This is a genomic window from Maribacter cobaltidurans, from assembly GCF_002269385.1.
Taxonomy (GTDB): domain Bacteria; phylum Bacteroidota; class Bacteroidia; order Flavobacteriales; family Flavobacteriaceae; genus Maribacter; species Maribacter cobaltidurans.
The window spans coordinates 4,289,114-4,346,784 of sequence record NZ_CP022957.1 but is presented as its reverse complement, the minus strand read 5'-3'; the positions used below and the strand labels follow the sequence as shown (position 1 = coordinate 4,346,784).

47 protein-coding genes (2 of these 47 running past the window's edge) are annotated in these 57,671 nt (G+C 39.5%); 16 read left to right on the top strand and 31 right to left on the bottom strand.

Annotated features, from left to right (window positions below; all coding sequences use genetic code 11):
- The 3 genes in view from CJ263_RS19560 to CJ263_RS19550 are tightly spaced (each overlapping or abutting the next) and all read right to left on the bottom strand, a layout consistent with a single transcriptional unit that may run on beyond the window.
- On the bottom strand, window positions 1–3,234 hold the 5' portion of the coding sequence (locus CJ263_RS19560) for an ORC-CDC6 family AAA ATPase (RefSeq protein WP_094998818.1). Its footprint begins 423 nt before the window's first position; 3,234 of the gene's 3,657 nt are visible here — the first part of the coding sequence; it begins with the start codon at window positions 3,232–3,234; its stop codon lies beyond the left edge, outside the window.
- Complete coding sequence (locus CJ263_RS19555; RefSeq protein ID WP_094998817.1) at window positions 3,227–4,441, bottom strand: hypothetical protein; 1,215 nt, start codon at window positions 4,439–4,441, stop codon at window positions 3,227–3,229. The genes CJ263_RS19560 and CJ263_RS19555 overlap by 8 nt, the downstream gene beginning before the upstream one ends.
- Complete coding sequence (locus tag CJ263_RS19550) at window positions 4,431–5,480, bottom strand: DNA cytosine methyltransferase (RefSeq protein ID WP_094998816.1); 1,050 nt, start codon at window positions 5,478–5,480, stop codon at window positions 4,431–4,433. Before CJ263_RS19550 ends, CJ263_RS19555 begins: the two co-directional genes overlap by 11 nt.
- A 286-nt stretch (window positions 5,481–5,766) precedes the next feature.
- On the opposite strand from CJ263_RS19550, the gene CJ263_RS19545 reads away from it, so the two are divergent.
- From CJ263_RS19545 to CJ263_RS19520, 5 genes are all read left to right on the top strand, one after another.
- Window positions 5,767–6,507 (top strand): SDR family oxidoreductase, encoded by a 741-nt coding sequence (locus CJ263_RS19545; RefSeq protein WP_094999324.1) that lies wholly within the window; start codon window positions 5,767–5,769, stop codon window positions 6,505–6,507.
- 314 nt (window positions 6,508–6,821) lie between these two features.
- A complete protein-coding gene (locus CJ263_RS19540) occupies window positions 6,822–8,219 on the top strand; it encodes an NAD-dependent succinate-semialdehyde dehydrogenase (protein ID WP_094998815.1) in 1,398 nt (465 codons plus the stop codon).
- Between the two features lie 276 nt (window positions 8,220–8,495).
- A complete protein-coding gene (locus CJ263_RS19535; protein ID WP_094998814.1) occupies window positions 8,496–9,494 on the top strand; it encodes an NADP-dependent oxidoreductase in 999 nt (332 codons plus the stop codon).
- A 562-nt stretch (window positions 9,495–10,056) separates the two neighbouring features.
- Window positions 10,057–13,332 carry a sensor histidine kinase gene (locus tag CJ263_RS19525; RefSeq protein WP_094998812.1) on the top strand — a complete coding sequence of 1,092 codons (3,276 nt, stop codon included), beginning with the start codon at window positions 10,057–10,059 and terminating at the stop codon, window positions 13,330–13,332.
- 115 nt (window positions 13,333–13,447) lie between these two features.
- The gene (locus tag CJ263_RS19520) at window positions 13,448–14,218 is read left to right on the top strand and encodes a DUF481 domain-containing protein (RefSeq protein ID WP_094998811.1); all 771 of its coding nucleotides are present in this window, start codon (window positions 13,448–13,450) and stop codon (window positions 14,216–14,218) included.
- 121 nt (window positions 14,219–14,339) lie between these two features.
- Here the strand turns inward: CJ263_RS19520 and CJ263_RS19515 are convergent, their stop codons facing one another.
- The 3 genes from CJ263_RS19515 to CJ263_RS19505 all read right to left on the bottom strand — a co-directional run bounded on the left by CJ263_RS19515 (window position 14,340) and on the right by CJ263_RS19505 (window position 17,000).
- Complete coding sequence (locus tag CJ263_RS19515; protein ID WP_094998810.1) at window positions 14,340–15,107, bottom strand: hypothetical protein; 768 nt, start codon at window positions 15,105–15,107, stop codon at window positions 14,340–14,342.
- Between the two features lie 108 nt (window positions 15,108–15,215).
- Complete coding sequence (locus CJ263_RS19510; protein WP_094998809.1) at window positions 15,216–16,097, bottom strand: hypothetical protein; 882 nt, start codon at window positions 16,095–16,097, stop codon at window positions 15,216–15,218.
- Window positions 16,098–16,226: 129 nt separating this feature from the next.
- Window positions 16,227–17,000 (bottom strand): 3-keto-disaccharide hydrolase, encoded by a 774-nt coding sequence (locus CJ263_RS19505; protein ID WP_094998808.1) that lies wholly within the window; start codon window positions 16,998–17,000, stop codon window positions 16,227–16,229.
- Between the two features lie 422 nt (window positions 17,001–17,422).
- Here CJ263_RS19505 and CJ263_RS19500 point away from each other — a divergent pair, with 422 nt between their 5' ends.
- Together CJ263_RS19500 and CJ263_RS19495 are read left to right on the top strand one after the other, a co-directional pair.
- On the top strand, window positions 17,423–19,201 hold the full coding sequence (locus CJ263_RS19500; RefSeq protein ID WP_094998807.1) for a thrombospondin type 3 repeat-containing protein: 1,779 nt from the start codon (window positions 17,423–17,425) through the stop codon (window positions 19,199–19,201).
- Window positions 19,202–19,329: 128 nt separating this feature from the next.
- Window positions 19,330–20,190 (top strand): DUF808 domain-containing protein, encoded by an 861-nt coding sequence (locus CJ263_RS19495; protein WP_094998806.1) that lies wholly within the window; start codon window positions 19,330–19,332, stop codon window positions 20,188–20,190.
- Window positions 20,191–20,218: 28 nt separating this feature from the next.
- Here CJ263_RS19495 and CJ263_RS19490 read toward each other — a convergent pair whose 3' ends face one another.
- The 8 genes from CJ263_RS19490 to CJ263_RS19455 all read right to left on the bottom strand — a co-directional run bounded on the left by CJ263_RS19490 (window position 20,219) and on the right by CJ263_RS19455 (window position 30,245).
- Complete coding sequence (locus tag CJ263_RS19490; RefSeq protein ID WP_094998805.1) at window positions 20,219–21,493, bottom strand: aminotransferase class V-fold PLP-dependent enzyme; 1,275 nt, start codon at window positions 21,491–21,493, stop codon at window positions 20,219–20,221.
- A gap of 31 nt (window positions 21,494–21,524) precedes the next feature.
- Window positions 21,525–24,518 (bottom strand): WD40/YVTN/BNR-like repeat-containing protein, encoded by a 2,994-nt coding sequence (locus tag CJ263_RS19485; protein WP_094998804.1) that lies wholly within the window; start codon window positions 24,516–24,518, stop codon window positions 21,525–21,527.
- A 149-nt stretch (window positions 24,519–24,667) separates the two neighbouring features.
- Window positions 24,668–25,951 (bottom strand): prolyl oligopeptidase family serine peptidase, encoded by a 1,284-nt coding sequence (locus tag CJ263_RS19480; RefSeq protein WP_094998803.1) that lies wholly within the window; start codon window positions 25,949–25,951, stop codon window positions 24,668–24,670.
- Between the two features lie 85 nt (window positions 25,952–26,036).
- Entirely contained in the window at window positions 26,037–26,885 is an 849-nt protein-coding gene (locus CJ263_RS19475; RefSeq protein WP_094998802.1) for an aminotransferase class IV, read from the bottom strand.
- Between the two features lie 4 nt (window positions 26,886–26,889).
- Window positions 26,890–28,077, bottom strand: coding sequence for a PQQ-dependent sugar dehydrogenase (locus CJ263_RS19470; protein WP_094998801.1), 1,188 nt, complete (start codon window positions 28,075–28,077; stop codon window positions 26,890–26,892).
- 166 nt (window positions 28,078–28,243) lie between these two features.
- The gene (locus CJ263_RS19465; protein ID WP_094998800.1) at window positions 28,244–28,744 is read right to left on the bottom strand and encodes a pyridoxamine 5'-phosphate oxidase family protein; all 501 of its coding nucleotides are present in this window, start codon (window positions 28,742–28,744) and stop codon (window positions 28,244–28,246) included.
- A gap of 52 nt (window positions 28,745–28,796) precedes the next feature.
- On the bottom strand, window positions 28,797–29,468 hold the full coding sequence (locus CJ263_RS19460; RefSeq protein ID WP_094998799.1) for a ferredoxin reductase domain-containing protein: 672 nt from the start codon (window positions 29,466–29,468) through the stop codon (window positions 28,797–28,799).
- A 147-nt stretch (window positions 29,469–29,615) separates the two neighbouring features.
- Complete coding sequence (locus CJ263_RS19455) at window positions 29,616–30,245, bottom strand: SDR family oxidoreductase (protein WP_094998798.1); 630 nt, start codon at window positions 30,243–30,245, stop codon at window positions 29,616–29,618.
- Window positions 30,246–30,449: 204 nt separating this feature from the next.
- On the opposite strand from CJ263_RS19455, the gene CJ263_RS19450 reads away from it, so the two are divergent.
- On the top strand, window positions 30,450–30,734 hold the full coding sequence (locus CJ263_RS19450) for a hypothetical protein (protein WP_094998797.1): 285 nt from the start codon (window positions 30,450–30,452) through the stop codon (window positions 30,732–30,734).
- Window positions 30,735–30,802: 68 nt separating this feature from the next.
- Here CJ263_RS19450 and CJ263_RS19445 read toward each other — a convergent pair whose 3' ends face one another.
- On the bottom strand, window positions 30,803–31,219 hold the full coding sequence (locus tag CJ263_RS19445) for an OsmC family peroxiredoxin (protein ID WP_094998796.1): 417 nt from the start codon (window positions 31,217–31,219) through the stop codon (window positions 30,803–30,805).
- A gap of 37 nt (window positions 31,220–31,256) precedes the next feature.
- Window positions 31,257–32,372 carry an alkene reductase gene (locus tag CJ263_RS19440; protein ID WP_094998795.1) on the bottom strand — a complete coding sequence of 372 codons (1,116 nt, stop codon included), beginning with the start codon at window positions 32,370–32,372 and terminating at the stop codon, window positions 31,257–31,259.
- A 275-nt stretch (window positions 32,373–32,647) separates the two neighbouring features.
- On the opposite strand from CJ263_RS19440, the gene CJ263_RS19430 reads away from it, so the two are divergent.
- Window positions 32,648–34,825 carry a DUF5916 domain-containing protein gene (locus tag CJ263_RS19430; RefSeq protein WP_094998793.1) on the top strand — a complete coding sequence of 726 codons (2,178 nt, stop codon included), beginning with the start codon at window positions 32,648–32,650 and terminating at the stop codon, window positions 34,823–34,825.
- On the opposite strand, the gene CJ263_RS19425 is transcribed toward CJ263_RS19430, so the two are convergent.
- The 3 genes from CJ263_RS19425 to CJ263_RS19415 form a co-directional block, all read right to left on the bottom strand.
- Entirely contained in the window at window positions 34,826–35,527 is a 702-nt protein-coding gene (locus tag CJ263_RS19425; RefSeq protein WP_094998792.1) for a hypothetical protein, read from the bottom strand. It lies immediately after the preceding gene.
- Window positions 35,524–38,976, bottom strand: coding sequence for a BspA family leucine-rich repeat surface protein (locus CJ263_RS19420; RefSeq protein WP_094998791.1), 3,453 nt, complete (start codon window positions 38,974–38,976; stop codon window positions 35,524–35,526). Before CJ263_RS19420 ends, CJ263_RS19425 begins: the two co-directional genes overlap by 4 nt.
- A 123-nt stretch (window positions 38,977–39,099) precedes the next feature.
- Window positions 39,100–40,653, bottom strand: coding sequence for a DEAD/DEAH box helicase (locus CJ263_RS19415; RefSeq protein ID WP_094999323.1), 1,554 nt, complete (start codon window positions 40,651–40,653; stop codon window positions 39,100–39,102).
- A 161-nt stretch (window positions 40,654–40,814) separates the two neighbouring features.
- Here CJ263_RS19415 and CJ263_RS19410 point away from each other — a divergent pair, with 161 nt between their 5' ends.
- The gene (locus CJ263_RS19410; protein WP_229702451.1) at window positions 40,815–41,387 is read left to right on the top strand and encodes a pseudouridine synthase; all 573 of its coding nucleotides are present in this window, start codon (window positions 40,815–40,817) and stop codon (window positions 41,385–41,387) included.
- On the opposite strand, the gene CJ263_RS19405 is transcribed toward CJ263_RS19410, so the two are convergent.
- The 3 genes from CJ263_RS19405 to CJ263_RS19395 all read right to left on the bottom strand — a co-directional run bounded on the left by CJ263_RS19405 (window position 41,343) and on the right by CJ263_RS19395 (window position 44,677).
- Window positions 41,343–42,278, bottom strand: a complete 936-nt coding sequence (locus tag CJ263_RS19405) for an EamA family transporter (RefSeq protein WP_094998790.1) — start codon at window positions 42,276–42,278, stop codon at window positions 41,343–41,345. The genes CJ263_RS19410 and CJ263_RS19405 overlap by 45 nt on opposite strands.
- Before the next feature lie 18 nt (window positions 42,279–42,296).
- On the bottom strand, window positions 42,297–42,755 hold the full coding sequence (locus CJ263_RS21310) for a cold-shock protein (RefSeq protein ID WP_094998789.1): 459 nt from the start codon (window positions 42,753–42,755) through the stop codon (window positions 42,297–42,299).
- A gap of 1,130 nt (window positions 42,756–43,885) precedes the next feature.
- Window positions 43,886–44,677, bottom strand: coding sequence for a hypothetical protein (locus CJ263_RS19395; protein ID WP_094998788.1), 792 nt, complete (start codon window positions 44,675–44,677; stop codon window positions 43,886–43,888).
- Between the two features lie 164 nt (window positions 44,678–44,841).
- Here CJ263_RS19395 and CJ263_RS19390 point away from each other — a divergent pair, with 164 nt between their 5' ends.
- Window positions 44,842–45,471, top strand: coding sequence for a GntR family transcriptional regulator (locus tag CJ263_RS19390; RefSeq protein ID WP_094998787.1), 630 nt, complete (start codon window positions 44,842–44,844; stop codon window positions 45,469–45,471).
- Between the two features lies 1 nt (window position 45,472).
- Here CJ263_RS19390 and CJ263_RS19385 read toward each other — a convergent pair whose 3' ends face one another.
- Complete coding sequence (locus tag CJ263_RS19385; protein ID WP_094998786.1) at window positions 45,473–46,075, bottom strand: hypothetical protein; 603 nt, start codon at window positions 46,073–46,075, stop codon at window positions 45,473–45,475.
- Window positions 46,076–46,079: 4 nt separating this feature from the next.
- Window positions 46,080–46,568, bottom strand: coding sequence for an RNA polymerase sigma factor (locus CJ263_RS19380; RefSeq protein ID WP_094998785.1), 489 nt, complete (start codon window positions 46,566–46,568; stop codon window positions 46,080–46,082).
- A gap of 141 nt (window positions 46,569–46,709) precedes the next feature.
- Here CJ263_RS19380 and CJ263_RS21160 point away from each other — a divergent pair, with 141 nt between their 5' ends.
- A complete protein-coding gene (locus CJ263_RS21160) occupies window positions 46,710–46,847 on the top strand; it encodes a hypothetical protein (RefSeq protein ID WP_188669471.1) in 138 nt (45 codons plus the stop codon).
- Window positions 46,848–46,852: 5 nt separating this feature from the next.
- On the opposite strand, the gene CJ263_RS19370 is transcribed toward CJ263_RS21160, so the two are convergent.
- From CJ263_RS19370 to CJ263_RS19360, 3 genes are read right to left on the bottom strand one after another with little or no spacing between them, the layout of a single operon-like run.
- Window positions 46,853–47,944 carry an amidohydrolase family protein gene (locus CJ263_RS19370; protein WP_094998783.1) on the bottom strand — a complete coding sequence of 364 codons (1,092 nt, stop codon included), beginning with the start codon at window positions 47,942–47,944 and terminating at the stop codon, window positions 46,853–46,855.
- A 9-nt stretch (window positions 47,945–47,953) separates the two neighbouring features.
- Complete coding sequence (locus tag CJ263_RS19365; RefSeq protein ID WP_158657206.1) at window positions 47,954–48,559, bottom strand: nucleotidyltransferase family protein; 606 nt, start codon at window positions 48,557–48,559, stop codon at window positions 47,954–47,956.
- Between the two features lie 8 nt (window positions 48,560–48,567).
- Window positions 48,568–49,575 (bottom strand): XdhC family protein, encoded by a 1,008-nt coding sequence (locus CJ263_RS19360; protein ID WP_094998781.1) that lies wholly within the window; start codon window positions 49,573–49,575, stop codon window positions 48,568–48,570.
- A gap of 173 nt (window positions 49,576–49,748) precedes the next feature.
- Here CJ263_RS19360 and CJ263_RS19355 point away from each other — a divergent pair, with 173 nt between their 5' ends.
- Together CJ263_RS19355 and CJ263_RS19350 are read left to right on the top strand one after the other, a co-directional pair.
- Entirely contained in the window at window positions 49,749–50,840 is a 1,092-nt protein-coding gene (locus tag CJ263_RS19355) for a vWA domain-containing protein (protein WP_094999321.1), read from the top strand.
- 201 nt (window positions 50,841–51,041) lie between these two features.
- Complete coding sequence (locus CJ263_RS19350; RefSeq protein WP_094998780.1) at window positions 51,042–51,881, top strand: OmpA/MotB family protein; 840 nt, start codon at window positions 51,042–51,044, stop codon at window positions 51,879–51,881.
- Between the two features lie 346 nt (window positions 51,882–52,227).
- On the opposite strand, the gene CJ263_RS19345 is transcribed toward CJ263_RS19350, so the two are convergent.
- From CJ263_RS19345 to CJ263_RS19335, 3 genes are read right to left on the bottom strand one after another with little or no spacing between them, the layout of a single operon-like run.
- The gene (locus CJ263_RS19345) at window positions 52,228–53,694 is read right to left on the bottom strand and encodes a M14 family metallopeptidase (RefSeq protein WP_094998779.1); all 1,467 of its coding nucleotides are present in this window, start codon (window positions 53,692–53,694) and stop codon (window positions 52,228–52,230) included.
- Complete coding sequence (locus CJ263_RS19340; RefSeq protein WP_094998778.1) at window positions 53,691–54,344, bottom strand: N-acetylmuramoyl-L-alanine amidase; 654 nt, start codon at window positions 54,342–54,344, stop codon at window positions 53,691–53,693. The genes CJ263_RS19345 and CJ263_RS19340 overlap by 4 nt, the downstream gene beginning before the upstream one ends.
- Window positions 54,341–54,700 carry a 3D domain-containing protein gene (locus CJ263_RS19335; protein WP_229702452.1) on the bottom strand — a complete coding sequence of 120 codons (360 nt, stop codon included), beginning with the start codon at window positions 54,698–54,700 and terminating at the stop codon, window positions 54,341–54,343. The genes CJ263_RS19340 and CJ263_RS19335 overlap by 4 nt, the downstream gene beginning before the upstream one ends.
- A gap of 195 nt (window positions 54,701–54,895) precedes the next feature.
- Here CJ263_RS19335 and CJ263_RS19330 point away from each other — a divergent pair, with 195 nt between their 5' ends.
- On the top strand, window positions 54,896–56,233 hold the full coding sequence (locus tag CJ263_RS19330) for a serine hydrolase domain-containing protein (RefSeq protein WP_094999320.1): 1,338 nt from the start codon (window positions 54,896–54,898) through the stop codon (window positions 56,231–56,233).
- A gap of 278 nt (window positions 56,234–56,511) precedes the next feature.
- On the opposite strand, the gene CJ263_RS19325 is transcribed toward CJ263_RS19330, so the two are convergent.
- Window positions 56,512–57,354 (bottom strand): 1,4-dihydroxy-2-naphthoyl-CoA synthase, encoded by an 843-nt coding sequence (locus CJ263_RS19325; RefSeq protein ID WP_094998776.1) that lies wholly within the window; start codon window positions 57,352–57,354, stop codon window positions 56,512–56,514.
- A 147-nt stretch (window positions 57,355–57,501) separates the two neighbouring features.
- On the opposite strand from CJ263_RS19325, the gene CJ263_RS19320 reads away from it, so the two are divergent.
- On the top strand, window positions 57,502–57,671 hold the 5' portion of the coding sequence (locus CJ263_RS19320) for a phosphatase PAP2 family protein (protein ID WP_094998775.1). 562 nt of this gene lie beyond the right edge of the window; the window shows 170 of its 732 coding nt (coding positions 1–170); the start codon lies at window positions 57,502–57,504; the stop codon falls past the right edge of the window.

Sequence of the window (57,671 nt, the reverse complement as noted above, 5' to 3'; positions counted from 1 at the left end):
TCTTTTAGACTCATCAGTGTCAGACATTAATAAATCATATATCTCGTATGGCCCCTTCTCACCTTTTATAACATTCTTCGTTATAATATCCAATTTGCTATAATTATCTTCTGATTCAATTTTCTTAAGCGAAGTATCTATCTCATCATTTAAAGGATAGTAAACACTAGCTTGAACATGACTTAACCAAAGTTTTCCATTTGATTTAAGAGTATTTCTGACAATATTGAAAATTAAAGATTTAGATAAACCTGTTATATCACATAATACATTTCCAGAACTTACATCAAAACTTGTTTTAACTACTTCGTAATTAATTATTTCATAAGTTAATTTTTCATCCTCAACAAGTTTTATAATTTCATTTGTATTTCCAACTTCTTTATACTTAACCAGCAAAACCTTCTGGGGTTTAAGCTTTATAAGCTCCCTAATAGATTCCAGCGTTCTATCCTCAAACCCTAGCCCAGCAATTAAATAATCAAATTTAATTGATTCTAAATCTTCAAATAAAATCTCTGTACTTTTCGGTTTTTTACTTAAAACAAGGTTTTCAACAGTTTTCGAATCATAGTATCTAATTTTTTCAAACTCTTCAAAATTTAGAGAACCTTGAACTCCTTCATTTATTGAATCAACCTTTTCAAACTTCTTGGTTTCTAACATCGCCGTGTCATCAAGGTCATCGCCTTCATCAACATTTGAGCTAGTTCCTCCAACATTTTTCATTAGAATTTCTTTGCCCTCAGAAGGATTGTTAAGCCAGTTTTCTAATTGTTCACCCGAAAGTTCAAACCGATCACCTTGCGTTAATCCAATTAAGTTTGATATACCATATAATTTTCTATATGTAAGCTTAAATTGGTTTATGGGATTAGTATCGTTGCCTAGTGTTCTAGGAGCATTAGCTCCACCAGAATAAACGAAAATTCCAGCATCTAGTAGCCGTCTTATTTTTTCATACTGTTCTTCTGTATTACCCGTTGTAATTCTAACATAAATTGAGTAATACTGTCTTAATCTCGAGCTACCATCCTTATTTGATTGCATTAACAATTCATGGGATGCTTTTGCAAAAGACAATGCAAAATCTTTATAATCACTTCCTCTCCTATTAACTTCATGAAGCCTTACACTACATAAATCTTGAAAACATTCGTTCTGTTTTTCGGGCGGAATCGGTTTAACATTATCATAGTGCTTTATAATCATGTCATAAAGATTTATTATATCCCCGATATCACCTACACAAACTCCTGCCAATGCAGAAATTCCATGATAAATTTTCTTTCTTGCCGTTTTATTAACACCCCTGGTAGCAATACTCTTCGCAATAGAAGCTAATGTAGTATCTCCTAAAACTTCAATTGGAGATACGGATGGATGCTTTGCGTTTCCAAAGGCCCTTCTGTTCAAAATATCTGCGACGAAATGTTTACCTCCATTCTTTTTTCTGTTTCTTATCTTCTCGTTAACTGCCGATCCCAAATCAAAAGTGTCAAAATCTCTGCCTTTTTTTGCCTTTTCCACTTTACCGGGTGAATAAAGCAACAGTTCAACTGTTTGAACTTCACTTGTAATTTTAAATGCGCACTCTTCACTTTGAAAGATTAAAGAGGAAAGTAAATTTTTGATATTCTCTTTTCCAAGATATCTAGTGGAAACATCATCCAACAGAAACAAAATATAATGATTAGTCCATAATGATGAACTCTTTCTTATTGCTTGAGCTAAAGCAGGAAAAGCATTGGAAGGGTTGGCAGTGACAACATAATTGGATTCTCCTCTATTCAAAGAATAAATCATACTTAATAAGCGCTGTTCAAGTTGTCTTTCACTTGTAACTTCTTTAAGAAATTCACTATTTGAAACATGTTGATTGTAAACTTCTATAAAGGTTTCGAAATAGTCATTTCTAACCTTATCTTCTGAAATGTGATTAAGATGCCTTATTGCTTTTATTGCTTCAATACCGTACCTTATGAAAAGTCGTGAAAATGGCTCATGTAAGGCCTCATCTGCTTCCTTACCAATCTCATCTAATAGTTTGTTGCATGATACATATATGCCTATATAATTTTCTTCACGAAGCTTGTTTAATTGTTCAACTTTATTTCCAGAAAATTTTAATTTGGCAGCAGTTGCTCTTGCATGAAATTGCAAAGCTCTTAACATCATTGTCTTTCCACAACCTCTCATTCCAGTTATTACCAATGGCCCATGTCCACAGATTCGCGTTAACCATTGATCTTCTGGGTCAACCAATAATGAAGGAACAAACCAAGGATCAAGAGTCTGTGCATTATACGTGTCATTAAAGTTTAGTAATTTCAATGGCTCTTCCCAAGGCTGTGTTTGCTGATTAAAACAATTTCTTATATCCTCTATTATTTCATCAAAATTGGGTGCTCTGGTGTGCTCTACAGCAGGGAAAAGAAGTTTCGCCCTATCTTCCAATAAACTAGCAAGCCTATAATCTTGATCAGAAACATTATCCGGATCATCCAAAAGTTTTTCACTTAACTTAATTAAATACCCAGCAACCCAGTGTACATCTCCTTGTCTATCAGGTGAATCTCCGGCTTTATTAATCGAAGTAAGAGAACCAATATCAATAGCTATTGCTCTTGTAGTACTATGGATTTCCCCCGCTCTTCTATTCTCAGGAGTTAATTCTTCAATTATTATATTTTCTGGATGAAGATCATTGTGATTTTTTCTCTTACTTCTCAACACATCTAATATCCTGAATAAGTCCATTGATATCTGAGTAATCTTAATTGAACTTATGGGTTTCGCACTTTCAAGTATTTTTATTAAAAGTTTTCCTGGTACATAGTTTAATACTTGAACGTAGCACTCTACTTCTTCTCCATTTCCAAAAATTACTTTATGTTCCTCTGCACCCGTAATTCCTACTATATATTGGCTGCCCTTTGCTAATTCTGCATGGTCTTTAGATTCCGCATAGAAATCTTTATTATGTAATTCATAAATGCTTTTCGGAATAAGTTTAAGAACAAACTCCGTTCCCAATACTTCATCAATCACTTTGTATGTTGCGCCATAAAAACCTCTGGAAATTGGAGCTTCTATTTTATATTTCCCAACTGTAGCAGGTGGCGAGTATAAGGGGAAACCATATTCAAATTGACAATTCGGACATTTATGATCTAATTCTCTTGTATCATCATGACCCTTTTCTGGGCAATTAAAGCAGCAATATTTAGGCATATGATAGAATTTTATATGAAGCGGTTTGTTTTGGCGTACAATTAATACTAAAGCATGCTCTTAGCTCATTTTCGAATTCCTTTTTGAATTCTCCTTCTGCTCTGTATGTTAAAATAGATTCATTTTTTACTATGTAATCATTTGAGTTTCTTAAGAGGATTACTCCACAAGGGTCAGGAAATAAAGAATCTGTATGAAATTCGTTCTGGTATTTTACTATTGTATCTCTCAACATTTTCATGTCGATTTTTAGGAATCCATTACCACTACTTTTGATAATATTATAATGTTGTTTTTGTATGTCTTTTGCTTTTTTATTGAATTTCTCTATTGAACTTCCTTGATCTTCAAGGTTCTTACCAAAATTTCGATAAAGATTTTCCGTAGTAATTTGTTTATCCTTTATAGCTTCTCTTGGAGGGACATTTAGTGCCATACCAATGCAATTATTAAGATGTCTCTTTAAAAGGTAATTCATATTGTTCTCGAAAATCATCAGTAAGGCTAGTAAGGATTCGCCTCTTCCTATATAAGATTGTTGTTCAATGCTAAAATCATTTAAAAAACATTTTGCATTTATTCCTACATCCTTGGCAACAGCTATAAATCTGTTAGCATTTCTTTCCGCTACTTCAAATGAATGACCAAAATTTCCGTATTCTGCAACTCTAACATCTAAACCAGTATAATTGAGCCCTGCTGCAATTTTTTTAGAAAGGATACTTGCTATAACTAATGAGGGAATAGCTTTCGCTCCTACCTTTGATCGATAATCAAACAACCTAGCATCTAATGGAGCATACTTCTTGCTAACAATAAAATGACAATACCCTGAACTTTCTAGAATATTTGTAATTTGTTTACTATCAAAATGAATTTTATAATCTGGGATTTGATATAAGACATCAATTCCACCTGCTGGTCTTCCTTTAACCCCAAGTTTTGGAATTTGACAATTTAACTCCATTAAGACAAGCGGGCATATTAATGTACTCAATGACGAAGGGCCTCCTGTTGAGGGTATATCAGCAACAAATGAGTCTTTACATTTTAATTGGACTACTTCTCCTGATTCTCCAAGCTTCTTAGCTAAGTATGCTATGTTCTTATTAGATAAAGTATCTTGTATTGCTCTTTCAATCAGAGCCATCATATTTCCTTCGGAAGGGTTTTGAATAAACTGATCAATGATAATTTTATCCTCCATTATTTTGATAAAATGATTCTGCAATTGACTTTGCCAATAATGGAGGTACAGCATTGCCAATCATTCTAGCAATATCATTTTGACTATTTGAATAGAAATTATAATCCAATGGAAAAGATTGAAGTGTTGCTCCTTCCCTTAAAGAAATTGCCCTATTTTGTACCGGATGTCCGTAACGTCCATTTGAATAACTATTAAACCTTGTTGTAATTGTTGGTGCTGGTTTTGACCAAAACATTCTTCCATAGACATCGTAATGTCCTTTATGTTTTTTATAATTATCAGATAGTAGATTTTCTGGCCACTTTCTCCTATCCCCTCCATCCACTTCCGTAGTCCTTATGCGTAATAGATTTAATTCACTTAGTCTTGCAGAGCTATGTCTAAATTCTGTGCTGTCGATATGACCCGCGGATATTGGCGGGAATTTTTTTTCATCACCAATTGCCTCATAAACAGTCTTAATATTTCCTTCATTCGGTTTAGGTAATTCAATGCTTTTTCTTAATCTAGTTGCTACTAGAACATATCGTCGTCTATTTTGTGGAACACCATAATATTTTGAATTTAATACACCGTCCGAAAACACATAACCATTGTCTGTTAAGAATCTTTTGAATTTACCCAAGGGACTACTAGAGTTTTTATCCAAACCGGGAACATTTTCTACGAAAATATAACCTGGTCTAAAATAATCTACAAACTCTTGAAAATCCTCTAAGAGTAATCTTGTTTTTTGAGATTTGGTTTTATCTGTTTTAATATTTGAATAATATTGACAAGGACTACACCCAACAAATATTAGATTTCTTTGATTTCGCCTAATTCCAAAAAATTTACTAAGTTTTTGTTTTGACAATTTTGAAACATCTTCTAGCAAAAACTTAGCGTTGTTATTTTTTTCATAGGTTTCTTTACACCTTTTATCAATGTCAATTCCTCCAATAACATCTACACCAGCTTGTTTGAAACCACAAGTCACACCGCCCGCAGAGCAGAAAAAGTCAACAGCTTTTAAGGGTTTATTCTTTGGATTCAATTAAATGTAATTTTGTCCTAACGAAAATATAACAATATTTTAAGTCAAACGCGACAATTGAGATGTAATCCAATTAGTAAAAGATTACCTTCTTTATTATTCCTTTATCTATGCTTAAGTAAGTTTGAATTAATTGGAATCCAACAATCCCCTTTCCATCACCCTCAACCTTAACCCTAAAAACCATAAAGCGCGCTCCATAGCATTACCGTCAATCCGCTATCCTTTAGGATCAAGGAAATCCATCCGTAGCCCCTATATTGAAGGGAATCAAAAAAAGAATGCTATGAATTTAGAAAACAAAGTAATACTCGTTACCGGAGCCTCAAGCGGTATAGGCAAAGCGGCCGCCCACAAATTGGCCCAGCACGGCGCCAAAGTGGTCCTTATGGCCCGGAGCGAAGACGAACTCAAGGAATTGAAGTCCAACATAGAAGCCAAGGGCGGTACAGCCTTGGTCGTAGCCGGGGACGTCACCAAAATGGAAGATTTTGAAAAAGCGGTTTCCCAAGCCAAAGCGGAATATGGTACCGTAAACGCATTGATCAACAATGCCGGACTCATGCCCCTCTCCTTTGTAGAAAAATTAAAGACGGATGAATGGGAAAAAATGGTGGACGTGAACATTAAGGGCGTACTGAACGGTGTGGCCGCAGTACTACCGGAGCTAAAAGCCAATAAAGACGGGCATATCATCAATATTTCGTCCATGGCCGCACACCGGTACTTTCCGGGCGGAGCGGTGTATTGCGCCACTAAGGCTGCGGTAAAGATGTTCTCCGAAGGCTTGCGCCAAGAACTGGCCCCAAAATACGGCATCAACGTCACTTCCATAGAACCGGGTGCGGTTGCGACCAATCTTACGGATACCATTACCGATGAAGACATCATGGAGAAAATGAAGGAGATGCAGCAAATGGAAACTTTGGAAGCCGAGGATATTGCAGATGCCATTTACTACGCACTTTCCCAACCGGAGCGTGTAAACATCAACGATGTGTACCTGGTACCCAGCGAACAACAGTAATTCACTAAATGAATGTCCGGAATTCCTTCATAATTACAATTTGAATGTCAGGTCGAGCCGTCACATCGAGCCTTTCGCTTTGCTGCGCAAGGTACGTTCAAAGAAAACATGTTTTCTTTTCACCCAATGCTCAAGATAAACTAAAGTCGAGATGCGAGACCTCGATCCTTCATAATTACAACTTAAATGTCAGGTCGAGCGCAGTCGAGACCTCATTTTAAAGGTTTTAGGTTTAATAACCTCTCGACTGCGCTCGAGGAGACATTCGTTTATGACGGTTTACGGATATACAATTCACTAAAAAACAGAAAATAATGTCAACGACAACAACAGATAAAACGTTTAAAACAATCAATCCCGCAAACGGGAAACCCCTCACTACGCATACGCTAATGACGGATGAACAGGTGGAGGACACCATTCAAAAATCCCACGGAGCCTTTAAAAAATGGAAATTCAAATCCGTTGAGGAACGGGGCAAGGTGATTTCCGCCATTGGGGAAGAACTACAAAACTATAAAAAGGAACTGGCCGACATGATGACCTCCGAAATGGGAAAACTCCTGAAGCAAAGCGAACAGGAAATAGACCTATGCAGTGCCATTTGTAGCTTTTCCGCCAAAAATGCACCGGACGCACTCAAAAGCGAGGAACGCGAAATTTCCGATGGTGGCCGGGGCATCATCACCTACTCCCCTTTGGGCGTTATTTATGGGATTCAACCCTGGAACTATCCGGCCTATCAGGTCATTCGCTATACCATTGCCAATTTAATGGCCGGGAACAGTGTATTGCTAAAACATGCCGAAAATGTGACTGGAACGGCCAAACTCCTGAAATCGATATTCGATACGGCGGGATTGCCCGAGGGACTGTTCAGTGTATTGGTGATTACCCACGATCAATCGGACACGATTATAGAACACGAATTGGTCCGCGGCGTAACCTTGACGGGAAGTCCGGGAGCCGGAAAGAAAATAGGCGAAAAAGCCGGTGGTGAACTGAAGAAAATGGTGTTGGAGCTGGGTAGTAACGATGCCTACCTTATTTTGGATGATGCCGATATTGATTTGGCCGTGGAAAAATGTATCCAAGGACGTATCTATAACAACGGGGAAACCTGTATTGCCGCCAAACGCTTTATTGCGACCGAGGCGGTGTATGACGAGTTCCGCGAGAAGTTCGTAAAAGGTATGAAGGCCCTGAAATTAGGCGACCCAACCGATTCGGAAACGGATTTAGGTCCTATGGCGCGAAAGGATCTTCGGGAAAAACTGCACGAACAGGTACAGAAAAGTGTACAGCACGGCGCCGAAATCCTCTGTGGTGGGGTGATGCCCGGCGGCGAAGGCTATTATTATCCAGCGACCGTTTTGGTTCAGGTAAGCGAAGGTCAGCCCGCCTATGACGATGAGTTGTTCGGCCCGGTAGCTTCGTTGATGAAGGCCAAGAACGATGAGGATGCCATGCGCATTGCCAACGATAGCCGATTCGGACTCGGAGGCGGAATCTTCTCCAAAGATGTGGACAAGGCCGTGGAAATGGCCAGCAAATATTTTGATACCGGAATGGTATTTATCAACTCCTTTGGCTTGGCCGAATCTAATATGCCTTTCGGAGGGGTCAAAAATTCGGGTTACGGACGCGAGCATGGTGGATTCGGCATGAAGGAATTCGTAAATGCGAAGTCCATTATGATCGGTGAAGATTAGGGTACCGTATATGTAGTCCCTCGAAGTTGTTCAGACCCTTACTATGAGGCTGTCTAAAAAGTCATTTCTGCTGTCAATTCGAGCGCATCCGAGAATTATAATTTGTTGGTTATTAACGCATCTCGACTGCGCTCGATGTGACATTTGAATAGAATTGTGACTTTTTAGACAGCCCTTATTTTACAAACTAGGGATAACCGCCATTGCATCCATTCATGCGGAAGGAAGAAAAAAATGGCAAGGATTCATAAATTTATAAACATAAAGACAATACGAATGATACAAACGATACACTTAAAAAAGCGTCCGGTAGGGGCCCCTACCCTGGACAATTTTGAACTTACGGAATCCGAAAACAATTTAAACATCAAGGACGGCGAAGTGCTTTTGGAAACCAAATACCTTTCCGTGGACCCTTATTTACGGGGACGCATGAGCGATGCCAAATCCTATGTCCCGCCGTTTGAAGTGGGCAAACCTATCAATTCCGGCATCATTGCAGAGGTCATCGATTCCAAAAATGAAAACTTTAAAAAAGGTGATTTTGTGAGGGACCGATTGGATTGGAAAACGCTACAAGTTTCCGACGGAGAAAACCTGCAAAAAGTGAACCCGGACAAAGCGCCCTTAAGTGCCTATTTGGGTATTGTGGGCATGACGGGATTAACGGCCTATTTGGGCCTGCATGAAATCGGAAAACCGAAAAAAGGGGAAACCTTGATCGTATCCGGTGCCGCCGGTGCCGTGGGCAGTGTTGTGGGACAGATCGGTAAAATCTTGGGTCTTACGGTCATCGGCATTGCCGGTTCCGATGAAAAGGTGGAATTGTTGAAATCCGAATTCGGTTTTGACCGAGGCATCAATTATAAAACTACGGACGATATGAAAGCTGCCATTAAGGAGGCCGCACCCAATGGTGTAGATATCTATTTTGACAATGTGGGCGGGGAAATCTCCGATGCGGTGCTCTTCAGTATCAACAAGTTCGCCAGAACGATCAACTGCGGGGCGATATCGGTCTATAACAATACCGAAACACCGACCGGGGTGAGCGTACAGCCTTTTTTGATTAAGAACAGTGCCTTGATGCAAGGCTTTATCGTTTCCAATTACTCCGATAAATTCCCGGAGGCCATGGAGCAGTTATCCACATGGTTGGGCGAGGAAAAATTGACCTACCGGGAAACGATTGTGGAAGGATTTGAAAATACCCCACAGGCCTTTTTGGACATGATGGACGGCAAGAAAAAAGGGAAAATGATCGTAAAGGTTTAATTGCCTGTCCCCTGAGCGTAGTCGAAAGGGATAAGGAACAAAGTGTCTAAAATGTCCCCCCGAGCCTTTCGTTTTGCTGCGCAAGGTGCGTTCAAAGAAAACATATTTTCTTTTCACCCAATGCTCAAGGTAAACTAAAGTCGAGGTAAGCGAGGGGTCTCACATGTGTAAAACAATGGCATAAAGTGTCCCCTGAGCGTAGTCGAAGGGATTAGTAAAAAAGTATCTAAAATGTCCCCCCGAGCGCAGTCGAGGGGTCTCTCCTATCATTTTAAATACCTCTTCCACCCACGAGCAAACCAGGCGAAATGAAACAATTGAAAGCTGCTTAATTTTAGTCCTATTTGCTGCTAACAAGGACCAAACATCATCGATGTTAACTGTCGTATTTGGTTGAATACTATAAGCTAAAGCCTTCATTTTCTGATTTATACCCGGATTATATTTTGCTAATAACCATCGTTTCACAACATATAACCATGGGTTGGCAACATAATTTTTAAACTAAGGAATAATATCTTTTCTTTGAAAGAAAAATACTACCATTGTATTAACTTTTATAATGAAAAGAAAAGCCCTCTTTTTGGCATTGGTACACCTAATCTTATTCTTAGGACCTAAATTTTCATTTTCCCAATCCCCGTTGGATTCCTTAAATTTTATTCCTGTTAAGGCACCCCTATCCCAAAGTACAGTTACTGAGATATTTGAGGATAAACACGGTTTTTTGTGGGTGGGCACCCCTAAAGGAATCAATAGATACGATGGGACCGATTTTAAGGTCTTCGAGGAATCCCATGAGGGCACCTCAGGTTTGACCAATAGCTATATTGAATATATCTACGAAGACGCAAAAGGGGCACTATTAATCGGTACCAGTAGAGGGCTTAACCTTTACGACGAGAAGCTTGCCATAATTCGTCCCTATACATTCAAATCGGAGGGTGAGATCATTCAGAGTGAGCATATTTCGGTAATCAAAAACATCGATGAGTTTTTGTGGTTGGGAACAGCCGAGCATGGCTTATACCGTTACAACACCGAAACAGGAAAGACAGCGCGTTTAGAGTTTCCGATATCGGAGCAGGACAAACCGAATAATAATCGGATCATTGAACTCTTTCAATTATCCAGTAATAATTACTTTATCGTAACCGAAGGCAAAAGTTATATCATCGATGATCAATTGTCCATAAAAGACGAAATAAATAACGCACAATACACGAGTAGCGCTATTCAGGTAGATTCCTCGCAGTTTTTTTTGGGTACAAGGAATGGGGAACTGTTTGTTTATCACCTTGAGGATGATACGTTGACTGCCGAGAAGAAGTTTATAATCAGTCAAGGCCATGCCTTGATGGCCATGGAGCAAGATGATTGCGGAAATATATGGTTGGGGACAGAAAATGGCGGATTGTCCCTTTATGAACTGGCAAGCGGTCATGTATCCAATACCAAATCGGATTACAAAAGGTCAGGTTCAATCCCCAATAATTCCATCTGGTCCTTACATAAAACGAGGAATGGGGTGATGTATTTGGGCATTTATAAGAAAGGACTAAGTTTTTATGACCCGAACTACTTCAAGTTTCAAAAAATAGCAACAAACCGTTTTGATGAAAATTCACTGAGCAATAATATCGTTAATTCTTTTGCAGAGGACAAAAATGGGGGATTATGGATTGGAACAGATGGTGGGGGCCTAAACTATTGGAACAGGAAGACGAACCACTTTGAACATTTTTCCTTGGATAAGGGGAATTTGAATACCAACGTAGTTCTTGCGCTTGCTTTTGATCATGATAAATTATGGATCGGTTCATGGGGCTCTGGGCTTACCCTATTTGATACGGTTACAAAAGAGTACGAAGTTTGGGATACGACCAACTCTTTTATAGCTTCGGATGATGTCATGGGCCTTCTGAAGGATAGCAAGGGCAGGATTTGGATTGCCGCTTTTAGGGGAGGTCTTCAAATTTACTATCCGGAAACTGGGAAATTTGAAAATATTAAATTAGAATCTGAAATCTACAGTGATAAAGTTTCTACGGTCGCGCGTTTATTGGAGGATGACCAAGGAGCTATTTGGGTGGGCACTGAGACCATGGGAGTTTTCCGGTTAACTGAAAAGAATGGCACATGGTCTTATGACCAATATCACAGTTTAAGCGATACCAATTTCTTGAGCGATAATTTTGTGAATATGATCACCCAGGATGATTATCATAATATCTGGGTGGGTACACAGGCCGGTCTTAACAAATTTAATCCGGAGGATAACACCTTTAAAGCCATTACTAAAGACAACGGATTAATAAGTGATACCATAAGGGGGTTGGTACAGGATGAATATGGTTTTCTATGGATCAGTACGGATAAGGGTATTACCAGATATGATGAGGAGACCGGCGAGTTTTTGGATTACGATATGTATGATGGTCTGCAAGGCAATGAGTACAATTCTTCCTCTTTTTACAGGACTTCCAATTTTGATATTGTTTTTGGAGGCTCCAATGGGTTTAATATTTTCAATTCCAAACAAGCTGCAAAATTGACGGACGCTCCAGAAGTATTGCTGTCCGATCTTAAAATTTTCAATACCTCCGTCCGACCTAATGATTCTTTTGGCGTTTTACAGGAAGATATCAATCAAGTTGATTCCATAACCCTTAGCCATAAACACTCTGTTTTTAATATTGAATTTAAGGCATTGACCTTAAAAGCGGCAGAGAAAGTGCATTATGCCTATTATTTAGAGGGATTTGAGAATCAATGGAATTATGTAGGAAACAAAACATCGGCCACCTATACCAACTTGAATTCCGGGGACTATGTACTTCACGTTAAATCCACAAATTCAGATGGGGTTTGGAATGCTAATGAAAAGCTGCTTCACATACGCATTACCCCTCCCTTTTGGAAAACATGGTGGTTTGGATTGATCATAACCAGTTTTGTATTGGGGCTGGTATATCTGATTCACTACATACGCATCCGTAACCTGAAGGCGAATCAAGTCAATTTGGAGAGAAAGATTCATGAACGGACCAAGGAACTTCAAATTCAACAAAAAAAACTAATCAAAGCTGCCGACGAGTTATCCATACAAAATGAGGAAATTCAACGCTTTACCTACTCCGTTACCCACGATTTAAAAAGCCCATTAAGTAGTATAAAGGGAATTGCAAACCTTATTCCCATGGATTTAAATATGAAGGAACACCCTGAGATGGAAACATATCTGGAGATGATAAATACCTCCTGTGACGCGATGAGCAATTTAATAGGAGATTTGGGCAAAATGGCGAGAATTGGAAAAATAGAGAACCAAAATGAATTTTTGGATACCAACGAAATTATTGATTTGTCAAAGAATTTAGTAGGCGGAAAACTGGAGGTTAAACACATAAAATTGGAAGTTACCGAAAATCTGCCCAAAATTTATGGGGATAAAAACAGAATGATTCAGGTTTTTGGCAACCTATTGGATAATGCCGTAAAGTATATGGGAAATCAAAAGAACCCCCTAATCATTGTTAAAGCTGAAACAACCGAAGAAGAAGTCCAATTTCAGATTATAGATAACGGATCGGGAATGGATGAAAAATCCTTGAAAAAGTTATTTTCTCCATTTGAGCGATTTCACCCAAATATTCAGGGAAGCGGTCTGGGCTTGTATATGATCAAACAAATTGTAGCATCCCACGGCGGAGACATTAGGGCAGAATCCGAAGGAAAAGGAAAGGGAGCTTCTTTTTTTATAACACTACCAAGAGCCGAAATACGGGATAAAAATCAATACAAAAAAAAAATTCCAGATGAATTGGCTTCCATTTAGTTGTACTAATCAAGTGTCCCTTGTATTTTGTGATTCCTGAATAGTATCTAAGATTGATTCTGTTTCTTATCCTGTATTTTGGATAACTTTGCCAGCGAAGCGCAAACCAAGCAAAATGAAACCCTTGAAAATCCTAGTATCCTTTCTTTTTTTATGCGGTATAACGAATTCGGTCATTGGCCAGTTGGTCAATATCGAATCCAAGCGCATGCAAACGGATTCCACCCGATTTGCCCTAAAAAGTGATGTACTTTTCGATTACACGGATAACAATGGGGATTATATATTCCAAGTGGCTTCTAACCTTACCACACAGGTAAAATCCAAGGATTTAAAGAAAATTTACTTCTTCATCGGTAATTATAAACTCATCCGAAGTAAAGACCAGGATTTTCAGAATTCCTGGTTTTTCCATGTGCGGTACAATCAAAAACTGTCTAATTTATTTCGATTAGAGGCTTTTGTCCAAAACCAGAACAACACTTTATTGACCATTACGAGTCGGAATTTGGTCGGTGCCGGTATTCGGTTAAAGTTTTTATCCACCGAAAGAACAAAGGCCTATTTTGGGAATGCCTACATGTATGAAATTGAAGAAGTGGCTGAAACCGACCAGCGGTTTTTCAATCACAGAAACAGCAGTTATTTATCCGTAAACCAAGCGTTTAAAAATACCAAGTTGGATATAACCGGAACGGTATATTTTCAGCCTCTGTACGATGCCATCAGTAATCACCGAATTTTATGTCAGTTGAAAGCGGAGTTACCTATCACTAAGGTCATTAGCCTTTCTGCACTCTATAACTACTTCTACAGTAGCTTTTCTCCCATTCGAGAAAGTGACCGGTCTTCCAACCTCAGTTTCGGACTGACATTTACGATTTAAATCTATTGGGTTTTTTAGGCTTTTTCTGGCCAACTATTGGGAAAATACAATTGGCCTATCAGTTTGACTTGAAATGAACAGAAGTGCCGAATTAATGAATTTTGAACCTTTGGTACTATGATTACAAAACCGTTCCATTTTCCAACCAACGTTGCAAAAGGCTTTCATTATGGGAAATGGCCACAAGATGAAATTTTTTGAATTTTGTAAACACCCGTGATTCATTAAGTTTTTCCATACAGACAGAGACAGGTGAAAAATAGTTGGAATGAATTAAAAGTAATTCACCGTCCCTTTTTAAAAGATAGCCCACGTGGCCTTCATCAAAACCTATAAAATAGAGACCTTCGTGAGTCAAACGATCGATCTCGGCCAAGGCATTTTCCGGAGTTTCTTGTACAACACTTTTAATTTCAGACCCACAACTGATCATTTTTGCCTCATCTATGGGAGATTTTTGGGCCAAGGTATATCGATTTAGCTTTACACCCATATCACGTAAGGTGGTAGATATAAAATATCCACATGCTATTTTTCCTTGATTGGGAACTTCTGTATGACCCCCGTAACTCCAAGGCGTGCCATACCAGTGCGGAAGGATTTCATTAACCAACTGATCGGTAAATGCTTCTTTAATAATATCGATAGAAATGTTGCCCTTTTGAAAATCCTGTCTTAAACGATTACGTAATTTTGCCGCGCCTTCTTTTGCTGTAGCATAAGAAACCGAAATACTATCAGAATTAGAACCTGCGCCATTAAAAAAATCAAAATGATTTATCTTGGGCAAGGACATTTCAGTTACCATGGGATTTGATTCCCAATAATCTATTTTAGGCGGCATCTCAAAACTAACACCCAAAGAAATCAAAAAGGAAAAAAGTAACATAGCTATTATTCTTTGCTTTAGGGAAATGACCCTATTAGGAGTAACGCAAGATTTATTCAGTAATTACATAAAAAAACTTAAATATTGCTTTAAGTAGATCAAAATTCGTTAAACGGTTAGGTTAACAGCCCACCAAACTTCATAATCCCTGGGTACTAATGGTCTATAGCTTTGAAAACCTTGATCGGCAATGATCAGACCCGTAATCTCAAATTTCTCATTACGCACATATCTTATAAAAATAAAAGAATGTCCATAGGGGTCCAATTTTTTAACATCCGTACCCTGTACCACCTTTTCATAATCCTCTTTGAACCTCCAAACTTGTACAAGAGCCCCAGGTTTTAGTTTGCCCCCCCAGATACCCTTTGTATCTACCAAGGTACCCATTCCCGCATACGTAATGGCTCCAGCATCACCCTTGCCTCTATAGATTTCTGGAAGGCTTTTCCATCCCTGATTTTCGTCCGAGGCCGAAACATAGAGTAAATAAAATACCTGTTTGGGTGTGTAAAATTTCGACCCCATATCCTTTGGAAGATCTTGGTAGGGTAGATGCCCATATATTTGTCTGTATGCTTTTTCAAAACGGACTCTACTCACATCTAGGCAATGACCATCGGGATTTTTGTTTTTACTGTTCAAATAATTTTCCACAATTTTTTTGGCTACCGGACTACTCGAGGCAAGACTATTATCATCCATCAAGGTTTCCTGTATATCCATCTTTAAATCTACATTGTCCTCTTTCGGATTTGATTCAAGCTGTGTAAGCGAATCTATAGATTTAGTTACAGAAGAAGCTTTTACCTCGGTATATTCTAGGATATGATTGTGGTTATCCCTTCTATAATCAAGAGGATTGGAGCTTAAACCGCCTGTTCGTGAATCGGTAGACTTGGTAGATGTACATCCAAAAATACAAAGTCCGGTTACTACATAAAGTAAGGAGCAACTATAAAGTCTATTTAGCCTTATTTTTAACGACATTCATTCAAATCTGAAAAGAGCTCCCATATTCAATTGTAAATGTAATAATTCTTAAAAACACTTTCATACGGTTTTTATCCTGGTTTGTGGTAGGATCACACACATTTTGAGATTTAAAACCCATTCGTTCTAAAGCTCTCGTATTTTCATATCACGGAACCACGATTCAAAATACCAGTTTTGAAGGGCTATTTTTCCTTTGGTGGCCTTCCCAAAAGCGGGTCGGTCCTTAAAATTGGAGGCGGCAACAGTGTTTGCCCATTCTGGCGAATTTAAATCCGCTTGGGCGGTTAGTACACCATTTAAGTAGAACTTTATATTGCCATCTTGTTGTATGACTTTGGCCGTGTTCCACTGCCCATTGGGATTGGCCTCGACCGTATTCAATTGGGGGAAAAGTCCCCAAAGGCAACCGGGTCTTTTCAGGGGCGTGGCTGTATCCATATGTTCAGGGTCCAGAAGTTGGTATTCTGGTCCTGTCTCATAGGTGGCCCTAAATTCTGGGGATTCCTGAACGTTAATAAAAACCCCTCCATTTCCGCGAAGGCCCATTTGCCACTCAAACGTCAATTCGTAGTTCTCAAACTCGGTATCCGTCACCAAATCTCCAAAGACCATGCTTTCATCGGTAGCATTGCAGTAAATGCTTCCGTCCTTCACTTCCCATGCGGAATAGCGTGTAGAATCCGGATTGTTGAACAAATGCCAACCGTTCAGCGTTTCACCATCAAAAAGTAACCTCCACCCCTGCTCTTTTTCGATGTCCATCAATTGATTGTGCACCTTATTTTTGATAGCGAGCTCCTTGGAGCGTTCAATCTGGAATTTCTTTTTGTCTTGCTGCTTACAGGAAAATGCCAGTAATAGAAAAAAGCATATAAAACTTAAGGAAATACGTGTCATTTAAGCGGTCATTTGGTCATTAAAATTACTCTCTTACGTTCAGACACTTTGTACCGGATTAAAAGGTGCGCCAAACACAAAAGGCTTCTAAAGTAACTAAAATTATGTTATGGGCCCGTATAAAAATTTTGAGATGAACACTTGTAGACAATACTACTGAATACCGCATATCCACTCATGAATTCCTCCTATTTTAATGACTCTACGAAATCTTTGAAAAAGTAAACCACAGTTATGGCACTACTCACTGTCCTTTTGATGTACTTACCAACAATATTTTTGCTGTTCCTTTAACATTTAGGAATTTCAGGGTAGAAAGTATATGCGTGCGGAAAGTCATTTTTAAAAACAAACATAGCAACCAAATTGTCCGAAGACTTACTTTGTCCTTTGGATGCTTCCTATTGTTTATAAGTCATCTAATGGCCCAGATGACCTTTGCAGATAATTTCGACACTTCAGATTATGATAGGCAAGATGGTAATACCTATTGGGCAACCGATTGGATTGAATCAGACGACAGTAACCTAGGCCCTACTTCACAATATATACGTATACAAAGCCAACAACTCTATATGTATTATTTATGGACCGAAGATATTCGGAGAACGGCCAATCTTACAGGAGCTACTTCGGCAACACTGAGCTTTGATTACACTACCAATAATTTGGGAGGAACTAGACGACTCGGTGTTTATATTTCGAGTACGGGAGGTGCCCCGTACACCCAGATTGGAACGCTTTCGGGCAATGGTACATTTACCCAGGATATATCGGCCTATATTTCGGCCAATACCGTTATACGTTTTGCAAAATCAAATGCTAATTGGGATTCCAATCACAATGCCAGTATAGACAATGTTCTTATTAGCGCTGTGACACCAGTAGATACGGACGGTGACGGCATTGAGGATGTGGCAGATCTGGATAATGACAACGACGGAATTTTGGATTGGGATGAATGCACATTTGTGGCCACTACAACACAAAACTTCAATGCCAATGGCGGAACTTCGGTTACGAATACCTCAACCTCCGGACGGGGAGTTATGTATATTGATTTTATCTCGATTGACAATTCATTTAATCTAACCGTCAACGGAACTAATATTGCTGCCGAGTTTCAATTCCAACCCGGGGCACCCGGTAATTTTGCCCGGTTCAATACGGGATTCACCTATGGTGAAGGAGGCCTTCCTCAGCTTTGGTCTTTAACAGGAACTCTGGCCAATCCCGTGCTACGGGTCATCGTGGATGCCGATGGTCATTTAAAACTATTTGGGGCACAATCCTCTGGTGGTACCTTAGAGCCCTTAATATTGGACACACCTCCTGAAACAGTTCCTTGGAATCCTTCTGGAACGAATACGATTACAATTGGCCAGTTTGTGACAGGACCTACCAATATGAACGGTCAGATCAGGTTTAGTGGAGAATGCGATACGGATGGCGACGGTATTTTTAACCGATTTGATTTGGATAGTGATAATGACGGTATCTACGACGCCGTCGAAGCAGGGCACGGACAGGCAATCACAAACGGAGCGATTAATGGGGCCGTTGGTACTGACGGGGTTCCCAATTTGGTTCAGACCGACCCCAACGGAGGAAGCATCAATTATGCCTATACCGATAGTGATGGTGATGGCATATTGGACAGCATAGAATTGGATTCCGATAATGATGGTTGTAACGATGTTTTGGAAGCCGGATTTACGGATAACAATGCGGATGGGTTTTTAGGTCCTAATCCTGTTGCTACGGATGGCAATGGCGTGGTAACTTCTGGAACGGACGGTTATACCATTCCAGCCGAGGGCGATTTGGATTCCGTCTTTGATTATAGACAGGCCGGAGCACCACCCAGCATAAATACACAACCTGTAAATACCATTATATGCCCCGGTTGTAACGGTAGTTTATCGGTTACGGCCACAAATGCCAACCTTTATCAATGGCAAAGGTTCGTAGGAGGTTCTTGGGCAAATATTACCGATAATGCCATGTTCAGCGGAGCCAATACCGCAACTCTCAACATCAATAATCCCACTCCTTCGGAAAATGGGGAACAGTACCGAGTTGTCTTGACCAATATCGCCTATTCATGCGCACAAACCACAAGTGCCACAGCCAGCCTACAAATTCGGGTAAACACTATAGTTACCAATAGGCGTATTACCTATAGGGTACAAAAAAATTAATCAATTGAACAGGCATACTTACTAATTATCCTGCAACTTTTCTATAAAAAAGGACTAACGTACATTTTTTGGTCTATTGCGTTCCTTTAATTCACATCCATCGTCTATTTTTGCCCAAAAATTAATGTATGGCTTCAGGATTTTTTGCAGTATTGGATGACGTAGCTACCTTATTGGATGACGTAGCATCTATGAGTAAAATAGCGACCAAGAAAACTGCAGGGATTTTGGGGGACGATTTGGCCGTAAATGCGAAAAAGGCTTCCGGTTTTGTTTCAAAACGGGAGATACCCGTGCTTTGGGCCATTACCAAAGGGTCCCTTTTGAATAAGCTTATCATTTTACCTGTCGCCTTTTTATTAAGTGCCTTTTTACCGATAGCCGTTACAATAATCCTGATTCTTGGGGGACTTTATTTGGCCTATGAAGGTGCTGAAAAAATATATGAATTCTTTTTCCCCCATAAACATGATGCTCCCACCCTAAAAGAGGAAGCACCAAGTAAAAAGGATGTACTGGAACTGGAAAAAGAAAAGATAAAATCCGCCATTCTAACTGATTTTATTTTGTCCGTAGAGATTGTGATCATCGCCTTGGGAACGGTCATCAATGAGCCTTTAACTACACAAATCATTGTAGTTTCCGTTGTTGCTCTTTTAGCTACTGTGGGGGTTTACGGAATCGTAGCCTTGATCGTACGTATGGATGAGTTTGGAGTACGTCTTATCAATTTGAACGAGCAGGACAATAGTTTTTCCGATAAAGTAGGTCGGTTTTTTGTAAACGCCCTACCTGTAGTCATCAAGTCCCTTGCGGTTATTGGAACGATTGCCCTTTTATTGGTTTCCGGTGGAATTTTTGTGCATAACGTTCCTTTTCTTCACGATATACTTCCTGGGATTCCTTCAATACTTGTGGAATTTACTATCGGCCTAGTTGTTGGGTTTGTTGTTTTTCTGGTAGTGAAAGGAATACAGAAGCTATTTTAATCTGTTTGATACCATAACTCCTAATCCACTACCCTAAACTTTCCACTACTTGGAGTGCTCTATCAATTTCTTCTTTTGAATTATAGATATGGACGGAATGGCGAATCATTTTTTCACCGACCGACCTAGGTTGTAACCGTTCCCGTTCCCACATGGTCTTTTGTAAATCCGGCCCTGAAATGCCCGCAATTCCGTAGGTAGTGATACCTGCAGCCATTTCTTCGTTTGTCGAAGAATATATGGTTACATGGGACATTTGTTTTAATCCGTCACGCAAGTACATGCCCAATTCCTTGATACGCCCCAACCAATTTTCGGCACCTATGGTATTGAAGAAATCGACCGCAGCATCATAACCGGCCAAAAGTCCGGCATTACCCGTTCCGTTTTGCATCAATCGGAAACCATGGTCCTCTTGATTGTCCCAATTATAACTGGCAATGGTGGACCAAATATCTCCTGCCACCTCCTTGTTTATGTATAACAGCCCACTCCCTGCAGGTGCCAGAAGCCATTTATGCAAACTGGAATAATAGGCGTCGCAGCCAATGTCCTTTACATCCACAGGAATATGGCCAACACATTGGGCCCCATCCAAGACCGTAAAAATCCCTCTTTTTTTAGCCTCCTGACAAATTTCCTTAACTGGAAGTACGGTTCCATAACCCGAAACGATATGGGGAATGGCAATCACCTTGGTTTTAGGGGTGACCTCCTTAAAAATAGCTTCCACCACTTCTTGCGCGTCGTTAGCAGGTTCGGGCAAGGTGGCTTGTTTGTAGACACATCCCTTACGCTTTGCCAATAATTGCCACGCTCCGAAACCGCCTCCGTGTTCCTGATTGGTATTTAAAAGTTCATCCCCTTTTTTAAGGTCTAACCCCATACCCACGTAGTTCATGCCAAAGGTTGCATTTTGTGTCAGGGATATTTCCTTGAAATCACAATGGATAATCTTGGACAGTTTTGTTCTTAATTCCTCATAGGGAAAATAACCGGTTAGAAGCTCTGGTCCGGTATTGTTCTTGTAATCTATCGTGGCGGCCTCAACGTTATAATGAAGCATGTGATGCATCATTTTATCCAAAACGTATCCTGGCGTTGGCCCCATGGTACCATTGTTGAAATAGGTTTGCCCTTCTTTTAGTGGAAATTGTTTTCGAATGGATTTCCAATATGCCTCATCATAAATGTCCGTTCTAAGGGGTTCAAGAGACCATTCTTTTTGTGAATCAAAGGATAATAAAGGAGCCGATAGTACGGCCATAGCCCCTTGCTTGAGAAATTTTCTTCGATGCGACATAGTACTTTGGTTGGTTAGTTTTGGTATTTAATTACAGATCGACTTGGCGTTTGGTCTGATTGAATTGCTCCTGTAATTCCTTAAATCGCTCGATTTCTTCGTTACCGGGTTTCTTATCGGAACCGCCGATGATATTGGAGAGGTAGGAAATTTGCGCAACCATCATTTGCTGCGGATAGGCCCCTTCTTCATTTTTGATTGTCTTCAGCACACTTTCAAGCTTTTCTTTTTCTTCCTTGTTCTTGGTTTCCTTTATTTTCTTCTCCAAGTCCGACTGAAATTTTCTCGCCTCGGATAAAAGCTGATTGACCTTATTTTGAAGTGCCAATTGTTCTTTGATGGTTTCTAGAGAAACGCCCTCCTGTTCTAACCTTGGGTCCATCAGAATTTGAAAAGGCTGTTCCAAGGTTTTCCCATCAACGGTCAATTTAGCCGTATAAGATCCTGGGGGAACCATAGGACCGTTTTTGTAGCTACGGCTCTTGTTGCTGCTCCAAGCGCCTTTTTCCCGCAAGTCCCACTCAAAACGGTTGATGCCCTTTTTCGTTTCCAACTTGGTATCCAAATACTCAAATACCATACTGAGCCCCATGTCTTCCACCTGTTCTTTGGTCGATTTTAATTGTGTGGAATCGCTAACTATCTTGGCAACCGATTTCCCATCGGCATTCAATATCTCCAATGAAACACCACTTTTTAATTCCTTGGGCAAATAATAATCGATGCTCGCGCTGGTTGAAGGATAATTTGGAAAATCCCCAGAGCGCCAAGGCGTTCTATACCTATAGGTGTCTTCGGGTTTGAATAGTACTGGCTCATCGGCTAAAGCGGTTATTTTTGAATCCCTTAGGGCACTTATATCGTCCAAAATCCAGAATCCACGTCCCATTGTACTTAAAACCAAATCGCCCCGATTAAGGATAATATCCGTTATTGGGGTCACGGGTAAGTTTTGCTGAAACTTCTTCCAAGTTTCGCCGTCGTTGAAGGAAATGAACATGCCAAATTCGGTTCCAGCATACAGTAATCCTTCCGTTTTTGGATCCTCCCTGAGAACCCTTGCGGTATAGTCCGATGGTATTCCATTACTTTCCGTACTGATCAAGGTCCAATTTTTACCGTAATCATCGGTTTTATATATGTATGGCGTAGTATCACCCAATAGATGTCGGTCTACCGTAATATACGCTTTGGCCGGGTCAAATTGTGAAGGCTCTACGGATTCCACTCTACCTCCTTTAGGTAATTTTTTCGGGGTGACATTCGCCCATGTCTGTCCGCCATCTTGGGTAACAGAAATAACACCGTCATTGGATCCCGTCCAAATAAGGCCGGGTTTGATTTTTGATTCCCTTATGGAATAGAGTGTGCTATAATACTCTTCCCCCGTAATATCACGGGTAATGGGACTTCCCGAAATCACTTGCTTATCATCTTCGTTGGCCGTTAAGTCTGGGGAAATGGTTTGCCAAATTTGACCGTTATTCCTTGTTTTATGTAGGTACTGGGAACCCATATAGACTACGTCCGGGTCATGGGGAGAGACGTGAATGGGCGCTACCCGTTGAAACCTGTATTTTAAGTCTTTCGGATTATGTCCGTAAATATTGGAGGCCCCAATGGAATACTCCCTATCCGTTCCCGTAATCTTGTTAAATACGCTAAACCGACCTTTACAGTTGTTATACACCACATTAGGGTCACCAGGTTTTGGGATGGCAGGACCGGTTTCACAGCCGCCCACATCCATCATGATTTGAGTACCCTGTGGACCACTGGCTGTCGGTGCCGAACTTGGAATAGCTATGGTAGTGTTATCCTGCTGCGCCCCATAGACCCAATAGGGATATTGGTCGTCTACGGCCACTTGATAGATTTCTGCCGTAGGTTGATTAAACTGTGTTGACCATGTTTTGCCCCCATTGTGGGAAACGTTAGCCCCTCCGTCATTACATTGAATCAATAGATCAGGATTATTGGGATTTAACCAAATATCATGATTGTCCCCATGGGGAACACTCATACGTTTCCATGTCTTACCACCATCCGTTGATTTCAACAAGGGGTTTGCGTTGGAATAAACAATATCCGGGTTGGTGGGATCCAATTCTATATTGGTATAGTAAAAGGGCCTATTAACCAAGCCTTCATTGCTAGAAGTTTGGGTGAAGGTTTTTCCCTGGTCTACCGATTTATAGACGCCACCTTCCTTTCCCGGTGCTTCAATAACCGCATAGAGAATACTGGAGTCCGTAGGGGAAACGGCCAAGTCTATTTTTCCGATGAGGCCTTTTGGCAACCCGTCTTCCAATCTGACCCAATCCTTACCACCGTTGACGGATTTGTAGATACCCCCTTCTTTATTTTCTCCACCTGAAATAATTGTCCAAGGTGTTCTTTGCGCCTTCCATGCGGCTGCATATACCACATTGGGGTTTCCGGGTAAAAGCTCTAAATCGGTAAAACCTGTTTCGTTGGAAATAAAAAGTACTTTTTTCCAAGTGTTTCCACCATCCGTAGTTTTAAAGATGCCACGTTCTTCGTTGGGCTTAAAGGCATTACCGATAGCTGCTACCCATACAATGTTGCTGTTGGTGGGGTCTATTTCAACCGCCCCGATTTGTCCTGCATTTTCCAACCCAATATGGGTCCAAGTTTTTCCTGCGTCAACAGATTTGTAGACACCTTTTCCACTGATGATATTGCTTCGTAAACCATCGGAACCTGTTCCGACATACACAATGTTGGGGTCATTCGAGGCCACCTCTATGGCACCAATCGAGGGTGTTTTAAAGTATCCATCCGATACATTGTTCCAAGTAGTGCCGTAATCATCTGTTTTCCAGACCCCAGCCCCGGAAGCACCTAGATAAAAAGTACCCGGAAGCATGGGCGTCCCAGTGACAGTGGTTACCCTTCCTCCCCTATTGGGACCTATGGTACGGTACTGAAATGCGTCGAACTCCTGCGCGAAAATTGAAAATCCAAAAAATAGAAAAATGGTAAAAAGTGAATGCCCTTTCATAAATTAAAAATAAGTTAGTCGGTTTTCCCTAAAGTTAAGGAATACGAACTGTTTGAGCATTCTCTACATGGTATTTTTCCCAAAATCGCAAATCAAAGCCAAATGTTGTGAAAAGGAAAGGGCAAACCCTTCCATTTTTGAGGATTTTCCTATTTGGTTTGTTGGGACAACCACTCCATAATGGTGACCGGTCTCTCGTCAATTAGGACTGAGCTTCCATCAAAATTAAAATCGGCATCATTATCATGGGAATAAATCCATGACCAATGTCCCGGGAAATGATAATCCTCTCCTCCATACATCCCATTCAAGTCAATGACATGGTCGTAAAGAGAAAGATGCACGTTGGGGGCTCCTACTGCAATCAGTCTTTCGTATAACGGAATTACCGTTTCTTCGGGAATCGTGGTAGTGTCATCCTTAGAATGTACAAACCATATCGGAATATTTTTGATGCTGTTCAACTGTTCATCGGATATATATTCATTGTGATAGGCCAGAGCACTAATATATCCGGCGGCAAAATAATCAGGATGGTTCAATAGAAGTTTTAGGCTCATGTATCCTCCATTGGAACACCCTCCAATATAGATTCTATCAGAATCTATTTTCGGATTGTTTTTTACAAAATCCTTGATTAGTGCCATCAAGGCTTCATTATAGATGTCATTAGTGTCTCCCCGCGTATATTCCCCGGATGCACTTTGCATCCAAAAGGTTGGGGCCTGTGGGGCCAATACGTATGCTCCCTTGAAAATCTCCTGAATTTCTTCAGAGGCATAGTTGGTCGCTTTATTTGCAATTAGTGGAATACTGGGGTCGGTACCTCCCTCGCCACCACCATGTAGCCAAATGATCAATGGAACCCTTCCATCTCCTTCCGGCGTAAAGCTTCCATAGGTTAAATCTATGTTGTTATGGCTGAAGCTTCCGTTTAAATCAAAAATATCCAAATCGGGGACGATTCTTCGCCCTTCCTTGTTCCATGTAGTTCCCGAAGGCACATAGGTAACGGTTAATTCATAGTCTATCCATTGGTTGCTGGCCCTACCATTGCTACTGCGATAGTATTTAATAGGTGAACTTAGTGCATCATTGGGCGCCACCAATAACACTAGGGTAGTAAATGATCCATTTTCATCGCGGTCACCATCTGCATTTGATGCATAGGCATAGAGTACCTTTCTTTCACCTTCGGCCTCTCCAGGCCGCATTTCTACATTTTCCTTACTTCGTACGACCTTCACCTCAAAATCGTTATGGCTCAGCCTATCTTCAGTGTTCGGTTTTGGTACAATAACCTTATTGACACCAGGGCCCCAATCATAGGCGTCTATAACCACGGTATAGGTGCCATCCATAGTGCTTTGTGCAGAAATGGATAAAAAGGGAATAGTTAGCAGGGCAAAGAGAATAAAGTAAAGTCGTTTCATAATTAAGCTGGTTTAATCCTTTAAAGTAGTGGATTCCCGCCAATTTACAAAACCATTTAGGAGGACGTTTGTTGAAGGATTTTATTCAATTCCCTTTTAAGTGATGAAAAGCTTCCTGTAACTTTTTGGTAACGGGACCCACAGTATAATCGGAATAATAAAAATGATCATTGATCTGCTTTATGGAGGCAATTTGGGTGCTGGTACCTGTGAGAAAGGCCTCGTCCATATTGTAAATTTCATGCTCCGATATCGCCTCTTCCTTTAGTTCCAAGCCCAGTTCCCCACAAAGTTGAATTGCCACCAATCTCGTAATGCCGTTTAGAATGAACTCGTTCGCGGGATGTGTATAGACCACATTATCCTTCACAAAAAAAACGTTACAATGCGACGCTTCCGTAACCACGCCGTTCCGAAATAGCACCGTTTCATAACACTCATGCTGCATTGCTTCTTCATTGAGCATAACGTTGCCCAAAAGGGAGGTCATTTTAATATCGCATCGAGACCACCTGAAATCCTCACGGGTAATTACCTTGGCATGTGTGGTATTAATATCCGGTAGTACCTTAGGCAAGGCATACATGAAAACCGTAGGTTGAATGTCCTTTGGGAAGGAATGTTGTCGGGGAGCTACCCCGCGCGTAATTTGGATATATAGGAAACAATCCTTACCCATTAAGTCGGAAGCCTTTAAAAGGTGATTGATTTCCTTTGGAATCCGACTGACGTCATACCGAATTCCAATTTTAGCAAGTCCCTCCGCGAGCCGACTCAAATGCGCCTCTTCATAGAAAAAGACACCATTTATTTGGGCCATGGCCTCATAGATGCCATCGCCAAAAATAAACCCTCTGTCAAAGACCGAAACTTGGGCTTTTGCAGAGGGTAGAATTTCTCCGTTCAAATAAACTTTATCGGGATAATTCGACATTTTTTTAGTTTGAGGCTACTTGTGTATCGGAATAAGTAACCCTGTAAATGGCATCGCCATAGTCATCCGAAATCAATAAAGACCCATCTTCCATCCAAAGTAGGTCTACCGGTCTTCCAGTAACCTCTTGAGTTTCATCATTCAGCCACCCATCAATAAAAGGCTCCGTACTCTTTACTTCACCATTTTCTATATCGGCCAGCATAATTCTATAACCTATTTTTTTACTTCGGTTCCATGAACCGTGCTCAGCGATAAATGCTTTTCCGTTATAAGTAGAGGGAAACATATTTCCTGATTTAAATTTAACGGCCAGCGGTGCTACATGTGCTCCTAAAGCTTTTGCAGGTGGTACAAAATCAGAACAAGGACGTTGATCTCCGAATTCCGGGTCCTTTACGGTACCTCCATGACAAAAAGGATATCCAAAATGCTGACCGGCCTCGGTAATATGATTTAATTCACAAGGAGGGATATCATCGCCCAACATATCCCTACCATTGTCCGTAAACCACATTTCGCCGTTATCGTCCCAAGTAAAGCCTACGGAATTACGTACTCCTTTAGCATAGATTTCGCGATTTGTGCCATCAGGGTCCATTCTGGTAATCGTTGCAAAACGTTCATCTTGCGTAGGATTACAAATGTTACATGGTGCTCCTACAGGTACATATAATTTATCATCGGGTCCAAAAGCAATATATTTCCATCCGTGATGAAATTCCGTTGGATAATCATCGTAAACCAATTCCTTGTTGAGTGAATCCCCTAATTGATTCTCAATATTTGGATATTTCCAAAGACTTCCTACTTGGGCAACATACAGGTCACCGTTCCTCATGGCGATTCCGTTTGGAACTTCCATAGTATCGAGTACCATGACCGTTTCCGCGTTATAGTCGCCATCCTTGTCTTGTATGGCATACACGGTATTCTCGTTTCTTGTACCGACGAAAAGTGTTCCATTATCGCCCATGGCCATGGAACGTGCACCATCGACCCCCCTAGCATATACCTTAATGTCAAAACCATCGGGTAAATTGAGATCCAATAATGCCAAGTCCGTACTATCCATGGGTACTTCCTCTTTGACATCAACGCTTTCCTCCTTCTTGGTTTCCTTACAGGAAAATATGCTAAGTGCCAATGCAGTAGCAAAGGTTATTTTTATAAAGGGTATTTTGTTTTTCATTGTTTTTCAGTTTGCAGCTAAGATACTGAAGCATCCTTACAAATTGAAAAATTTTCATCCATTCCCATTGAACTGGAAAAGGAATTAACTTTCCGGTAAGGGTTTAAAAACCAAAAGCTAAAAACCTGTATGGATTTTAGCTTTTAGTATCTTTTTTACGAAAGGACTAGACCTTCAAATTGCCTTGTTCACTTAAATCCTTTTTTTCACCCGTCACGGTTCCCACACCCATTTTTATTAGACTAATCAGCATATTGTCCTTAGTATCCCAATAATGGGCATCTTCAGGAATAACTTTTATTGCTGAAATATTTGGGTCGGTCTTACCGTCGAACCAATTGTCATCACTACTTTGATATAAATCATCTATGATAATTTGGTCATCTACGATTTCTGCTTTTCCATATACCGTTAAGAACTCCATAGCCATTGCTTTGGAATAAAAGAGTTGAACGTTTGAATCCTTGTTGATGTTCTTGTTGTGGGTACTGTCCTTACCGCTTAAGAACCAGATATTACCTTTACTATCCACTTTTTTGGTACTCATGGGTATAGCATGTAAAGGAAATTTATCCAATTGTGTAGCCATTAAAGCAAAATCTATGGAAGTTGCAAGTTCCTTTAATTTTGATACTGCATCCGTATTCGAAAGATTCTTAGTTGCCATGTTTATTATTTTTTATTAGTAAATTAATTTTCTACTGATGGTTCATCGGGAATTAATCTAAATCTTCTGTAATAATGTTCTTTTTTGGAACATCCAATTCCAACAAGGCATTATATACACTATCCATCATGGGTGGTGGTCCGCAGAGATAAAACTTTTTATCTAGATTCGCAGTATGGTTTTTTATAAATTCCTTGTCTATTGTACCATGGGGAAACTTACTGCTATGTTCATCAGAAAGGATATTGATAAAATCTTTTCCGAGCCACCTTTCAAAATCTGATTGAAGAATAATATCCCGTTCACGTTGATTACCAAAAATCAATGTATTACCCTCTAGATTTCCTTTTCGGGCCAAATTCTTAATAATCGCAATAAATGGCGTAACTCCTGCCCCACCGGCCAAGAATACTCCAGGTCCTTGATAGGAAATTGCTCCCCACGAATCACTTATCAACAACGAATCTCCCTGTTCCAATGTCTGTAATTGATCGGTCACCCCATAGTGATTTGGATACACTTTGATAGTAAATTGTAAGAAACCATCATCCGGTAAACTGGTAAAGGTAAAGGGTCGTTTCTCTTCCTTCCATTTGGGTTGGTCTATGGACATTTCACAAGCCTGACCCGGTGTAAAATCATAACCCGAAGGTCTGTCCGTTTGTATTTGAAGTACATTATGTCTTATGAATCCTATTTCTTGGATATTTATTTTATGTGCCATTTAATTTTGTCTTTTTCTGTTTGCTTTTTTTTAGTTCTATAAATGAAACCCTCATCGAGGGACTTGTTGTGGTAAATTAAATACCTTTACCAAAGGAAATGTTTAAGAATCAATCTATTGACCTAATTTTAAACGTATGGAAATCATCTAGGAAACTGAATCCAAAGCTTTTCCAATCAAGGTCTCACCTTCCAAAATTTCAAACGTTTCGTTGGTACCGGCATCTTCATGTAAGGCATGAACCAAGGTTTGCGCAACGTCATCACGGCTTATGGAACCCTGTTCTTCAAAATGCTTTTTTAAGCTTATCGTACCAGTCCCATTTTCGTTGGTCAATGACCCGGGGCGAACGATCATATACTTTAAATCGCTCTTTTTAAGGTATTCATCCGCATTATGTTTTGCTTGTAAATACTCTTTTAGATCCTCGGCAGCTTCCGGATTATCAGCTCCCATTGAACTTAACATCACAAATCTCTTCACGTTCGCTTTTTTGGAAACGTCCATTAAGCTTTTAGCGCCCTCCTGATCCACAGCTACCACTTTTTTTCCTCCCGATCCAGCGGCAAAAATCACCTTATCAATGTTCTTGACTGTATGCGAAAGATCTTCCTCCAAATCGCCTAAAACGGTATCTATTCCATCATTTTCAAATTGCGCCATTTGTTCTTTCTTACGAACCATTGCAACAGGATTAAAATATTGGGATGCTTTTAATAAGTGAACCACCTTTTTTCCCGTGGTACCATTGGCTCCTGCTACTAATATATTTCCCATAGTGTATATCTTTTTCGTTTATAGTAAGATAGTTGGAAAGAAGGACGAACCTTACCCTATATAGAGTAATTATTAGCTCTAATACCAACACCATGAAGTGCATGCCAGTTTTTTGAATACAGCATATTTATGTTGGATTTAGGTCAATCCTAGGATTATAAAACCGCTAACTTATAGGAGCATTATTAATCTAAAATTTAGACTATGAGTAATCAGAAAGAGAAAACCTATAATTCAGATATTACAAAAGAGGATTTAAACGCTTTGGGAGAAAAAACAAAAAATTCGAGAACCGATCAAGGTGATGACCAACAATTACAGGAAAGAGAAAAAGATGTGGATTTTGCAGGTTCAGATTTGGATGTTCCGGGACGGAATCTACCAAAAGACAAAACCAAGAAAACGGTTAAGGACGAAGAAAATCAATTATATAGCCAAGGAGGTTCAGGAAATGAGGATTTAGAACGGAACAGGGATTATATTAAATAGACCTTTGAATTTATAAAATAAAAAAGCAGCCTAGATGGCTGCTTTTTTTCATATCGTGTCTTTTGTTTTTATGCTAAACTGGCATTTAGTACAATTTCAGTATCCAATAGTTTGGAAATGGGACATACATTCTTTGCCTTGGTAGCAATCTCTTTAAATTCCGAAGCTTCAATTTCTGGAACATCACCTATTAAGTCTAAGGTCACTTTCACAATCTCGCCATCCTTAAAGGATACTTTGGCACTAACATCAAGTGTATTTGGCGTATAATCCGCTTCCCCCAGCAAAAAACTCAATTGCATGGCAAAGCATCCTGCGTGTGCAGCTCCAATGAGCTCTTCGGGATTTGTGCCTTTTCCATCCTCAAATCTTGTATTGAAGGAATACTGGGTATTTTCTAATACGGTACTATCCGTTGTTAATGTTCCGTGTCCTTCTTTTCCACTTCCTTTCCATTGTGCTTTCGCATTTCGTGTAAAATTCATTTTATCTTTTTTTTATTGTTAATAATTAATTCAATTTTTACTGAACCGATTCTTCTTGCTTGTGGGTTTCATAGTCTATGTAGCCCTCCTTCCCAGGAGTATAAAAAGTGTCTTCGTCCCAGTCGGCCAAATCCCAATCATTTTTAAACCGTTCCACTAAATCGGGGTTGGATACATATAATTTCCCAAAAGAAACCAAGTCGGCATTTCCACTTTCGATGACTTTATTTCCGGATTCTTGGTCAAAACCACCGTTAATCATTAAAGTGCCATTATACATGGGTCTAAAATGTTCCGCTATGCTCTTAACTGCATATGGAATTTCTGAGACATCGGTAAAGGGTTCGGAGAGATGTATATAAGCAAGGTCATATTCATCATCCAATTTTTTAATGATATACTCAAAAGTTGGAATGGTTTCCTCATCCATACGCATTCCAAACATTCCATTTAAAGACGGATTAAAGCGCGCTCCAATTTTTGATTCAGGAATAACCTTTTTGACTTCATCCAATACTTCAAAAAAGAATCGCGCCCTATTCTGGATACTGCCGCCATATTCATCCGTTCTTGTGTTGGAGGTTGCGTTAAAAAATTGATGAAAAAGATACCCGTTTGACGAGTGAATCTCAACTCCATCGAATCCCGCCTTTACCGCATTTTGGGCGGCATTTTTAAAATCCTCGATTGTTCTGGCAATATCTTCTTTGGTCATTGCCTTTGGTGTGACCGTATCCTTAAAACCTTCAGGAGTATAGGATTGTGCTTCTGGATTGATGGCCGAAGGAGCTAAAGGTAAATCTCCATCATGAAAATCAGGGTGGGACATTCTACCCACATGCCATAACTGAATGAAGATAGTACCATTTTTTTCATGAACGTCCTGGGTTACCTGTTTCCAACCTTCTACCTGAGCTTCAGTGTGTATTCCAGGTGTATTTATGTAGCCTACCGCTTCTTCGGACACTTGTGACCCCTCGGTAATTATGAGTCCAGCAGAAGCTCTTTGTTTATAATAAATATCGTGTAAACCTTTTTCTGGTTTTTTATGCTTATTGGCTGCCCGGCTACGGGTCATTGGTGCCATTACTACCCTGTTTCTCATGGATAGGTTTCTTTCTTTATAGGGCTCTAATAGCGCTTGTTCTTTCATACATTTTTTTGTTTTAACAAAGTTCCATGGAATAGCGGAATATCCTTAGCTCTTATGGCCAAAATAGTATCTGTAACAAAATCGGTTTTAGGGAATTTTTCGGAAAGACATTTTCAAAGCATTGTAGCCATCACCTATCCAAATCTTCTATTCTTGTTTCAAAGCTACTTGAAATCATATGGGAGATGGTTTACATGAATTTTAGCTTCTTTTTTGTCCATTGGAAAAGTATCCTTCAAAAATTTGAGTAAGTTGCGGTGCCAACTTAATACTCAATGAAATTCAACATATATGTACTTTTGTGCCTTATTTTGTGTGTCAATACGCTAACGTCACAAAAGAAGAATGCCGATTATCGGCTACACATTAAAAAAACCAATTATCCCGTTGTCATAGATGGAATAGGTAATGACAAGGCTTGGGAGGATGCGGATGAAGCAAAGGATTTTTTTAGGGTACTGCCTATGGACGATGGTTTGGCCAATGAACAATCTGCCATAAAAATGACCTATGACGATAAAAATCTTTATTTATTGGCCACCTTTTATAATGCCACGGAAGCCAATTATTTTGTAGAATCCCTTCGCCGGGATTTTTCCTTTGGTAAGAACGATAACTTTTTACTCTTTTTAGACCCTTTCAATAATCAGACTACAGGTTTTTCATTTGGTTCCAATGCCTTTGGCGCACAATGGGATGGCACCATGTACGATGGTTCCAGAATCGATTTGAATTGGGATAGCAAATGGATATCCGAGGTCACCCGTGATGATGACAAATGGGTGTTTGAAATGGCCGTTCCCTTCAAGTCCATTCGCTATGAGGAAGGGGTTACCGAATGGGGAATAAATTTTAGCCGATTAGATTTAAAATCCAGCGAAAAGTCGAGTTGGACCCCAATTCCAAGACAATTCCCAACGGCTGCCTTGGCCTATACAGGTACTTTGGTTTGGGATAACCCACCACCTGCCCTAGGCACCAACTTTTCAATCATTCCGTATGTTTTAGGGGAAGTGAATAGAGATTTAGAAGCTAATGAAGATACAAAGACCAATGGTAAAATTGGAGGGGATGTAAAATTCAGTCTAACGTCTTCCTTGAATTTGGACCTTACCGTGAATCCGGATTTTTCTCAAGTTGAGGTAGACCGACAAGTAACCAATTTGGACCGATTTGAACTTTTCTTTCCGGAGCGGCGTCAATTCTTTCTAGAGAACGGAGACCTGTTTGCTAATTTTGGATATGAGACGATACGACCTTTTTTTTCCAGACGTATTGGTTTAGGTGTCCCGATACAGGCAGGTGCCCGCGTCAGTGGCAACTTGAATGAGAAATGGCGTATGGGTCTTATGGATATGCAGACTGCATCTGTGGATGAAACCGGTTTGCCCAGTCAGAATTTTGGTGTGCTTTCCCTACAAAGAAAGGTCTTCGGGCGCAGTAATATTGGACTGATGGTCGTAAATAAACAATCCATAAACTATCCTTCTGAAAACGACTCCATCAACAGTCAATATGCAAAATACAATCGGAATTTGGGCTTGGAGTACAACTTGGCGTCCTCCAATAATCTTTGGAACGGGAAAGCCTTTCTTTTAAAATCCTTGGCCCCAGATGAAAATGGTAAGGGTATAGCCCAAGGGGCCCATCTACAGTATAGTAGTAGAAAATGGAGCTGGCGACTACAGGAAGAATGGGTAAGCAACGATTACACCGCAGAAGTAGGCTACGTGCCCAGAAGAAATTACATAAAGTTTAGCGGAAAATTGGGGCACCTATTTTTTCCAAAAGGAGGTCCCTTGGTGAGTCACGGGCCAGAGCTCAATATCAACTATTTCTTTAATGAAGCACTTAGACAAACAGACCATTTGGCCTATTTGGTATATAATTTCGATTTTAGAAAGCGAAGCAGTTTGATGTTTTTTGTTTCCGATGATTATGTGGAACTCCTTTCTCCCTTTGACCCTACCCGATTGGGAATCGCGGATTTGGCCACAGGGACCAAGCATCAATGGAACGCATTTGGTTGGGAATACCAGTCCAAGCCCCAAAGCTTGTTTACCTATTCTTTCGCAGGACGTTTGGGAGGGTATTATCAGGATGGGAACCGCACAAGTTTGACCACAGAATTGGGGTATCGCTTTCAACCTTACGTAAGTTTAAGCGCGAATCTAAACTATAACCACATTGACCTACCTGCTCCATGGAACACCAACGAATTCTGGTTGATCGGTGCAGAGGCGGATATTACCTTTACCAATAAACTCTTTTTTGCGAATTTGGTCCAGTACAATGAACAAACCGGGAATATGAACCTAAATTCCAGGTTTCAATGGCGCTACAGTCCGGCTTCGGATTTATTCTTGGTATATACCAATAACTATTTTGTAACCCCTTTTGAAACAAGAAACTGGGGATTGACGCTAAAGTTTACATACTGGTTGAATAATTGATCAATCCGGGGAAATTTCACTTTTTTCCGAAATGGAAAAATTACCCGATGTATCCTTTGCTTTTACACTAACAAGATATGTAGTACCGGATACATAGGTTATATCTTCAATGGTTGTATTGCTCAGGTCTGTTTCCTCCATCAAAACCGATCCGTTCTCTTGTACTACAATATCGTAGTTAAGGGCATCCCCATCTTCATCTTCCGCAACCCAAACAACATTTAAGGTCTGGTTTGTAGTGTTGAAATTCAGAGTGATTTCGGCGGCATAAGGTGCATAGTTCCCTATGGCCTGTCCTGGTGTGGTAAAGGAATAGGTATCGCTTATGGTATTTCCCGTTTCGTTTTTGGCCGTAACCATCCAGGAATAGGTCTTCCCTTTATCCAAGGTCAAATAAGCTTCTAAAGCCTCGACAGTTGATTTGGCCGCTTCCTGTGCCCCCTCCATAACCACCAAATCATAGTTTACGGCGTTTTGTGAGGCATTCCATTTAAAAAGGATAGAAACTTTTGAATCATCGTTAGGTACTAGTTCAAAATCCGAACAGGGTTCACCGTTGGCGGGCAGAGTGCCCTGTACTTTGGTGGGTAGGGGCTTTTCCGCTTGTTTTTCTGTATCGGAATCCGAACCTTTATCACATGAGACAAAAGTGCTTGTTATAAGAAGGATAGAGGCTAAATATTTTACTTTTTGATGAATCATTGTTTTATTATTTTAAAAGTTTGGGTGTTCTTGTTTGAGATAATCTTAACCGGGTAAATTCCTGAATCATACGATTCTAAATCAATTGATTCCAATTTGTCTTTTTGAAGCTTTTTTTGAAACAGCAGTCGGCCCGAAATATCGAAGATTTGTACTTCGCTTTCTTCGTCATACCCCTCGATAAAAGTCTTGTCCGTCGTATTAACTGGGTACATCACCACGGAATCGGAAAAATTGAAAGAGTCTTCTATCAGGCCTTGGCAATCACTCTCTCCGCTGATGGAAATCGTATTGAAACCATTTAGGTCGTTCAGCTGAATCTGATTGGGTCCGGCAGAATCAAAGTTGAATAGGGTTTCCTTATTGTTGATATTGACTTTATAAGAATGGCTCCCCTGGACGGAATAAGATACGCTTTTTGATTTGAGGTCAAGATTCTCCCGTTTTCCACTGATACTACCTACTTCGTTAATTTGAATTCCAAAAGATTGGGTATAAGATGCCTCAGGAATAGAAATTTCAACCGTATATAGGCCGGTAGATAAATTATTTATTATATAAGGCTGGTTGAGAGAAACGTTATTTTCGGTAATCGTCGTTGGACCATCTAAGCTGATGTTATAGGAGGGGTCCGTCAAAGAACTTGATACCTGAATGCTTCCATTCGTTGTTCCAGGACAGGTTGGCGTTAAACCATATACCAAAATGGCATTTCCAGGAATAATTTCACAGCCGGTTTCGTCTACCGTAGCATTTGGAACTGTGTTTAAGCAATTATCTTTGTGGTCCAAGACACCATCGAAATCATTGTCTTCATTGCATAAAAGGCTTTTACCCCCATCGGTAATAGTCCAGCCATATGTATCTATAAGATATTGTCGGGCCTCTTCAGATTCGCAATATTGGCTATTCCCTCCATCAAAAAGTACATTATTTTTTAATGTAGATAGATTGGACCAACCAATGAGGGTTTTGTCATAAATTTCTGTGGTAACACTAGTCGCGGAAAACATTTCATACATGCTACTGACATTTACAATATTCCAATTACTCAAATCTTGATTAAACGAAATCGCATTTTTAAACGTACTATTCATGGATGTTACATTTGAAACATTCCAATCAGTAATGTTCTGATTAAAGGATGTTGCATTCCAAAACATACTTGACATATTCTCTACATTTGAAACATTCCAAGAATTAAGTGGTTGATTAAACTTATCGGCTTCTTGAAACATACCGTACATGTTGGATACTTTTGAAACATTCCAGGAATTCAAGGGTTGATTAAAACTGCGGGCGCCCAAGAACATAGACTGCATATTTTCCACATTTGATACATTCCAAGAATCCAAAGGTTGGTTGAATTCTATTGCATATTCGAACATGCCATTCATATTCTTAGTACTGGTGGTATTCCATAAGACTAAAGGTTGATTGAACTTATCTGCACTACCATACATAACTGACATATCTTCGACATTAGATACATCCCAAGAATTCAATGGTTGATTAAAAGAACGAGCCTTAAAAAACATTCCTGAGGTTGTAGTGACGCTAGATGTATCCCATCCATTGATACTTTGATTAAAAATTAAAGCATTTGCAAATACACCATGCATATTGCTCACATTGGATACATCCCAATTATTGATAGATGAATTTCCAACTAAATTCGCACAACTGTCAAACATCAATTTAAGACTTGAAACTAATGATAGATTAGGAATATCTTGTGCCAATACATCCAAATTCGAACAACCTTCAAAAGCACTTTCAAAAGATGTCCAAGTAATTGTCCCCCATTGATTAACAGAAAGAATTTTCAAAACATCATTTGAACCAGGATTATGATTCCCATAAAAGTAAATTCTAGGAAAAGTTCCGTCTATGGAAACCTGGTAGGTTCCCGGAACTTCGTAAGTATGTGTAATATCCCCATTTATATTGGTATCTGAAGTTCCATCCCCCCAATCCACATAATAATTATAAGTCTCCCCCGGAAATGTAGGGATAGTTATTTGGTTATCATCAGATAAACCAGGATTGTCCGTTTTCCAAGTGGTAATAAAGGGGCAATTGGCTTTGCCGCCATCTATAATTTCCCAACCATATTGATTAATCAGTTTTAATCTAGCACCCTCTCCAGCGCAGAAAGTACTACTACCACCATTGAATTTTATATTGTTTTGTAATGAGGATTTTGAACTCCATCCGGTCAGAGTGGAATCATAATTTGATTGTGAAATGCCCGCAAATAGAAACATGTCTTCCATGGTCCCTACACTGGTTATGTTCCAAAGCCCTAAATTTTGATTAAAATTTAGGGCCCCTTCAAACATTCTTGACATATCAGTAATACTAGATATATTCCAATTTCCGATTGGTTGATTAAACACTTGAGCATATCTAAACATCCCAGGCATTTTTGTAACCGAGCTTACATCCCAATTAGAAATGTCTTGATTGAAATTAGTTGCTCCACTAAACATACTGGACATATTGGTTACATTAAACATATTCCAATTACCTATTGGTTGATTAAATGCCTGAGCTGCACCAAACATTCCTGAAGTACTTGTAACGTTGGATGTGTCCCAATTGCCAATTGGTTGATTGAAAAGTGTTGCGCCACTAAACATACTATACATATGTACTACATTGCCGACGTTCCAATTACCAATGTTTTGATTAAATGCACTAGCGCCGTTAAACATAAAACCCATAGCAAATACTTTTGACACATCCCAATCACCTATATACTGGTCAAAGGATGATGCTTGGGCAAACGTAAATGTCATATCTTCAACATTGCTAACGTTCCAATTTCCAATATCTTGATTGAAAGAAGTAGCACCATTAAACAATCCAGCAATTGTTGTTACGTTTTCCAAGTTCCAATTTCCAATGGGTTGATTAAAAAGCGAACATGCTGCGAATAGGCTATCCATTCTTGTTACATTAGAAGTATCCCAATTGTTGAAAGAATTTGTGCCGACCAATGAAGTGCATCCGTAAAACATATACCTTATATCACTGACATTAGACAACATTGGCGTATCCATTGTGTTTACATCTAGGTTCGCACAACCTGAAAAGGCGTTTTCCATAGATGACCAATTGATAATACCCCATTGATCAACACTCAATATTTTTTCTTTATCTCCTTCATTATGAAAATAAACCCTAGGAAATACTCCTGAAATTTCCACTTGAAAAGTCCCGGGAATTGTATAAGTATGTGTGATATTCCCAATTATATTTGTATCAGTAGTTCCATCTCCCCAATCGACTGAATAATTATAGGTTTCTCCAGGGAACGTAGGGATGGTTATCTGATTGTCCTCAGAAACACCGGGATTATCCGTTTTCCAAGTAGTTATAAATGCATCTTGTGAGTAGGTAATAGAAAGCCATAACAAGGCCAAGAAGGTAAAAAGGGATTTCATGAAAAGTCGCCTAAGTTGGTTAAGTGGATAAATCTAATATTTTAATCCAATCCACCCTACCCTTATTCGATAACTTGTAATAAAAATCCTTCGGAATTGTAAAAAAATTGAAAGGATAGCATTTTACTCCTCTGGAGGATGGCCATGAATATCCTCGTAGACCGAATCGAAATTTTCCCGTAGATACGCGTTCAATTTCTTTTGATAATCGTCCTTTAACCAACTTAGAAAATTGTGGGTGCTTTTACTGATACACTTGGCATACACATGAATGCGGTTGTCTATATCCTCCTTTAACAACTTGGCCAAAGCAAGGGCATCATATACATCTTCGCTATTTTCAATACAGATATAAGCATGCTGCTCAATCGACCTTTCCAAAACGACCTTTGAAGATTCACCCGCAAACGTTGCCTGTTCATAGGTTTCCCGAATATCAAAATAGGTTTCTTTCGAGTTTTTGAACTCTTCCTTGATTTCATCGGACAAATCATGCTTAAAATCCGCCTCGATGTCCTCATCATCACGGATCCGGTCCATGTAGTAATTGGGAGATTTAAAAATCGCCTCCCAATCCAAGTCGGCACCCCAAGGTCCAAATCGGTATATATTGTTACCTAAATCAATGACCGTAAATTTCGATTTGTTGTTCAAAACCCTGGAACCCCTACCGATCATTTGATAGTAAAGGGTCAACGATTTGGTGGCCCGGTTCAGTATTATACTGTCTATGGTGGGTTCATCAAAACCGGTGGTTAGAATACTTACAGATGTCAATATGGCGTTGGGTGTTTCCTTGAACCATTTTAAGATCTGTTTCCGCTGTTTTTTTGTAGCCGTATTATCCAAATGCATAATGGGCAACCCGGCATTTCTGAAGGTATAATACACCTGAATGGAAGTTTCAATACCATTATTGAAAATCAGTGTTTTTTTATCTTTCGAATGCTTGGTATAGGCTTCCAAAAGTTTGTTCAGCATTGCCGGACTCGTATAGAGGTCCGCTGAGGATTTTACCGTATAATCCCCATTGGAGCCGACTTCCAAAGAGGTTAGACCCATATCGTATTGATAGGTTTCGGCCCTGGCCAAAAAGTCGTTTTCAATAAGGTTCTCAATGGATTCCCCCGGGATGAGTTCATCATAATTTCCATTCATGGGAGTTTCTTTGTTGGAACTCAAGGGGGTCGCGGTTACTCCAAGAATAAAGGAACTTTCAAAAAACTTGAACAGTTTGGTAAAAGAATTATAATGGGCCTCATCGATAATGACCAACCCCACATCGGAAATATCCAATTTATCGTCATTAAGCCTATTGTTCAAGGTTTCCACCATGGCCACATAGCAGCTATACTTTTCCTGATCGTCCAGATTGGCCTTGCTGTTCACTACCTTGTTCACCACCCCAAAACTGGTAAGCATGTCCGAAGTTTGGTTGCAAAGTTCCACCCTATGGGTCATGACTAAAACCTTTTTATTGTGGTTCTTTAAGTATTGGCGAACAATTTCGGAGAAAATGACGGTTTTACCGCCTCCTGTAGGTAATTGATATAATAAGTGATAATCATCACGTTCGTTGTCGAACTTTTCAAAAATCTGTTGGATGGCACCCTGCTGATAACTATAAAGCTCTTTGTCTGTCTTTTTTTCTTGCAGTTCGTATACGGTCTCTTGCATGTAATCCTTTTTCATTGAAGAGTGCAAAGGTAACACCTTCAATGGCCTAATACTAATTCATGGGATAAAAAGGGTATCTTTCCGACCAATGAAACGATATTTCAAATAGTGCATTGAATAAAATAATCCATCATCATTTTAAGATATATAAACCCTTCGGAATGTTAAGTCAGCTTACTTCCGGAGAACCAAGGCAATTACGAAAAAAGAGATTTCTTGGAGAACTCCATACTTTTCCCAATGGTACCATGCCCATTGGAAGATTGGATGAGAAATCGGAAGGATTGCTGTTGATGACTACCGATGGAAAGTTAGCCGATTACATCAATACTACCGGTATTGAAAAGGAATATTGGGTTCAATTGGATGGGTTCATTACTGCGAAGCCAATTTCCCAAATGGAAAAGGGTGTTTCCATTGGGTTATTCGGAGAAAAATATACGACCAAATATTGCCAAGTGAACCTAATGGAAACCCATCCAATATTGCCCCCTCCAGATTCCAGGTTAAGAATTGGGGTGCACCGACCCACTTCTTGGATCCGTGTGATTTTGACCGAAGGGAAATTTAGACAGATCCGTAAGATGACGGCAGCAGTTGGTTACCCAACGGTTAGACTGATTAGAGTAAGAATAGGGCAAATAGGTTTAGGTACGATGATGACTGGTGATGTTAACCCGGTTTTGGACCTACCCTTCCAATTTTTTGGAAGTAAATCTGGAGAAAAGAGTTAATCTCTTTTTTGTATTGATGAAATATACGCCAGTCAGCAGTATAAACGCTGCTATGGCCGATTGTAAGGTAATTTCCTCATTTAAAAAATACCATCCTAAAACCATGGCAATGACCGGGTTTACATAAGAAGAAGTAGCCACTTTTTCCGGAGATACCACTTTTAGCAAATAGTTGAACGCCGTAAATGCCACGATACTTCCAAATAAGACCAAGAGAATCATGGACCATAGAACGGGCACTGTCCAATTTACGGGAGAAATCCACTCCTCTCCAATGACCGCACTGATAATGAAAAGTAAAATACCTCCGGTCACCATTTGATATCCTGTATTTACAAAGTAATTGGGCGGCAAATCCGCCTTGCCCACAAAAAGACTTCCATAGGCCCAACTGAGCATACAAAAGAAAATAAGTATCATTCCAAGAAATGCTCCTTCTTGGGATATGATTTGTTTCTGACTAACTAAAAGATAAATTCCGATCATACCTAGCCCTACCCCAACCAAGGACATAGGTTGAATTTTCTTGCCTTGAAGAATCCTCATAAGAATTAAGACCACAAGGGGTTGTGCAGAAATTTCAAGAGCGGCAAATCCACTATCCACATATTTTAAGGCCCATACCACTACCCCATTTCCAAAAGTGAGAAAGAGAAATCCTGCAATGATACTGTTGCCCAACTGTTTTTTGGTAACCCTAAGTGGAATTTTCAAGAACTGAGCAATGATAAAAATAAGGCTTCCGGCAGTAATGAAACGAATCCCTGCCAACATGAAGGCCGGCAGCTCAGTTACTGCAATTTTATTAAGAAGATAGGTACTGCCCCAAATAACGTAGATGGCAAAAAAAGCCAATATGATTAGGGCAGGATTACGTTTTGCCAAGGTCATTCGAAACGATAAAACCTTTTAGATTTTTTTGACCCTCACAGCGTTCATACCCTTCATTCCCTTTTCAAGTTCAAAGGAAACTTTGTCGTTTTCAAAGATTTCATCAATGAGACCACTTACATGTACAAAGTACTTCTCATTATTTTCGGAATCAATGATGAATCCAAAGCCTTTTGAAGAATCAAAGAAAGAAACCTTACCATTTCTCACGGGATCAAATTCCTCTACATCACCTTCTTCTTTTTTAGGAATTCCCAATACAATGTCCTCTGCCTCAATTTCCACTTTCATCGATGGATCTGGCGGAGTATCCACCAAGTTACCATTGTAATCAACATAAGCCATTGGAATGCCAGAAGTGCCATTATCCTTTGCAGCCTGCTTACGGGCTTCTTTCTTCTTCTGCTTCTCTTCTCTCTTCTTTAATCGTTTTTTTACTTTTTCAGTTTTGTTAAATGTTTGTTGTGATTTTGCCATTCGTAATTTTAATGTGGTAATACAATTTGTGCGTTAAGAAAGAATAGAAGTCCCAGTTTGGCAATTGTGAAATGACCTTTGCAACGGGTACTACAAACAGATTCGTTTGTCGGTCGGAGCAAGATTCCCCATCTTTCCTTAAACTAGGTCAAAGATAGCGTATGTTTTGTAATAATGAAGTAGTTATGTGGTAATGTCTTGAAATCAGGTATTAAATACCCAATTATGTATTTAAGTAATTTTTAACATTTATCATATAGTACTGATAATCTGATATTTATATCATTAAAAATAAAAACATAGTACCTTTTATAACATAGTACTGTAACAAAAATATATATCCCTCGTCTTCTTTATATAAAAACAAAACAATTAATCATCACCCGATAATTATCGGGATAAAAACAACAACATGAAAAGATTTATCAATCAATCACCAACGGAATCAAGAAGACACTCTTTTTTTAGCAATTTTAGGAATAGCAAAAGGGTACAATGGGCAGAAGTAAGAAATCATACCCATTAAAATCATTCATCATTCATCAATCATCAATCATCAATCATCAATTAAAAAAACGAACATCATGAGAACTTTCATTAAACAAACACCAACGGAATCAAGGAGACACTCTTTTTTCAGCAATTTTAGGAATAGCAAAAGGGTGCAGTGGGCAGAAGTAAGAAATCATACCCACTAAAAAATTAAAATCAATCATCAATCAATTATTCATCAATCATTCATCAATTAAAAAACGAACATCATGAGAACTTTCATTAAACAAACACCAACAGAATCAAGAAGACACTCTTTTTTCAGCAATTTTAGGAATAGCAAAAGGGTACAATGGGCAGAAGCAAGACACTTTACCCATTAAATAATTACACATCAATCAATATTAATCACCCGTATACCAACGGGACAAAATACAGGGGTTATGAAACATTACAGAAGACTATCCCCAACCACTTCTAGAAAATTCGCTTTTTTTACCGATTTACCGGTAAATCAGAAAGTACGTTGGGTAGCTGCCAAAGAGAAAATCTCTCTGGTATAGGAAAAAGAAATAAAAAAGGATAAGACTTCATCAATCTTATCCTTTTATTTTTTGCCTTAAAAGCTTATCTAAATCTTAATCCTTAAGGGTAATTTCTTCTTCAATACCGTTAGGATAAGTTACGGTCGCTACATTATCGCAGGTACTATCACCAAAATCCACATTTACGGTAAGTCCATTTTTGGAAACTGTCATATCCCCATCTGCAATATAACCACAGGTTACACTACTGGTCAATGGGGAATTCACGGTAACATTATAAGTGTTACCCTCATAAACTACTGTCCAGGTACCCGCTATACTGTACGTAGTTGATTCGGCAGAATCACCAAAAGTGAGCGTAAAAGATCTATTTCCCTCATCAGAAATAATTGAACCATCCGCCATTTCCACACTTAGGTCACTGGTAACCTCAAAGGAAACTGAACTAGCATCCGTATTGGTATTTAGAACGTAAGACCTTGTTCCATTTATTTTGATATCGCCGACATAAAAATCCTCATAACTAGCCGAAAACGAAGTTTGTTCCGAATTCATATTGTACGTTACGGTCAAGACACCATTAATATTTTCTGTTCCGTTTAGTACACAATTGTTGAACGTTGCAATATATCCTGTATCCGAATATTGGGCACTATAGCATTCATTACTAAGGGTTTTGGCCGTTGAGCTACCATTATTGTAAAGCTCAAAAAGAGCCACATCTATACCTCCAGTTATATCGTCGATTTCCAAAATGGTTTTCAGGTCCGCTTGGGACAGTACTATGTTGTCGTCCGTCTCGGCATCATCACTACAACTATAGGCCAGGATCAGTGCCGATGCCAATAGACTCATTTTTTTCAAGGTGTTTCTAACTATTTCCATCTATTTAAAATTGTGGGTTTGAACCATTAATAACGGGAAACACCCTTATTTAGTATGACTTACACGACTCCTTAGGTTGTAGTTCATCGAATATCTTCACATAGCATACAATATCATATCTATGATTAACGATAAAATCATATACGATATATTATATTTGAATTATGATAGTAAAAGTCAACCTTCGCGATCAGGTACGGGATTATCTACTTTCCGAAATGAAAAAAGGAAAGTTGAAAATAGGCAAGACCATTAATTTAGCGGCCCTATCCAGGGAATTGGGTGTTAGTGTAACCCCAATTAGGGAAGCATTGACACAATTACAACAATCTCATATTATAAAAGCGGTGCCCAATAGGGGGTTTATCATAGCAGAACTCGATGTAAAGGAAGCAGAGGACCTATATGGGCTTGTTGCAAGCTTGGAAGTCATGGCCATTGAAAATTCTGAATTTGACCAAGAACAGATCGATGCCCTCAAACGACAACAAGAGGTGTTTGAGAATGCCCATGATGCCCTTTCTAGAATTCAGGCCGATCTTGAGTTTCACCACCTATTGACTAAAGGATATGACAACGAACTGGCCTTACAAATCCTGAAGGACCTAAAAACCCGGATTTTCTTTTACGAACAGGCCTTTACTGCAGATGATTCGTTTTACAACAAATCGGACAACCAACATGAAGCCATTATTTCTGCCATTGCAGAAGATAACGTACCCACCGCCTCCCTCCTATTGAAGATGAACTGGATGTTAATTGTAAATTATATTCAAAAGAAGTTGACGGAGTAAATCAATCTTCTAAATCCTTTAATAGTAATTCGGCCGAATTTGTTACTCGCTTATAGCTTCTATAGCCCCATAAGGAGACAAGAATCGATAATAATGCTACTACGGACAAGCCGATCCATACTTTGGTTTCAATTTCAATCAAAAATACATTCTTGCCTGCTATGATCTTTGCCGTACCTAGAAATATAATTGGCATTAAGATAAGGCTAAGCCCAATTCCTACCTGTTGTAGCCGTAATAATCGATTTTTTTCACGAGTATATTTTGCTAAAATGTCCCGATATGTTCCCTTTATTAAACTCAGGTTTTGAATTCTTGCCAAAGTCCTTAATACAATGGTGGGAAGCAGTGTAAAAAAAACAATGGTTACAACTCCGCTCAAGCGAAGATACCATGTGTCCAATTTCCCGAAATTAAAAAGAATAAGACCTACCAAAAAATAGCCAATAATCGCCCCAATCGTTTCAAAATTCCTAAGCTTGCTAAATTTCTTTTGATATCTATCCTGTGTCATTTTCATTATAATTTCGTTCGTTAATTTTTTTTGCTTTTCTAATTCCTGGCTCATTTTTGACCAAGTTGCTTGTAGTTCTTCTAATTCCATGATATTAAGATTTGGTCATGTTTTGTTTTAATTTTTGTTTTATGCGGGAAATTCTTGTTCCCACATTAGAAGGATTTAAACCCGTAATGCTGGCTATTTCATTATAGCTTTTACCTTCGAGCAACAAGAGCATCAAACCCCTTTCCAGCGTATTTAGTTGCTTTACATGTTGATATAGCAATTTTAAACGCTCCTCATAAACTTCATCTTTCGTTTCGGAGACCCTCAATACATACTCCGGTATGGGAACAGAATTGGGGCTTCTTTTGTATTTTTTCAGTTGGGTAATCGCCGTGTTCATCGCCACCCGGTACATCCATGTACTAATTTTAGATTCGTTTCTAAACGTGTCGAAATACTTCCAAAGCTGATATACCACTTCCTGAAAAAGATCTTCCCGGTCTTGTTCATTATTGGTGTAAATACTGGTCACCTTATACAATAGACCTTGATGTTCCCGTATGACATCCGCAAAATGCGTTTCCTTACTCATGTAAGCTCGTATTCTTTTTCTATAGGTATCTAATGTGTCCAAAAAATCACATAAAGAGCGTATAAAATTTTAGGAATTGGTTTTATTTTGATGATATACAACAAAATAAGGCCCCTGACGTTTTTTTTAAAAATCCAATCAATGCAATATTTAAACAAAGAGATCGAGGCACTTACAAAACGAAAAAAGTCCAATTCCTTGGTAAAAAATGAAATTTCCTGTGGAATCTTCCAGGATGTTGAAAAACTTCCAAAGAAAGAAGAGGAAACCAATTCGTAACGGTGTTAATCAAACAAGGAACGGTCCAAACCTGGAATTAGGTTAAGGGCATTTTCATAATACACCTTTTTAAGCACTTCGTCCGGTAGGTCAAGACCGTACATAGCCCAAAAAGCGTGATACTTTTTATAGTAGGGAAAATATTCGTCGTTACTTTCCAACACCCTAAAATAGGTAGGAAACTCCTCTGGTTTCCAGCTATCCTTACCAAATAAAATTCTATCCTGATATTTAATAAAGAAGGCCCTTGCATTTTGTGGTTGCCGTCCCAATTCCGCGATAACCGCCGAAATACCAACATTCATGTTGGGGATCTCATCAAGTAATTCCCCCAGTTTTCCTAAATTATTGGCATGCCACCCCATATGTGCATTAATGAATTTTGTGTTGGGATGTTTTTTAAAGACATTGTGTTGTTCCTGTATAATTTGTTCCCAAGGGGCAGGATCTGTAGCGGACCTTTTTCTTCGTGGATGTGTTTTTAACTCCAACCATCGCTCATTTTTACTATCCATATCGTCCCAAAAAGATTTTGGGTCAGCCGCATGAATAAGAACGGGAACCCCCATTTCTCCACATTTGGCCCAAATAGGGTCTAGTCGAGAATCATCTATGGCCAATCTTTTACCCGATGCATCCTTATAGCGAAGCCCCAAGCTTTTAAAAATCTTTAAGCCCTTGGCACCGTTTTTAATATCTTTTTCCAATTGGGCAGCTGCTTTTTTACCCCAATCAGGGCCATCTACGCCTTCAAAATCTACATTGGCAAACACCACAAATCTATTGGGATAACTTTTATTGATATTGTCCACTTTTTCCTTTAGGCTTTCTCCGGAACCACCACTTAAATTTACCATAATGGCCTCGTTCAAGGATTCCATATCCGCCAATAAGCTACCCAGTTTTTTAACGGACATATCCCTTTGGTGGCTATGCACATCGATAAAGGGAAATTTTGCTTCATTAATTTCCTTGCCCGGAACCACCAATGTAGAGGTAGGGTTATATTCTTCAAATCCCATCTCTTGGGCCGTTAACTCGGTTGCGGATTGAAAAAATACGATAATTATCAAAAGTGTTTTACAAAAGTTCTTCATGCATTTTATTTATGTGTTGTGAAATCTTTGGTACAATTTTTCATATTCTTCAGGAGTATCAATATCCTCTAATAGTTCCTGTGCATCCAATCTGAGAATATCATCCTTATAGGCTAGAAGGATGTCCTTCGCTCCCGTATCAGAATTCAACTGAACTAGTTCGTGACAAATAGATCTGTTAAAAATTGCAGGGACCCCTACTCTATTGGTATAGCTACTTGCAATTATACTGTATTTTTTAGTTTTAAATTGATCAATAAGCCTTTGGAGATATACTGAGGTAATCAGGGGCTGGTCCCCCAAGCAAATTAGAATCCCATCAACTGCATGATTGGTACTTAATACATGGCCTACGCCTATTGAAATACTGTTCCCCAAACCTTTTTCCCAAGTAGGGTTTTCAATCACATCGTACGTTTCATCATCAAAATGCAGCATCGGTCTTATTTTGTCCGAATTCGCGCCCAATACCAGAACCAACTGATCCGGGTCAACTTCTTTAACGGTCCGCAAGGCATGTTGCAATAAAAAGCTGTCTTTCCAAGGTAATAATTGCTTTATTTTACCCATTCTGGAAGATTGTCCCGCCGCCAAAACAACAACCGCTATGTTCAAAGAGTGGCTCAATTATGAATCCCTTGTTTCTTATTTTTTAACATCATAGGTTCCTGATTTCGTATCACGGCCAGTATTTCCGCCATAATGGCTATGGCAATTTCCTCTGGAGCCTCAGCACCTAAATTTAAACCTGCTGGTCCATGGATTTTATCAAAAAAATCAAAATCATCATCGGGATATAATTCAATGTATTCATTGAACAATTTTTCCCTTCGTTTTGAAGGTCCAAGTAATCCAAAATACATGGGATTACATTCCTTTACCCTATGGAGATATTTTAGGTCCTTTACGTAGCTGTGCGTCATTAAAACCAATGCGGTTTGGTCATCGATTTTTTCAACGGGTACTTCCAAGGGTTCTACGTCCCATAGTTCATCGACTCCAGGGAAGTCCGCTATCGTCTTTCCTTCGGCAGGCACAACACTAACAGAAACTTCCCAGCCCATTTCCAATGCTATTTTAGATAGTTTCACCGCATCATGCTCCCCTCCAATAATAGCGAGCTTATAACAAGGATTTAGTATCTGTACGTAGGAAGGATAATTATTTTCTTCTGATATGGTATTCAAGGATATTCGGTCTTTTCCAAAAACAAAAACGGAACCCGTATCCGGATGCTCGCCATATTCCTTCTCATAATAGGAGCAGATAGAAAAAGATGTTCTATTCTGAATTGTCTTGTTGAATTCTTCAACCAACTCCCTACTGGGTTCAAAAGGCTCAATTAAGATATAAAGGATTCCTTCGCATCCCAAACGGAACCTACCGTCATAGGTCATTACTTTTGGACGTCCCGTTTTAAAGACACTGGCAGATTGAAATAGGACTTCCTTCTCCACGCATCCACCACTTACCGCGCCAACCATTTCTCCATTTTCGCAAATTAACATGCGTACACCAGGCCTCCTATACGAAGAACCATCCAAGGCAACGACCGTGGCCAATACTGTTTTTAGACCTCCAGTATGGAACTCCTTATATTCCCTGAAAATTTTTTTTAGTTCGTGGGTCATCTTAAACCAAGGGATAATGTAATTTTGTCCTCGAAAATAAGGAAATTACCTATTCCCACCTGTTTTTTAAAGGGAAGGGCACTTCTTTAACATTCTTTAACATAAAATTTTTATTTCCCGATAATTTCTAAGCGGAAACAGCGTTCTGCTTGATGAACTCAAAATGTATGAACATGAATTTAATCCTAAAAACCTTTGGTTTTTTATTTGCAATTTCCCTTTTCGTTTCGTGTGGTAATGCCGATGATGATGTTGATCTAAATCTCAATTTTGGTGATGGTCTAGGTAAAGGGACTCCCGTTGATGATTGTTTGGGATTGGATGAGGGAGAGCTGGTGCTTTCCATCCAAGATCAGTATACTACCCTACCAGGCAAGGTTTCTATTTTCTTTCGAGTGTCCGATACCAATGGAAATCCAGTTCCTGGTCTACAAGCAAATCAATTTACCATTTATGAGCAAGGAAGGAACGATGATTGTTTCAATACCATTTCGTCTTCTGAATCCTTTGCACGTATTTCTCCAAACTCGCAGATTTTTACGAACAATACGCTTTTAGTACTGGATTTAAGTAACAGTGTATTGGAAAGCAGTTTGCAAGAGTTAAAAATGGCAAGTTCAAGTTTCGTGGAAAATGTAATGCCCTCAACATCGCAGGAATCCTTTCAAATGGCCATTTATTGGTTTGATGGGGAAAACGAACTTCATTTATTGAACGAGCTTACACCTTCCAAGGAGGAATTAATAACCTCAATCAATGGCATTACGGACAATATTAGCTCGGACCCCTCCACTGATTTATATGGTGCGGTGATTAAGTCAACGGACATTGCTACAGATTTAATCAACAAGACAACTTCCGGAGATAAAATCGGGGCAGCTTCCGTGGTTATTTTTACGGATGGTACAGATCAGGCTTCTAGATATACGGAAGATGCCGCTTTAAAGAAAGTAAATGAAGCCAATTCAAATATCTCTTTCTTTAGTATTGGTTTGGGAAGTGAAATAGACACTCAGGTGCTTATGGATATAGGAAAGACGTCCAGCGTATTTGCAAGTAACAAAGATGATTTGGAAGATACCTTTAATGAAATTTCTGAAAAGGTTTCAGAGCGTGCCAATAGCTTTTATTTATTCGAATATTGCAGCCCAAAAAGGGATGGCAGCGGGGAAAATAATTTGGCCATAGAAGTAAATACGGGAACAAGACAAGGAGCGGTACAAACCAAGTTCAACGCTACCGGATTTACAGGAGGATGTGAATAATATTTATTAGGTTTCATTAAAAAAGAGGCGTTCAACGCCTCTTTTTTTTGTTCTCAACTTTGAATTATAACGTATTTGTTATCAATTTTTTACACAGAAAAAAATCATTTTCAAGGAGTGATGTCCAAAGGGTAAAACATCCAGTTTCCGAATCTTTCCGTACATAAAAGTGAAAGATTATTAACTAAATACACTTTTGAAATGAAAAAATTATCAATTATTGGAGTAGCGTCCATAGTACTTTTATCTTCTTGTGTTTCCAAAAAGAAATATGTGGCTTTGGAAGACAATTTGGCCCAAACTCAAAGTAGACTGACCAAAACTCAAGTTGAGAAAGAAGAATTAGAAACTAAAATGGCCAAAATTGAGGCTCGTGTAGAAGAGTACAATTCCAAAATAAATTCCCTTAAAGAAATCAATGACAGTCAGTACACTTCAGTAGATGATGTAGCGGTCATGAGCAACAACACCAAGGAAAATATGAGAAAGACCTTGCAAAAGGTTGATCCTGCCAAACTTGCCGAAGCCAAAACATTACAAGATTCAATGAATCTGGCGGTGTCCTATAAGTTGAAGCAATCCATTGCAGATGAAGGAGAGGATGTAGACGTAAGCATCGACAAGACAGTGGTCATGATCAACATTTCGGACGAATTGTTGTTCAACACTGCAGGATACAGGGTTAGTAACAAGGCAGACAATGTGTTGAAAAAATTGGCCGATGTCATTAATTCCGAACCAAGCATGGAGGTTATGGTAGAAGGACATACGGATTCCAGAACCATTAACACAGCTTTATTTGAGGACAACTGGGACTTAAGTGTAAAAAGAGCTACTTCCATTGTTCGTGAACTACAGAACGAGTATAGTGTAAATCCAAAGCAGTTGATTGCTGCCGGTAGAAGTAGTTATCTTCCATTGGTTGAAAACGATAGCAAGGAGAATATGGCTAAAAACAGAAGGACAAAAATTGTTATCCTTCCCAATTTGGACAAATTCTTTGCCTTGATGGATGCTGATGATACAGCCAGTATCGACTAAAATGTATCTATTTTGATTTAAAGGGTGGCAGTAGCCACCCTTTTTTTATTTCAAGAAATCGTAGTAGGGTTTTGTGGTCTGATAATTGTTTATATATTATAACAACCCCAAAGAATACAGAACCGAAACATCCTAAAGGCTATGAATGTGTTTAACTTAAAAAGAAGAAGTCATGGATGTACTCAACGAAATTTATCAAAAAAGTGCCTTGGGCATTTTACCTGAACCTATAAAAAGTTTTATTCTTTTCATATTTTCAGCCATTGTAATCCTATTAGCTACAATGTTATATGTATTACTCAAGCATGGTCTTTATTTAAATATACAATTTGGTTACTAACATTCCTTATCTAAAAATCATGGCATTAGGTATGTTCACGTTTTCCGATTCCAAATCGATAAAAAAACCGTTTATGACGGCATGTGTAAATTTCCCATCTTTTTTTAGGAAAAAGGTAGGGTTAATACCTGGTTGTAGCCTAAAATCCGGTCTCTTGTAATTCTCCCCTACCAAATGCAAGGGAACGGGCGAATTCAACAATTTTTCGGGAATATTGGCCACTTTTATAAACCCAAAACCTTGTGACAAAAGCTCTTTAAAATTCAAGGTCTTCACTTTCTCTATGTCGGAAACCGTTTGCGGATAAACTTTGCCTTGTACGATTTGAAAACCTTTTGCATCAAAGGTTTCATAGCCATAATAGGTAGATAAATCCCCTTGGTCCCAAATCCTACTGCTGTACCAAAAATCATCGTGACCCTCATAATCAACTTCAACCTGATTAATGCCCAAATCCAGTATATAATCCTTTCCCAATAGGTTATAGGTGGCTCCAACAATCTTTAAATCGAAAAGCATTCGGTTATTTTCCGGTATTTTCTCATACTCCGCAATATCGATTTGCTTATAATTTTCCTTGGCAATCGTATAAATGGCCGATAGTATGGAGACATAGTTCAATTTTCGTATCTCTTGTTTTTCCGGATCATTGGGATATCCCCCGGATTCTATCAAAATGGTACTGGTGCCCCATTTTTGAATATTGTCGCCAAACGCACGGGGTTCAAAATCGTCATTATAGCGCCCTACTTGACCTGGAGCATATTTCTGAAGGATATCGTTCATGAAAACAATAATTTTCATGGCATTGCCACGTACCTCGTTTATATCCTTTTCATAATTATACGCTGGAGCCAAATAAGAGATAGTTGCCGGTTTTTCGGTACGTTCCGCATTGTAATAGGTACTTTGGTCATGTAAATTAAACCCAAAGTCGGCCTCCAAACTATCCCGTACCCGTTTCAAAGTCTTGCCCTCTGGGGATTGTAAGCGCAGCGCATCCCTATTGATATCGATTCCCAAAAGATTACGGCGTTGAAACAGTTCAGCCCCATCCGGATTTAACATGGGTAAAAAATGAATGGTCAGGTTGGAAAGAATGGCCTCTTTTTCCTCCTTAAATTGGGGACTGTCCAAAAAATTAAGGATATCAAAAATGGCTTGTGTGGCGGTCGGTTCGTCCCCGTGCATTTGGGACCATAGAAAAACATCGGTTTCGCCGGAACCAATACTCAACAGGGAAAGGGATTTACCGCCAATGGAAGTGCCTACCCTATCTACGTTGAACTTAGGATTGTTCCTATATTTCTCCAATAAGGGTTGAATATCCTTGTGCTTAATTCTCCTTTCTCCCAATGTGGGTTCCTTAAAAGTCTCGTAGGTTTCATACAATTGTGTGGTAATATCCTGTGCGTTTACTAGACAAAAAGGAAGTACAAAAAATATAATGGCTATCGTTTTCTTATTTATCATTCCGGTAATGGTTTAAAATTTAGGTCCTTTACGGCGTTTCTAACTTTTTTCATAAAATCGGTTCCTGGATCGGTCTTTTGGGTCCTATATCCTTCGTCCTGCTCCAACCACAGAGGATGGTCTTCAAATTTTGTATATTCATAATGTCCGATTAAATAATCGATATCATATTTTTCCGCTAAATAGCGCACCAACCAAATATTCGCCTTTACCTGTGCCTTGGTCAATGGTTGGTTCTTGTCCCCTCCTACATTTTCCACCCCAATGGCACAATGGTTTAATCCGATGACATGTCTGGCCATAGTCGTTTCCGGTAATAATCTGTAAATCGTGCCATCGCGATCTACCATAAATTGGGAAGATACGTTCAACGCTCCGGCCGAATTAATATCGGGCCTGGAATTAGGTAAGGTGGGAGGGTCGAATGCTTCAAAGGATTCTTCAAAAGTGGATATTACCGTCCAATGCAAAACAATCATTTTAGGTTCGATTTCCGGAGAATCTTTTATCAGACCATATCTTTCCGATAGATATTCCAACGTCAATATCTTCCGTTCTTCATCAAAGGTAATGGGTTGGTCAACAATGGAATTGACAGCACCGCAAGAGCTTAGAGCTATCAATAGAACAAGCACCAATATTCTTTTCATTTTTTGCTGTCGCTTAGAGAGTCCATTTCTTTTTTTACCGCATATTTTATTTCAATCTTCCGTCTGCCCCATTCCTTGGCCTTACTCCTATCCTCTCCCATATAGATGTCAATTCGGTTTCTCCATCTTGGATGCATTTTATCCTTCACGATATAAATACCCTCAAAAGTATCAATTTTAACCAAGGTATTATGCCTGAGCCCTTTTCTAATTAAATCGCGTGATACGGCAATCCATTTGACCCCAGGCTTTATAGAATCTCCCCAGGCCGTTATCTCCGGATGCTCATAGGATGTTTGACCCGGAAAGGAATTGTAGGCCGTTGCGGTGACCGTAAGGGGTACCCATTCATACATAGGATCCAGCTTTTTAGGTTCGCTGCACCCATGACTTATTATAATAAACAACAGAAAACATATAAATCGATACATCACTGCTAAATGAGATTCAATATAGTAATAATCCGAATATTTTTTGGGCCTCTTCAATTGAAGGTGTTTTAGTCTATGAATTATCTTCCTTTTGCCTATTTTAGAGGTAATAATTCTTCTATGAAAAAAATAAAATGGACCTTGGCCGTCTTATTGGTCGGTCTGCTCCTTGCAGGTTATTTCAATTATCCCAAACTTAATCTGATTTCTGGTTACGCCAGTAAAAACTTGGCTTCCAATGTATTCTTGGCACATCGGGATGCTTATTTGGTGAATACCATTGACCACGATATGCCTTTGATAAAATTGGCCAAAGGGGAAGTACAAACCGAAAGTAAATCGGCTACTGCCTCCGTATTTGGACTCATGGAGCGAAAAGCGGTATATAAGGAGGGTTTGGGTGCCGTACTGACCAATGAAACTTACGCTGCCCATAATTTTTCCCTCATACCCCATAGAATCCAAAAAATAGATACGTTGCAGTTTCCATTTGGTAATCAAGGAATTGTGGATACCCTTTTGCCCGATGTGGACTATGATAAACTGGGGTATGTTCTCACCACGGCCATGAACGATTCCTTGCAAAAGACAAGAAGTTTATTGGTCGTTTACAAGGATCAAATCATTGGGGAAAAGTACAGCAAAGGCTTTACAAAGGATACCCGAATCTTGGGCTGGTCAATGACAAAGAGTATTCTGGCCACGTTGTATGGCATTTTACAGTATGAGGGCAAAATAAATATGGAGTATAAGCCTTTTCCCGAGGTTTTGAATATCACCGAGGGACCCAAAAAGGATATAACGCTGAACCATTTGCTTCGGATGCAAAGCGGTCTGGCATGGGACGAGGATTATTTTAAGATATCAGATGTGACCAAAATGCTTTTTCTGGATTCCGATATGTCGAAGGCCCAAGCCCTCAATGACATTATTGCCAAACCTACTGAAATTTGGAACTATTCCTCAGGGACAAGCAACCTACTCTCCGGGATTTTAAGAAAACAGTTCGATACACATCAGGAATATCTGGACTTTCCCTATGCCAAATTAATTGATAGAATCGGTATGAATTCCATGCTCCTGGAAACCGATTTGGAGGGAAATTATGTGGGTTCTTCTTATGGATGGGCCACTACACGGGATTGGGCAAAATTTGGCCTTCTCTACCTACATAAGGGCAATTGGAACGGTGATCAGGTTTTCTCAGAGGATTGGGTAGGCTACATTTCAAAACCCACAGTAAACTCAAATGGTACCTACGGTGCACATTTTTGGTTAAACGAAAAAGGAAAGTATGCAGATGTGCCGAGGGACCTTTATTCTGCCAATGGATTTCAGGGACAACGTGTGTTCATCATTCCTTCAAAGGAAGTAGTTATCGTAAGAACGGGCCTTGAAGAACAATCCGATGAGCAATTCAACACCTTGATACGGGATATCCTGGAAACCCTTAAATAAGCCTATTTTTCCAAAAATAATGTAGGTTTTTTCCTCTAGCCTACAATTTTTTCCAAGTTGACCACAATTCTGCCTTGGGAGACAACAATAGTTTCGTCAAAATGCACATCCTACCTACTTTTACAGTGTTACAAAAACGAATTAATTTTTTTCATTTTCATATAGTGTTCTCGTAAAAGAGTCTGGTCTTGGTTGATCGGGCTCTTTTTAGTTTGTAACCAATAATCCGTTCGTCCATAACTTCAAAGAAAATCCGATTTTTGGAAATAAGTTCTGAATCAAGGAAGCCAATTGTCCTTACCAAAATTAGGTTTTCGCTTTTCCAAAAAGGCGTTCCTTCCTTCTTTGGCTTCATCCGTCATATAAGCCAAACGGGTAGCCTCCCCGGCAAATACCTGTTGTCCAACCATACCGTCATCGGTCAGGTTCATGGCAAATTTTAGCATTTTAATAGACGTAGGGGATTTTTGAAGAACTTCCTGTGCCCATTCATAGGCGGTATCCTCCAACTCGGAATGGGTTACCACGGCATTAACCATACCCATCTCAAAAGCTTCCTGGGCGGAATAGTTTCGGCCTAAAAAGAAAATTTCACGCGCCTTTTTCTGTCCTACCATTTTGGCCAAATAGGCAGATCCATAGCCTCCGTCAAAACTCGTCACGTCCGCATCCGTCTGTTTAAAAATGGCGTGTTCCTTACTGGCAAGGGTCATATCACATACCACATGAAGGCTGTGACCGCCACCAACGGCCCAACCCGGAACCACGGCGATAACGACCTTGGGCATAAAACGAATCATACGTTGAACCTCAAGAATGTTCAGCCGATGTTGTCCATCTTGACCTACATATCCCTTATGCCCCCGCGCCTTTTGGTCTCCTCCACTGCAAAATGACCAAATACCATCTTTGGTCGAAGGCCCTTCAGCGGAAAGTAGCACTACTCCAATGGATGTATCTTCCTGCGCATCATAAAAGGCTTTAATCAGTTCACTCGTCGTGTTTGGCCTAAAGGCATTTCTAACATCAGGTCGGTTAAAAGCAATTCTAGCTACGCCATCACTCTTTTTATAGGTTATATCTTCAAATTCCAGGGCAGTACGCCAGTTGGGTGATTTCATCTTGTAATCTTTAAATTTTGAGCTATAAAGATAAATGTTCCTTTTCAAGTCTACCAAGAACTGGGCAAATGAGTTAGCTTCTACAGGTTATTAGTCTATAAATATTCATTTTTTGTTTTAAGTTTATACCGCCTGTATTTCATAAGTATGAAGAAAACACTCTACGAAATAATAAAATCAATTCGAACCTTTTTATCTGAAAAGTTTCATCAGGAAGATTCGAGGTTGCCTTATTTTATTACCGTTATAGTTTCTTTGATAATTGTTGTTGGGGGTATCAATCTATTTATTGAATTAACGGAAACCTTGAAAACCGA

What these genes read in the sequence shown, in the direction of transcription:
- CJ263_RS19505 (WP_094998808.1), bottom strand. Translation starts at nt 17,000, where the DNA reads ATGACACGTATTTCCTTAAGTTTTATATGCTTTTTTCTATTACTGGCA.
- CJ263_RS19395 (WP_094998788.1), bottom strand. Translation starts at nt 44,677, where the DNA reads ATGGAAATAGTTAGAAACACCTTGAAAAAAATGAGTCTATTGGCATCG.
- CJ263_RS19490 (WP_094998805.1), bottom strand. Translation starts at nt 21,493, where the DNA reads ATGTCGCATCGAAGAAAATTTCTCAAGCAAGGGGCTATGGCCGTACTA.
- CJ263_RS19470 (WP_094998801.1), bottom strand. Translation starts at nt 28,077, where the DNA reads ATGAAAAACAAAATACCCTTTATAAAAATAACCTTTGCTACTGCATTG.
- CJ263_RS19360 (WP_094998781.1), bottom strand. Translation starts at nt 49,575, where the DNA reads ATGACCCACGAACTAAAAAAAATTTTCAGGGAATATAAGGAGTTCCAT.
- CJ263_RS19430 (WP_094998793.1), top strand. Translation starts at nt 32,648, where the DNA reads ATGAAATTCAACATATATGTACTTTTGTGCCTTATTTTGTGTGTCAAT.
- CJ263_RS19405 (WP_094998790.1), bottom strand. Translation starts at nt 42,278, where the DNA reads ATGACCTTGGCAAAACGTAATCCTGCCCTAATCATATTGGCTTTTTTT.
- CJ263_RS19350 (WP_094998780.1), top strand. Translation starts at nt 51,042, where the DNA reads ATGAAAAAATTATCAATTATTGGAGTAGCGTCCATAGTACTTTTATCT.
- CJ263_RS19440 (WP_094998795.1), bottom strand. Translation starts at nt 32,372, where the DNA reads ATGAAAGAACAAGCGCTATTAGAGCCCTATAAAGAAAGAAACCTATCC.
- CJ263_RS19540 (WP_094998815.1), top strand. Translation starts at nt 6,822, where the DNA reads ATGTCAACGACAACAACAGATAAAACGTTTAAAACAATCAATCCCGCA.
- CJ263_RS19335 (WP_229702452.1), bottom strand. Translation starts at nt 54,700, where the DNA reads ATGTATGAATGGGTACCCCTTACGGTCACCGCAACGGCCTACAATTCC.
- CJ263_RS19480 (WP_094998803.1), bottom strand. Translation starts at nt 25,951, where the DNA reads ATGAAACGACTTTACTTTATTCTCTTTGCCCTGCTAACTATTCCCTTT.
- CJ263_RS19485 (WP_094998804.1), bottom strand. Translation starts at nt 24,518, where the DNA reads ATGAAAGGGCATTCACTTTTTACCATTTTTCTATTTTTTGGATTTTCA.
- CJ263_RS19545 (WP_094999324.1), top strand. Translation starts at nt 5,767, where the DNA reads ATGAATTTAGAAAACAAAGTAATACTCGTTACCGGAGCCTCAAGCGGT.
- CJ263_RS19520 (WP_094998811.1), top strand. Translation starts at nt 13,448, where the DNA reads ATGAAACCCTTGAAAATCCTAGTATCCTTTCTTTTTTTATGCGGTATA.
- CJ263_RS19510 (WP_094998809.1), bottom strand. Translation starts at nt 16,097, where the DNA reads ATGTCGTTAAAAATAAGGCTAAATAGACTTTATAGTTGCTCCTTACTT.
- CJ263_RS19390 (WP_094998787.1), top strand. Translation starts at nt 44,842, where the DNA reads ATGATAGTAAAAGTCAACCTTCGCGATCAGGTACGGGATTATCTACTT.
- CJ263_RS19370 (WP_094998783.1), bottom strand. Translation starts at nt 47,944, where the DNA reads ATGAAGAACTTTTGTAAAACACTTTTGATAATTATCGTATTTTTTCAA.
- CJ263_RS19555 (WP_094998817.1), bottom strand. Translation starts at nt 4,441, where the DNA reads ATGGAGGATAAAATTATCATTGATCAGTTTATTCAAAACCCTTCCGAA.
- CJ263_RS19515 (WP_094998810.1), bottom strand. Translation starts at nt 15,107, where the DNA reads ATGTTACTTTTTTCCTTTTTGATTTCTTTGGGTGTTAGTTTTGAGATG.
- CJ263_RS19465 (WP_094998800.1), bottom strand. Translation starts at nt 28,744, where the DNA reads ATGGCAACTAAGAATCTTTCGAATACGGATGCAGTATCAAAATTAAAG.
- CJ263_RS19475 (WP_094998802.1), bottom strand. Translation starts at nt 26,885, where the DNA reads ATGTCGAATTATCCCGATAAAGTTTATTTGAACGGAGAAATTCTACCC.
- CJ263_RS19380 (WP_094998785.1), bottom strand. Translation starts at nt 46,568, where the DNA reads ATGAGTAAGGAAACGCATTTTGCGGATGTCATACGGGAACATCAAGGT.
- CJ263_RS19535 (WP_094998814.1), top strand. Translation starts at nt 8,496, where the DNA reads ATGATACAAACGATACACTTAAAAAAGCGTCCGGTAGGGGCCCCTACC.
- CJ263_RS19355 (WP_094999321.1), top strand. Translation starts at nt 49,749, where the DNA reads ATGAATTTAATCCTAAAAACCTTTGGTTTTTTATTTGCAATTTCCCTT.
- CJ263_RS19330 (WP_094999320.1), top strand. Translation starts at nt 54,896, where the DNA reads ATGAAAAAAATAAAATGGACCTTGGCCGTCTTATTGGTCGGTCTGCTC.
- CJ263_RS19450 (WP_094998797.1), top strand. Translation starts at nt 30,450, where the DNA reads ATGAGTAATCAGAAAGAGAAAACCTATAATTCAGATATTACAAAAGAG.
- CJ263_RS19385 (WP_094998786.1), bottom strand. Translation starts at nt 46,075, where the DNA reads ATGGAATTAGAAGAACTACAAGCAACTTGGTCAAAAATGAGCCAGGAA.
- CJ263_RS19455 (WP_094998798.1), bottom strand. Translation starts at nt 30,245, where the DNA reads ATGGGAAATATATTAGTAGCAGGAGCCAATGGTACCACGGGAAAAAAG.
- CJ263_RS19420 (WP_094998791.1), bottom strand. Translation starts at nt 38,976, where the DNA reads ATGAAATCCCTTTTTACCTTCTTGGCCTTGTTATGGCTTTCTATTACC.
- CJ263_RS19425 (WP_094998792.1), bottom strand. Translation starts at nt 35,527, where the DNA reads ATGATTCATCAAAAAGTAAAATATTTAGCCTCTATCCTTCTTATAACA.
- CJ263_RS19525 (WP_094998812.1), top strand. Translation starts at nt 10,057, where the DNA reads ATGAAAAGAAAAGCCCTCTTTTTGGCATTGGTACACCTAATCTTATTC.
- CJ263_RS21160 (WP_188669471.1), top strand. Translation starts at nt 46,710, where the DNA reads ATGCAATATTTAAACAAAGAGATCGAGGCACTTACAAAACGAAAAAAG.
- CJ263_RS21310 (WP_094998789.1), bottom strand. Translation starts at nt 42,755, where the DNA reads ATGGCAAAATCACAACAAACATTTAACAAAACTGAAAAAGTAAAAAAA.
- CJ263_RS19460 (WP_094998799.1), bottom strand. Translation starts at nt 29,468, where the DNA reads ATGGCACATAAAATAAATATCCAAGAAATAGGATTCATAAGACATAAT.
- CJ263_RS19325 (WP_094998776.1), bottom strand. Translation starts at nt 57,354, where the DNA reads ATGAAATCACCCAACTGGCGTACTGCCCTGGAATTTGAAGATATAACC.
- CJ263_RS19445 (WP_094998796.1), bottom strand. Translation starts at nt 31,219, where the DNA reads ATGAATTTTACACGAAATGCGAAAGCACAATGGAAAGGAAGTGGAAAA.
- CJ263_RS19500 (WP_094998807.1), top strand. Translation starts at nt 17,423, where the DNA reads ATGGCCCAGATGACCTTTGCAGATAATTTCGACACTTCAGATTATGAT.
- CJ263_RS19410 (WP_229702451.1), top strand. Translation starts at nt 40,815, where the DNA reads ATGTTAAGTCAGCTTACTTCCGGAGAACCAAGGCAATTACGAAAAAAG.
- CJ263_RS19340 (WP_094998778.1), bottom strand. Translation starts at nt 54,344, where the DNA reads ATGAAAAGAATATTGGTGCTTGTTCTATTGATAGCTCTAAGCTCTTGC.
- CJ263_RS19495 (WP_094998806.1), top strand. Translation starts at nt 19,330, where the DNA reads ATGGCTTCAGGATTTTTTGCAGTATTGGATGACGTAGCTACCTTATTG.
- CJ263_RS19345 (WP_094998779.1), bottom strand. Translation starts at nt 53,694, where the DNA reads ATGATAAATAAGAAAACGATAGCCATTATATTTTTTGTACTTCCTTTT.
- CJ263_RS19415 (WP_094999323.1), bottom strand. Translation starts at nt 40,653, where the DNA reads ATGCAAGAGACCGTATACGAACTGCAAGAAAAAAAGACAGACAAAGAG.